51 protein-coding genes (1 of these 51 cut by a window edge) are annotated in these 57,671 nt (G+C 55.9%); 29 read left to right on the top strand and 22 right to left on the bottom strand.

The window, feature by feature from the left end:
* Nucleotides 1-172: 172 nt before the first annotated feature.
* From artM to BJ887_RS14845, 5 genes are all read right to left on the bottom strand, one after another.
* Entirely contained in the window at nucleotides 173-841 is a 669-nt protein-coding gene (artM, locus tag BJ887_RS14865) for an arginine ABC transporter permease ArtM (protein ID WP_014169321.1), read from the bottom strand.
* On the bottom strand, nucleotides 841-1,557 hold the full coding sequence (gene artQ / locus BJ887_RS14860; RefSeq protein WP_014169322.1) for an arginine ABC transporter permease ArtQ: 717 nt from the start codon (nucleotides 1,555-1,557) through the stop codon (nucleotides 841-843). The genes artM and artQ overlap by 1 nt, the downstream gene beginning before the upstream one ends.
* 6 nt (nucleotides 1,558-1,563) lie before the next feature.
* Nucleotides 1,564-2,295, bottom strand: a complete 732-nt coding sequence (gene artI, locus BJ887_RS14855) for an arginine ABC transporter substrate-binding protein ArtI (protein ID WP_020884864.1) — start codon at nucleotides 2,293-2,295, stop codon at nucleotides 1,564-1,566.
* A gap of 20 nt (nucleotides 2,296-2,315) precedes the next feature.
* A complete protein-coding gene (gene artP / locus BJ887_RS14850; RefSeq protein ID WP_014169324.1) occupies nucleotides 2,316-3,044 on the bottom strand; it encodes an arginine ABC transporter ATP-binding protein ArtP in 729 nt (242 codons plus the stop codon).
* Nucleotides 3,045-3,270: 226 nt separating this feature from the next.
* Complete coding sequence (locus tag BJ887_RS14845) at nucleotides 3,271-3,789, bottom strand: lipoprotein (protein WP_040017025.1); 519 nt, start codon at nucleotides 3,787-3,789, stop codon at nucleotides 3,271-3,273.
* Between the two features lie 97 nt (nucleotides 3,790-3,886).
* Here BJ887_RS14845 and BJ887_RS14840 point away from each other — a divergent pair, with 97 nt between their 5' ends.
* The 3 genes from BJ887_RS14840 (at nucleotide 3,887) to BJ887_RS14830 (ending at nucleotide 5,929) form a co-directional block, all read left to right on the top strand.
* On the top strand, nucleotides 3,887-4,210 hold the full coding sequence (locus BJ887_RS14840; protein WP_006174327.1) for a heavy metal-binding domain-containing protein: 324 nt from the start codon (nucleotides 3,887-3,889) through the stop codon (nucleotides 4,208-4,210).
* Nucleotides 4,207-5,037 (top strand): N-acetylmuramoyl-L-alanine amidase, encoded by an 831-nt coding sequence (locus BJ887_RS14835; protein ID WP_121340054.1) that lies wholly within the window; start codon nucleotides 4,207-4,209, stop codon nucleotides 5,035-5,037. The genes BJ887_RS14840 and BJ887_RS14835 overlap by 4 nt, the downstream gene beginning before the upstream one ends.
* A 268-nt stretch (nucleotides 5,038-5,305) precedes the next feature.
* A complete protein-coding gene (locus BJ887_RS14830) occupies nucleotides 5,306-5,929 on the top strand; it encodes a helix-turn-helix domain-containing protein (RefSeq protein WP_032677768.1) in 624 nt (207 codons plus the stop codon).
* On the opposite strand, the gene BJ887_RS14825 is transcribed toward BJ887_RS14830, so the two are convergent.
* The gene (locus BJ887_RS14825) at nucleotides 5,930-6,526 is read right to left on the bottom strand and encodes a hypothetical protein (RefSeq protein WP_047955284.1); all 597 of its coding nucleotides are present in this window, start codon (nucleotides 6,524-6,526) and stop codon (nucleotides 5,930-5,932) included.
* The gene (locus BJ887_RS14820) at nucleotides 6,526-8,088 is read right to left on the bottom strand and encodes an ExeA family protein (RefSeq protein WP_121340053.1); all 1,563 of its coding nucleotides are present in this window, start codon (nucleotides 8,086-8,088) and stop codon (nucleotides 6,526-6,528) included. Before BJ887_RS14820 ends, BJ887_RS14825 begins: the two co-directional genes overlap by 1 nt.
* Before the next feature lie 300 nt (nucleotides 8,089-8,388).
* Here BJ887_RS14820 and gspC point away from each other — a divergent pair, with 300 nt between their 5' ends.
* The 15 genes from gspC (at nucleotide 8,389) to BJ887_RS14745 (ending at nucleotide 24,662) form a co-directional block, all read left to right on the top strand.
* On the top strand, nucleotides 8,389-9,120 hold the full coding sequence (gene gspC / locus BJ887_RS14815) for a type II secretion system protein GspC (RefSeq protein WP_032670654.1): 732 nt from the start codon (nucleotides 8,389-8,391) through the stop codon (nucleotides 9,118-9,120).
* A 13-nt stretch (nucleotides 9,121-9,133) separates the two neighbouring features.
* Complete coding sequence (gspD, locus tag BJ887_RS14810; RefSeq protein WP_032677771.1) at nucleotides 9,134-11,050, top strand: type II secretion system secretin GspD; 1,917 nt, start codon at nucleotides 9,134-9,136, stop codon at nucleotides 11,048-11,050.
* A 14-nt stretch (nucleotides 11,051-11,064) separates the two neighbouring features.
* Complete coding sequence (gene gspE, locus BJ887_RS14805; RefSeq protein WP_014169332.1) at nucleotides 11,065-12,543, top strand: type II secretion system ATPase GspE; 1,479 nt, start codon at nucleotides 11,065-11,067, stop codon at nucleotides 12,541-12,543.
* On the top strand, nucleotides 12,543-13,751 hold the full coding sequence (gspF, locus tag BJ887_RS14800) for a type II secretion system inner membrane protein GspF (protein ID WP_014169333.1): 1,209 nt from the start codon (nucleotides 12,543-12,545) through the stop codon (nucleotides 13,749-13,751). The genes gspE and gspF overlap by 1 nt, the downstream gene beginning before the upstream one ends.
* A gap of 3 nt (nucleotides 13,752-13,754) precedes the next feature.
* Nucleotides 13,755-14,204 carry a type II secretion system major pseudopilin GspG gene (gene gspG, locus BJ887_RS14795; protein ID WP_014169334.1) on the top strand — a complete coding sequence of 150 codons (450 nt, stop codon included), beginning with the start codon at nucleotides 13,755-13,757 and terminating at the stop codon, nucleotides 14,202-14,204.
* Complete coding sequence (gene gspH / locus BJ887_RS14790) at nucleotides 14,204-14,689, top strand: type II secretion system minor pseudopilin GspH (protein WP_014169335.1); 486 nt, start codon at nucleotides 14,204-14,206, stop codon at nucleotides 14,687-14,689. The genes gspG and gspH overlap by 1 nt, the downstream gene beginning before the upstream one ends.
* On the top strand, nucleotides 14,682-15,062 hold the full coding sequence (gspI, locus tag BJ887_RS14785; RefSeq protein WP_121340052.1) for a type II secretion system minor pseudopilin GspI: 381 nt from the start codon (nucleotides 14,682-14,684) through the stop codon (nucleotides 15,060-15,062). The genes gspH and gspI overlap by 8 nt, the downstream gene beginning before the upstream one ends.
* The gene (gene gspJ / locus BJ887_RS14780) at nucleotides 15,059-15,682 is read left to right on the top strand and encodes a type II secretion system minor pseudopilin GspJ (protein WP_073395832.1); all 624 of its coding nucleotides are present in this window, start codon (nucleotides 15,059-15,061) and stop codon (nucleotides 15,680-15,682) included. Before gspI ends, gspJ begins: the two co-directional genes overlap by 4 nt.
* Complete coding sequence (gspK, locus tag BJ887_RS14775; RefSeq protein ID WP_032677776.1) at nucleotides 15,679-16,689, top strand: type II secretion system minor pseudopilin GspK; 1,011 nt, start codon at nucleotides 15,679-15,681, stop codon at nucleotides 16,687-16,689. Before gspJ ends, gspK begins: the two co-directional genes overlap by 4 nt.
* A 15-nt stretch (nucleotides 16,690-16,704) precedes the next feature.
* The gene (gene gspL, locus BJ887_RS14770) at nucleotides 16,705-17,838 is read left to right on the top strand and encodes a type II secretion system protein GspL (protein ID WP_121340125.1); all 1,134 of its coding nucleotides are present in this window, start codon (nucleotides 16,705-16,707) and stop codon (nucleotides 17,836-17,838) included.
* Complete coding sequence (gene gspM, locus BJ887_RS14765; RefSeq protein ID WP_020884851.1) at nucleotides 17,835-18,320, top strand: type II secretion system protein GspM; 486 nt, start codon at nucleotides 17,835-17,837, stop codon at nucleotides 18,318-18,320. The genes gspL and gspM overlap by 4 nt, the downstream gene beginning before the upstream one ends.
* Nucleotides 18,317-19,114 carry an A24 family peptidase gene (locus tag BJ887_RS14760; RefSeq protein WP_014169341.1) on the top strand — a complete coding sequence of 266 codons (798 nt, stop codon included), beginning with the start codon at nucleotides 18,317-18,319 and terminating at the stop codon, nucleotides 19,112-19,114. The genes gspM and BJ887_RS14760 overlap by 4 nt, the downstream gene beginning before the upstream one ends.
* 260 nt (nucleotides 19,115-19,374) lie before the next feature.
* A complete protein-coding gene (locus tag BJ887_RS14755) occupies nucleotides 19,375-22,110 on the top strand; it encodes a glycosyl hydrolase family 18 protein (protein WP_121340051.1) in 2,736 nt (911 codons plus the stop codon).
* A 137-nt stretch (nucleotides 22,111-22,247) separates the two neighbouring features.
* Entirely contained in the window at nucleotides 22,248-22,688 is a 441-nt protein-coding gene (gene iagB, locus BJ887_RS14750) for a type III secretion system invasion protein IagB (protein WP_020884847.1), read from the top strand.
* Nucleotides 22,689-22,832: 144 nt separating this feature from the next.
* Nucleotides 22,833-24,662 carry a chitinase gene (locus tag BJ887_RS14745; RefSeq protein ID WP_121340050.1) on the top strand — a complete coding sequence of 610 codons (1,830 nt, stop codon included), beginning with the start codon at nucleotides 22,833-22,835 and terminating at the stop codon, nucleotides 24,660-24,662.
* A 62-nt stretch (nucleotides 24,663-24,724) separates the two neighbouring features.
* Here the strand turns inward: BJ887_RS14745 and BJ887_RS14740 are convergent, their stop codons facing one another.
* From BJ887_RS14740 to poxB, 4 genes are all read right to left on the bottom strand, one after another.
* On the bottom strand, nucleotides 24,725-25,738 hold the full coding sequence (locus BJ887_RS14740; protein WP_020884845.1) for an NAD(P)-dependent oxidoreductase: 1,014 nt from the start codon (nucleotides 25,736-25,738) through the stop codon (nucleotides 24,725-24,727).
* Nucleotides 25,739-25,827: 89 nt separating this feature from the next.
* A complete protein-coding gene (locus tag BJ887_RS14735) occupies nucleotides 25,828-27,267 on the bottom strand; it encodes an SDR family oxidoreductase (RefSeq protein ID WP_032677782.1) in 1,440 nt (479 codons plus the stop codon).
* A 10-nt stretch (nucleotides 27,268-27,277) separates the two neighbouring features.
* Nucleotides 27,278-28,279: a low-specificity L-threonine aldolase gene (gene ltaE, locus BJ887_RS14730; protein ID WP_020884843.1), complete on the bottom strand. Its 1,002-nt coding sequence runs from the start codon at nucleotides 28,277-28,279 to the stop codon at nucleotides 27,278-27,280.
* 38 nt (nucleotides 28,280-28,317) lie between these two features.
* Complete coding sequence (gene poxB, locus BJ887_RS14725; protein WP_014169348.1) at nucleotides 28,318-30,036, bottom strand: ubiquinone-dependent pyruvate dehydrogenase; 1,719 nt, start codon at nucleotides 30,034-30,036, stop codon at nucleotides 28,318-28,320.
* A 151-nt stretch (nucleotides 30,037-30,187) separates the two neighbouring features.
* On the opposite strand from poxB, the gene BJ887_RS14720 reads away from it, so the two are divergent.
* Nucleotides 30,188-30,622 carry a DoxX family protein gene (locus BJ887_RS14720; RefSeq protein ID WP_014169349.1) on the top strand — a complete coding sequence of 145 codons (435 nt, stop codon included), beginning with the start codon at nucleotides 30,188-30,190 and terminating at the stop codon, nucleotides 30,620-30,622.
* A 57-nt stretch (nucleotides 30,623-30,679) separates the two neighbouring features.
* Here the strand turns inward: BJ887_RS14720 and hcr are convergent, their stop codons facing one another.
* The 4 genes from hcr to aqpZ all read right to left on the bottom strand — a co-directional run bounded on the left by hcr (nucleotide 30,680) and on the right by aqpZ (nucleotide 35,217).
* A complete protein-coding gene (gene hcr / locus BJ887_RS14715; RefSeq protein ID WP_014169350.1) occupies nucleotides 30,680-31,648 on the bottom strand; it encodes an NADH oxidoreductase in 969 nt (322 codons plus the stop codon).
* Nucleotides 31,649-31,658: 10 nt separating this feature from the next.
* The gene (hcp, locus tag BJ887_RS14710) at nucleotides 31,659-33,311 is read right to left on the bottom strand and encodes a hydroxylamine reductase (RefSeq protein WP_121340049.1); all 1,653 of its coding nucleotides are present in this window, start codon (nucleotides 33,309-33,311) and stop codon (nucleotides 31,659-31,661) included.
* 144 nt (nucleotides 33,312-33,455) lie between these two features.
* Nucleotides 33,456-34,355 (bottom strand): lysine exporter LysO family protein, encoded by a 900-nt coding sequence (locus tag BJ887_RS14705; RefSeq protein ID WP_050736571.1) that lies wholly within the window; start codon nucleotides 34,353-34,355, stop codon nucleotides 33,456-33,458.
* A gap of 166 nt (nucleotides 34,356-34,521) precedes the next feature.
* Nucleotides 34,522-35,217, bottom strand: a complete 696-nt coding sequence (gene aqpZ / locus BJ887_RS14700; RefSeq protein ID WP_094918119.1) for an aquaporin Z — start codon at nucleotides 35,215-35,217, stop codon at nucleotides 34,522-34,524.
* A 289-nt stretch (nucleotides 35,218-35,506) separates the two neighbouring features.
* Here aqpZ and BJ887_RS14695 point away from each other — a divergent pair, with 289 nt between their 5' ends.
* On the top strand, nucleotides 35,507-37,165 hold the full coding sequence (locus BJ887_RS14695) for an ATP-dependent endonuclease (RefSeq protein ID WP_014169354.1): 1,659 nt from the start codon (nucleotides 35,507-35,509) through the stop codon (nucleotides 37,163-37,165).
* Here BJ887_RS14695 and BJ887_RS14690 read toward each other — a convergent pair.
* Entirely contained in the window at nucleotides 37,162-38,118 is a 957-nt protein-coding gene (locus BJ887_RS14690) for a VirK/YbjX family protein (RefSeq protein WP_121340048.1), read from the bottom strand. The two genes, BJ887_RS14695 and BJ887_RS14690, sit on opposite strands and share 4 nt — an antisense overlap.
* A 159-nt stretch (nucleotides 38,119-38,277) precedes the next feature.
* On the opposite strand from BJ887_RS14690, the gene macA reads away from it, so the two are divergent.
* Together macA and macB are read left to right on the top strand one after the other, a co-directional pair.
* Entirely contained in the window at nucleotides 38,278-39,393 is a 1,116-nt protein-coding gene (gene macA / locus BJ887_RS14685; RefSeq protein ID WP_020884838.1) for a macrolide transporter subunit MacA, read from the top strand.
* Nucleotides 39,390-41,330, top strand: a complete 1,941-nt coding sequence (gene macB, locus BJ887_RS14680) for a macrolide ABC transporter ATP-binding protein/permease MacB (RefSeq protein ID WP_121340047.1) — start codon at nucleotides 39,390-39,392, stop codon at nucleotides 41,328-41,330. The genes macA and macB overlap by 4 nt, the downstream gene beginning before the upstream one ends.
* A 70-nt stretch (nucleotides 41,331-41,400) precedes the next feature.
* Here the strand turns inward: macB and cspD are convergent, their stop codons facing one another.
* Nucleotides 41,401-41,622 (bottom strand): cold shock-like protein CspD, encoded by a 222-nt coding sequence (cspD, locus tag BJ887_RS14675; protein ID WP_008499993.1) that lies wholly within the window; start codon nucleotides 41,620-41,622, stop codon nucleotides 41,401-41,403.
* Between the two features lie 267 nt (nucleotides 41,623-41,889).
* Between cspD and clpS the strand changes: the two genes are divergently transcribed.
* The 3 genes from clpS (at nucleotide 41,890) to BJ887_RS14660 (ending at nucleotide 45,336) form a co-directional block, all read left to right on the top strand.
* Nucleotides 41,890-42,210 carry an ATP-dependent Clp protease adapter ClpS gene (clpS, locus tag BJ887_RS14670; RefSeq protein WP_006174393.1) on the top strand — a complete coding sequence of 107 codons (321 nt, stop codon included), beginning with the start codon at nucleotides 41,890-41,892 and terminating at the stop codon, nucleotides 42,208-42,210.
* Between the two features lie 28 nt (nucleotides 42,211-42,238).
* Complete coding sequence (clpA, locus tag BJ887_RS14665) at nucleotides 42,239-44,518, top strand: ATP-dependent Clp protease ATP-binding subunit ClpA (protein WP_121340046.1); 2,280 nt, start codon at nucleotides 42,239-42,241, stop codon at nucleotides 44,516-44,518.
* Between the two features lie 371 nt (nucleotides 44,519-44,889).
* The gene (locus BJ887_RS14660; protein ID WP_121340045.1) at nucleotides 44,890-45,336 is read left to right on the top strand and encodes a hypothetical protein; all 447 of its coding nucleotides are present in this window, start codon (nucleotides 44,890-44,892) and stop codon (nucleotides 45,334-45,336) included.
* Between the two features lie 70 nt (nucleotides 45,337-45,406).
* Here the strand turns inward: BJ887_RS14660 and infA are convergent, their stop codons facing one another.
* From infA to trxB, 5 genes are all read right to left on the bottom strand, one after another.
* The gene (gene infA, locus BJ887_RS14655) at nucleotides 45,407-45,625 is read right to left on the bottom strand and encodes a translation initiation factor IF-1 (RefSeq protein ID WP_002211347.1); all 219 of its coding nucleotides are present in this window, start codon (nucleotides 45,623-45,625) and stop codon (nucleotides 45,407-45,409) included.
* Between the two features lie 284 nt (nucleotides 45,626-45,909).
* A complete protein-coding gene (gene aat, locus BJ887_RS14650; RefSeq protein ID WP_014169362.1) occupies nucleotides 45,910-46,614 on the bottom strand; it encodes a leucyl/phenylalanyl-tRNA--protein transferase in 705 nt (234 codons plus the stop codon).
* Nucleotides 46,615-46,660: 46 nt separating this feature from the next.
* Nucleotides 46,661-48,382, bottom strand: a complete 1,722-nt coding sequence (gene cydC, locus BJ887_RS14645; protein ID WP_121340044.1) for a cysteine/glutathione ABC transporter ATP-binding protein/permease CydC — start codon at nucleotides 48,380-48,382, stop codon at nucleotides 46,661-46,663.
* Nucleotides 48,382-50,148, bottom strand: coding sequence for a cysteine/glutathione ABC transporter permease/ATP-binding protein CydD (cydD, locus tag BJ887_RS14640; RefSeq protein ID WP_121340043.1), 1,767 nt, complete (start codon nucleotides 50,146-50,148; stop codon nucleotides 48,382-48,384). Before cydD ends, cydC begins: the two co-directional genes overlap by 1 nt.
* A 114-nt stretch (nucleotides 50,149-50,262) precedes the next feature.
* The gene (gene trxB / locus BJ887_RS14635) at nucleotides 50,263-51,231 is read right to left on the bottom strand and encodes a thioredoxin-disulfide reductase (protein WP_025204565.1); all 969 of its coding nucleotides are present in this window, start codon (nucleotides 51,229-51,231) and stop codon (nucleotides 50,263-50,265) included.
* A gap of 544 nt (nucleotides 51,232-51,775) precedes the next feature.
* On the opposite strand from trxB, the gene lrp reads away from it, so the two are divergent.
* The 4 genes from lrp to rarA all read left to right on the top strand — a co-directional run.
* The gene (lrp, locus tag BJ887_RS14625) at nucleotides 51,776-52,270 is read left to right on the top strand and encodes a leucine-responsive transcriptional regulator Lrp (protein ID WP_000228469.1); all 495 of its coding nucleotides are present in this window, start codon (nucleotides 51,776-51,778) and stop codon (nucleotides 52,268-52,270) included.
* A gap of 135 nt (nucleotides 52,271-52,405) precedes the next feature.
* Nucleotides 52,406-56,203 (top strand): DNA translocase FtsK, encoded by a 3,798-nt coding sequence (gene ftsK, locus BJ887_RS14620; protein WP_121340042.1) that lies wholly within the window; start codon nucleotides 52,406-52,408, stop codon nucleotides 56,201-56,203.
* A gap of 127 nt (nucleotides 56,204-56,330) precedes the next feature.
* Entirely contained in the window at nucleotides 56,331-56,945 is a 615-nt protein-coding gene (gene lolA, locus BJ887_RS14615) for an outer membrane lipoprotein chaperone LolA (RefSeq protein ID WP_014169368.1), read from the top strand.
* A gap of 9 nt (nucleotides 56,946-56,954) precedes the next feature.
* Nucleotides 56,955-57,671 carry the 5' portion of a replication-associated recombination protein RarA gene (gene rarA / locus BJ887_RS14610; RefSeq protein WP_014169370.1) on the top strand. Its footprint extends 627 nt past the window's final position, so the window shows 717 of its 1,344 coding nt (coding positions 1-717); its start codon is at nucleotides 56,955-56,957; its stop codon lies off the right edge, out of view.

The following is a 57,671-nucleotide window of genomic DNA, read 5'->3' as shown; positions in this document are numbered from 1 at the left end:
TGCTCCCGTCTGTCAGTCTGTCTTATGCGCCGTGTCTGCGGCATGGAAATACAATGCCATTTAATGAATTTATATTCAATAAAAATGATTAAATATTATTTAACCCATAAAAAAAGACGGGCAGTCGTTAGACTTGCCCGTCTTCGTCAATAAAATTTATGCAAATCTGTGATTAATTACGGCGCTCAAACGCCAGCGCTTTACGTTCGATAAGGCGCATCATCAGCGTCAGCAAACCGTTCACCACCAGATAGACCACGCCCGCGGCACCAAACACCATGACGTCATAGGTGCGTCCATAGAGCAGCTGCCCGTGGCCCATGACTTCCATCAGCGTGATGGTGTAGGCCAGAGACGTACTCTTGAAAACCAGCACCACTTCGTTGGAGTAGGAGGAGAGCGCACGTTTAAACGCGTACGGCAGCAAAATAGCCAGCGTGTCTTTCTTGCTCATGCCCAGCGCACCACAGGACTGCCATTGCCCTTCCGGGATGGCACGAATAGCCCCGTAGAACAGCTGCGTGGTATAGGCCGCGCTGTTCAGCGAAAGGGCAATCAGGGCGCACAGCCATGGCTCAGAAAGCAGGTGCCAGATAACCGGATACTCCTGCAGCGACGGGAACTGACCCGGGCCGTAGTAAATCAGGAAGATCTGCACCAGCAGCGGTGTACCGGTGAACAAGGTTATGTAGGCTCGCACAATCCATACCAGCACCGGCGTTTTTAGCGTCAGGACGATGGTAAAGATCAACGCCAGGATCAGCGCCACGATGATCGATGCGACGGTCAGCGTCAGGCTGGTGTGCAGCCCTTTCATCAGCTCCGGAAAATATTCAAGCATCAGCCTGGTCTCCGTTCAAAGCGCGTCGCACGCAGATCAATGCGCTTGAGGATGTACTGACTCACCAGCGTGATCACCAGGTAGATAGCCGCCGCCACGATGTACCAGGTAAACGGCTCCTGGGTACGGGTCGCGATACTTTTGGTTTGCAGCATTAAATCGTTCACGCTGATCAGGCTTACCAGCGCGGTATCTTTCAGCAGCACCAGCCACTGGTTACCCAGCCCGGGCAGCGCATGACGCCACATCTGCGGCATCACCAGACGGAAGAAAATCGCCGATTTCGACAAGCCTAACGCCTGGCCAGACTCCCACTGTCCCTGCGGAACCGCTTTCAGCGCACCGCGCAGGGTTTGCGAAGCATACGCGGAATAGAGCAGAGAGAGGGCAATCACGCCGCACAGGAACGGGCTGACGTCAAAGTTCTCAATCTGCATCTGCACCGGGATCTGCACCACACCCAGATTGAGGGTGAAGCCGTCCGACAGCGTTAACAGCAGCTGCGAGGAGCCAAAATAGATAAACAGGACCACCAGAATTTCAGGCAGCCCGCGCAGCACGGTGACCAGCGCTGAGCCGGCCCATGCGACAGGGAACCATTTTGCTGATTCCCATACCGCAAAGATCATCGCCAGCACAAGGCCGATAATCAATGCGCAAACGGCAAGGCCGACGGTCATCCCGGCGGCGCTTGCTAAAGGAAAAATTTCATTCATCAGGAATTACTTCTGGAACCATTTTTTGTAGATGGTTTCGTAGGTGCCGTCTTTCTTCACTTTTTCCAGCGCAGCGTTGAATTTCTGCTGCAGCTCAGTGTTGCCCTGACGAACGGCAATACCCAGACCCGTGCCGAAGTAATCCTTGTCGGTCACTTTATCGCCCACTGGTGCCAGTTTATCGTTGGCTTTCAGCCATTCGGTCACCACGGCGGTGTCGCCGAACACGCCATCAATACGGCCGTTCTGCAGATCCAGCTTCGCATTCTGGTAGCTGTCATACGGAACGGTGGTGATTTCCGGGTGTTTATCCATGATGAATTTCTGGTGCGTGGTGCCGTTCTGCACGCCAACTTTCTTGCCTTTCAGCTGATCAACCGACGTGAATTTGCCTTTCTGACCAATAAACAGGGCAGAGTTGTCGTAGTAAGGGGTGGTGAACAGAACCTGTTTTTCGCGCTCAGGGGTGATATCCATTCCGGCCATAACGGCGTCGATACGGCGGAACTTCAGGCTTGGGATCAGGCTGTCGAACGCCTGGTTGCTGAAGGTACAGGTTGCGTCGATCTCTTTACACAGGGCGTTTGCCAGATCCACGTCAAAGCCGACAATTTTATTGTTCGCATCAATGGATTCAAACGGAGGATAAGACGCTTCAGTCGCGAAACGAATCGTCTGGGCTGCGGTAGCGGAAAGGGTGACGCTGGCGAGCAGCGCGGCAAGTAATACTTTTTTCATTATCATTTCCCCTGACACAATCAATGAGATAAATAGTTTTTGAACGCATCGGTTTGCGGGTTTGAGAAGCAGCTCGCATCACCTTGCTCAACGATATACCCGTTTTCCATGTAGACCACGCGGCTGGCCGTTTTGCGCGCCACTTCCACTTCATGGGTTACGATGACCTGAGTAATATGGGTTTCCGCCAGCTCGCGAATGATGCTCACGATCTGGGCAGTAATTTCGGGATCCAGCGCCGCGGTCGGTTCATCAAACAGCAGTACCGCAGGCTCCATCATCAGCGCACGGGCAATCGCCACACGTTGCTGCTGACCACCGGAGAGGTGCAGCGGATAGCGGTCGCTGTAAGGCTTAAGGCGCAGACGCTCCAGCAGCTTATCCGCACGCGCGATCGCCTGATCTTTACTTAAGCCCAGCACGCGGCACGGGGCTTCGATCAGGTTTTGCAGTACGGTCAGATGCGGCCAGAGATTGTATTGCTGGAAGACCATGCCAACGTTTTGACGCAGTTCACGAATCGCTTTATCAGACGGTGTTTTCGCGAAATCAAAATGGTTACCGGCGATAGCCAGCGTACCCGAACGGGGCATTTCAAGCAGATTAAGGACACGCAGAAGGGAGCTTTTACCTGCACCGCTTGGGCCAAGCAAAACCAGCGTTTCGCCTTCCGGGCAGTCCAGCGTGATGTCAAACAGCGCCTGGTGTGCGCCGTAGAAGCAGTTAATGCCGTTTAGTTTAATACTCATCGGGGCAGTCTTTACTCATCCAGGCAATCTATAGCAATTGAGGCCGCAGATAGTACCGTTGACAGAATAGTTATGCAATATTTCTGCGTTAAAAGTTAAATATAACCCGCAATACCCTCTAAACATAGCACAAAATAGCGAACGGCAATGTCGGCGAGTATAAATGTCGGCATTCCGCATGAAATGCCGCACATTTTACGGGGTTAACGCTTTTTAAACGGGAGGCTTAGCGGTTTTCAATTGACTGGCGGAGCGTGCCTGCCGGGGCGTGAACGTTGCCACCGACGTACCTTACGTCGTCCACCGCCCAGCACTGACCTTCACGGATCATCAGCACTTCATCCTGCCAGGTCTGGGTTCCCTGGGTCAGTTTGACGCGCAGGGGAATGTTTCGCGCATCGGTGTTTGGGATCGTTGAAGCACTGGTGACCTCGGCGCTGTCAGGCAGCGTGGCGCGGCTGGAGAACGGATCGGATTTAAGCAGCGCGTTATGCTGCGGATCGCGGGTGGCGTCGCTCAGCAGTTTCGCCAGGCCGTCACTCAGATACGGACGCAGGGCGGTAATATCATTGCTGCGGTGCTGTATGCGGTAATCATAGAACTGTTGTGCCACGGTATCCGGGCCGCCCTCAATGCATGGGCCGCTGCGGGTACCAATATCCTTAAAGGCTGGCGTGACCGTGGTGGTGCAGGCGCTGAGCACCAGCGCGCAGGGCACGAAAAGTGTTAAAGCTGAATAGCGCATGTTGATTTCCTTATTTATTAACTATCCTTTCAATCATAGCGTAACGAACCGATAATGCTGTACCTAAGGCATTGAACGCTAAAGAAGGAGAGAAAGTATGCAGTTTTCAACAACGCCTACCCTGGAAGGGCAACCTATTACCGAGTACTGCGGCGTGGTCACCGGCGAAGCCATACTGGGCGCGAACATTTTCCGGGACTTCTTTGCCGGCATTCGCGATATCGTGGGGGGACGTTCTGGCGCGTATGAGAAAGAGCTGCGCAAAGCCCGCGAAATTGCGTTTAAAGAGCTTGGCGAGCAGGCCAAGGCGCTGGGTGCAGATGCCGTGGTAGGCATCGATATTGACTACGAAACGGTCGGTAAAGATGCCAGCATGCTGATGGTGAGCGTAAGCGGTACGGCGGTGAAAACCCGTCGATGAAGCGCTCGCTTGCCACACTCCTGCTGGCGCTGTTGCTGGCAGGGTGCGCCACGGAAAAAGGCATTATTGATAAAGGTGCCTATGAGCTGGATACCCGCCATCAGGCCCAGGCGGCTTACCCGCGTATAAAGGTGCTGGTGATCCACTACACCGCCGATGACTTTGACAGCTCGCTGGCGACGTTAACCGACAAGAATGTCAGCTCTCACTACCTGATCCCCGCCAAACCGCCTGCCCCTGAGGGCAAACCGCGTATCTGGCAGCTGGTACCGGAGAGCGAACTGGCATGGCATGCCGGCATCAGCTTCTGGCGCGGCACCAACCGTATTAATGACACCTCCGTGGGGATTGAGCTGGAAAACCGGGGCTGGCAAAAAACGGTGGGAGTAAAACATTTCACCCCGTTCGAGCCGGCGCAAATTGCTGCTCTGATCCCGCTCGCCAAAGACATTATCGCCCGCTACGACATTAAGCCGCAGAACGTCGTCGCGCACTCTGATATTGCCCCCCAGCGTAAAGACGATCCCGGCCCGCTGTTCCCCTGGCGCGAACTGGCGCAGCAGGGAATTGGTGCCTGGCCCGATCCGGACCGCGTCAACTTTTATCTCAATGGGCAGCCACGCTTTCAGGAAGTGGACAGCGCACTGCTGCTCGATCTGTTAGCGCGGTATGGCTATGAAGTGCCGGAGGCTGCCACAGCCCAGCAGCAGAAAAGAGTGATTACCGCGTTTCAAATGCACTTCCGTCCACAGCTGTGGAATGGTGTGGCTGACCGTGAAACGCTGGCCATCGCTGAAGCGCTTCTGGAAAAGTACGGACAGGGGTGATCCTGCGGGATACCCCCTCGTAAGTATTTTTCGCGTAATTTAAGTAAGATTAATCTTAAGTACAAACTCAATTCATTTTTAGTTAATTGACTTAAAATTATCCGGATTTAAGATGGACACATAGCTTGCTAAGTAAAGCAGCAAATTAACGTAAACAATTTCTACTTTTATTTTCTCCTTGAGTGTTTCATCAGGAAAATATTCCTGGGTTGAGGCCTTACGTCTTAATCCTGAGTTTTATATTTCACATCTTAAATTGGGTATAATAATGTTAAGCATCTACGGTAAAAAATTACGTCCGCAAAACGAAGTCAACGCAATTATTTCTGCAACGTCAGGATTTGAAGAGAAGACGTTAAAAAAGTGGCAGAAAATATCTACCAGTGATTCACAGTATATTCATATTATCGTCAGTGGCGACGTTGAGTTCCGCCGCGAATCTGATGAACTGTGCATGTTCACCGTTCAGGGGCCGTGTATATTTGGGCTTTGTTCTATGTTTTACAGCGCCACGCACATGTATGGCCTCATTCGGTCAAATACCGTCGTGCGCTCGATAAAAAAAGAGGCCTTCGCCCAGCTAATGACTGAAAACAATCTGTGGCCGGAACTGACGAAAGTGCTCTCCTGGTATATTTGTATGCTGAGCAAGCGTGACGATGTGCTGGTTGCCCGCAGCGCCTATTCGGTAGTGCGCGAATTTTTATACGAGATTAATGAACTGATTGTTCAGCATCAGCGTGATATCAATATATATGACTATATTCAGGAATACACCAACCTGGCACGCAGTACCATTATTAAAATTCTCTCCGACCTGAAAAAAGGTCAGTATATTGTGGTGGAAAAGGGGCGACTCCTTAACCTGACATCCTTGCCTGAAAAATATTAATTACTCCAGCCGGTCTCCTTTATGACGTAAAGGGGACCGGGAAATATCCTGCGTTTCGTCAACCGGCGGCGCGGGAATTTTGCCTTGCGAATAATCCTGCTCTTGTTCTTTTAACGCCTGCTTAAACAATTCTGTTAATGAGGAACTGTCGCTGCCAGCCCGTGCAGAAGCGTCAGTGTGCGCCCCGGTTCCGGGTAACGTATCCCGCGCGGTATCGTGCTGAGCCGCTCCTTCAGGCGCCTGCTGCCAGTCGGTATCATCGCCGTTAATCGGCAGATCCTGCAGGGCAGGCATATCCTCATGCACCGGCGCAGGTTTAGGGTGCGGATGCGGGAAGGGTTTGCTCACATACACATAATGCATATCTGAAAGCTGTGTTTCCGGTCTGGCGCTGCTCGCGTTGATGGGGGCGGGGGCAGGGTGGCGCAGATCCCAATACACATGCGCGTACAACCCGGCCATCAGCATGGCGCACAGACCCAGGAGTCCTAAAACGGTGTGGGCAAAAACGTGTCTCAGTCCGGGAAGACGATATGAAAACCAGACCGCTTCCCCGGTGGTGTAACTGCGCTGAGCCGCAAGGCTGATAGTAGACATCAGGAATGCTTCTCCTGCATTTTCGCATCCGGTATCGCATGCGAAGCCTGGATCAATACGCTCGGCGTGGTGTTGGTTTCCCGCATTAACTGCATCAATGTCTCTTCGCCGGGAATACCGTCCACATGCAGATGCATTTTTTGCTGGAACGCGCGGGTGCGTTTCATCATCTCCGCAGTCCAGCGCTGAGCGTGAGTTTCAGGTTGAGAAAGGGCCTGGCTCAGCTGCTGATCAAGCCAGGTCATCTCTTTGCCGTCACTGGTTGCGCTGATGGCGTCTTTACCTTCCGGCGTCAGGCGGTGCAGTTGCGTATAGTTTCCGGTTGCATGCCGGTTAAACCAGTTGCGACTGACCTGCCAGGTCCGGTTATTCATCAGCAGGTCCATCGAGGTTTCTCCGACGCGGGCGACCACCGCATAGTTAAGATGATTGCCGGTTTTGAGCTCGCTCACCCACGGATAACCTTCGCCTGCCAGCGCATCCGGAGAGGCATTTCCCTGCTTACACATCAGGTTTACCTTCACCGCGTTTTGACACAGCGCATCGTCCGCCGAGGCGTCATACCCCCACATCAGATAAAGCTGATGCATCGCGTCCGGCTGATTGACTATTTCCTTGTCGATAACCGGCACGACGGGGGCCTGAACGGGGGCGGCCGGGTGTTTCCAGCTTATCGGGACCGGCAGAGAAACCGGGAGGCGAGCAGTCATTGAGGCGGTGAAATACCAGCCGCAAGCCGCGAACAGCACAGAGGCAAACAGTGAAACCGTTGCCAGACGCTTACCCTGTTTTTTCGCGGGCAGCACCTCTGCGGCCGCCAGGCGTAAATGTCGCGGACTGACCTGGCTTGCGCGTTCGGTCCAGGCCGCGAGCATCGACAGGTGCGCCAGCGCATTCAGTTCACTGATTTTCCCTTTTGTCATTGCGTGCATCTTACGCACGCGCGCCGGGGATAACGGCGAGCTTTCGCCCCCGTGCTCTTCGCACTGCGCCTGCACGTAGCTGAGATATTCACGGCAGGTCAGGGGGCGCAAGGTGTGGTGGGTATGCACATATTCACGCAGATCAGATTGCTGTAGCAGCGCCGCCTGATTTTCCGCGCCCGTCAGCACCACCGATAAATGAAACCCCAGCTCCTGCGCACGGGTGAGCAACATCCCCAGCACCGGCCGGCAGGTCTCTTTCATGGCTTCAGTATGGGAAATGACCAGCACGGTGGCCTGCGTTTTCCCGGCTTGCCACTGCTGAAGCACGGTATCGACCGCCTGAATACGGCTGGCGATTGCTTTCGTGTCCGGGCTGAGCTTGTACAGCAGGCTACTGGCGCTCAGTTTTGGAAACGCGTTGATGGCAAGAACGCGGTTGTCGCTGTTTTTCAGCGCATCGCTGAACTGGCCCAACAGCGAGGTATCATCGCTAAAGAGCCCGCATATTCCCGCCTGTTGGGTTTTCTCTTTCAGCAGGTTAAAGACGTCCTGATGATAAGGCACCAGAAAATCCCCGGATAAGCGGGTGACCTTCCTGAAGGGCGGGGTTTTAAAAGTAAAGTGGCTCTGATACATAACGACTTACCGTCTCTGATTAGGAATAGCAACAGGTCGTGAAATTACGGTAAGGAGACGGGGCGATCAATTTTTCAACTGGGTAAAAATATCCGGCAGAAATGTCCTAACACCTCGATTTTAGACGGTCAATAATTTTCTTTATTAAAGTTGGTGGCGAAGTCGATGGTCGTATTCACCGCATCTCATTACTCTCTTCACATGTTTTGTCGCAGCGTGATGCTGCTTATTTTCGCTTTGTTAAAGGCCAGATGAAAAATGAGGTTCTCATTTCTGTCACGGTGGATAACCCCTTGCATGATGTTGGCGCTGTTAATTTTTAGCGGCCAGCAAGGGTATTTCACATTTAAAGATTATAAAAAGGTTACGAATAGGTTGGCTAACTCTGATGCGCAGCCGCTGAAAAACCGCCGCGAAGAGAAAACATTCACGCTTTTCACGGCGGCAACACGTCAGGACACTGGGCCGGCTGCGCTAAAAGCCCCGCTGGCGGCGGAAATAGAAGGCATTGTGCGCAGTGATGACCCCTGGCTTTCCTTCGCTGTTATTAAAACGCCCGCGGGCCAGAAGAGCTACCGCGAAGGGGAGCCGCTGACCGGTTTTAACGATGCCTTTATTCAGGAAATTAACAAAGACAGTGTCGTCGTGAATTATGAAGGCATCACGCAGACGCTGGCCTTAAAGAAACCGGATTATTTCAAGGGCGGCGTTGATAGCGGCCCGGTAACCAAATCGACAAAAGATGCAGGCGCAGACACGCTGCATCTGAATGATTATCTGGTATTAAAACCGGTTGTCGAAAAAGGCCAACTGGAAGGCTATGCCATTAATCCCCGGAATGCCTCTTCCTTTTATAGCCATTCAGGACTGAAAAAAGGGGATGTGGCAGTCGAAGTGAATGCTGTCGATATGACCGATGAAGTCAAGGCAAAAAATATTATTGCTGAATGGTCAAAAATGAAAGAAGCGGAGGTTGTCGTCAGACGTCACGCTCACCTTGAAAATATTCGGGTCAATGTTCTTAACAATTAATAAGTGTACAGACATGAAGAAATTTCCATGGGCGTGCGTGGCGCTGACCGCATTGTCGTTATATTCGGGTTCGCTGCTCGCAGCCAACTTTAGCGCGAGTTTTAAAAATACCGATATCCGCGAGTTTATCGATACGGTAGGCCGCAACCTTAACAAAACCATTCTCGTCGACCCGTCGGTTCAGGGCTCCGTATCCGTCAGAACCTACAACGTGCTGACGGAGGATGAGTATTATCAGTTCTTCCTGAGCGTGCTGGATCTCTACGGTCTCTCGGTGATCCCGATGGATAACGGCATGGTTAAAGTGGTGCGCTCAAGCGTGGCCCGCACCGCCGGTGCGCCGCTGGCAGATAGCACAAACCCGGGCAAAGGCGATGAGATTATTACCCGTGTCGTGCGCATGGAAAACGTGCCGGTGCGTGAACTCGCGCCGCTGTTGCGTCAACTGAACGATGCTACCGGCATCGGCAACGTGGTGCACTTCGAGCCTTCCAACGTGCTGTTGTTAACCGGTAAAGCGTCCGTGGTGAACCGGCTGGTGGATCTGGTCCAGCGCGTGGATAAAGACGGTGTTCAGCGTCGCGAAATCGTCCCCCTGCGCTTTGCTTCCGCCAAAGCGCTCTCCGACATGTTGAATAATCTCAACAATGAAGAGCAGAAAGGGCAGAACGCGCCGCAGTTGGCCACCAAAGTGGTGGCGGATGACGAAACCAACAGCCTGGTGATCAGCGGTTCGGAAGATGCGCGCACGCGTACCCGCAGCCTGATCCATGAGTTAGATCGCGAGCAGAACAACGAGGGGAATACCCGCGTCTTCTATCTCAAGTACGCCAGCGCCACCAAAGTGGTTCCGGTGCTCACCGGTATTGGCGAACAGCTGAAAGACAAAGCCGGCACCGCGAAGGCGAAAACGGCCACCGCGGCAACCGATCTGAATATTACCGCCGACGAGTCAACCAACTCGCTGGTGATCACCGCGCAGCCTAACGTGATGAACTCCCTGGAGAAGGTGATCGACAAGCTCGACATCCGCCGTCCGCAGGTGCTGGTGGAAGCCATCATTGCTGAAGTGCAGGACGGCAACGGTCTGGATCTCGGCGTGCAGTGGACCGGCAAGCACGGTGGTGTCCAGTTCGGCTCCACCGGCCTGCCCATTAGTCAGATAAAAAATGGCACCATCAAGGGCGCCAGCTTTACTGGCCTGGCGACCGGCTTCTTTAACGGTGATTTCGGTGCGCTGATGACCGCGCTCTCAACCGACGGCAAAAACGACATTCTTTCCACGCCAAGCGTGGTCACGCTGGATAACAAAGAGGCGTCATTCAATGTCGGTCAGGACGTGCCGGTGCTTTCCGGTTCGCAGACCACCAGTGGCGATAATGTCTTTAACTCCGTAGAGCGCAAGACGGTGGGGACCAAACTGAAAATTGTGCCGCAAATCAACGACGGCGACATGATCCACCTGAAGATTGAGCAGGAAGTCTCAAGCGTCGACAACAGCGCAACGGAAGACGCCAGCCTTGGCCCAACCTTTAATACCCGAACCATCAATAACGAAGTGATGGTGCACAGCGGGCAAACGGTGGTGCTCGGTGGCCTGATGGAGAATGTCACTAAGCAGTCGGTGTCCAAAGTGCCGCTGCTGGGGGATATTCCGCTGGTCGGGCAGCTTTTCCGCTACACCTCGCAGGACGCGTCCAAACGCAACCTGATGGTCTTTATTCATACCACCGTGCTGCGTGACGACGACAACTACAGCGCGGCGTCGAAAGAGAAATATGACCAGATCCGCGCCCGCCAGCAGCAGCGCGTTGAGGAGAAAAAGCTCGGGATCATTGAACCGGCGGATAACGCCGTGTTACCCGCGTTCCCTGCTGCGAGTGCTGCAACGGTGAAAACCAGCGCGTCCCGCAATCCGTTTAAAGAGTAAGGCGGAGGTATCACGTGGACGAACTGAGCAAAACCCTGTGTAGCAGCGGCTACGCAAAAGATAACGGCGTTTTATTTTATCACGATGCGGTCTATATCCGTGATGACACCCCGGCACTCGCGCTGCTGGAAGTGCGTCGGGTGCTGGGACGCGCGTTTGTCCCGGTCACCCTGACGGCGGAAGCCTTCGATGAAATGCTGGCCAGGATCTGGCAGCAGAGCAGCGGGGTGTCCCAGCAACTGGTGGACGATATGGACGCCGATATCGATCTGATGGCGTTAACCGAGGAGATCCCGGATAACGAAGATCTGCTCGATAACGATGAAAACTCGCCGGTGATCCGCCTGATCAACGCCATTCTCGGCGAGGCGGTAAAAGAGGGCGCGTCGGATATTCATATTGAAACCTTCGAGCGTACGCTGAGCATTCGCTTTCGCGTCGACGGCGTGCTGCGTCCGGTGTTGCAGCCCGCGCGTAAGCTCGCGCCGCTGCTGGTTTCGCGTATCAAGGTGATGTCCCGGCTGGATATCGCGGAGAAACGTCTGCCGCAGGATGGCCGTATTTCCCTGCGCATTGGCCGTAAGGCGGTCGACGTGCGCGTATCGACCATTCCGTCCCAGTATGGTGAACGCGTGGTCATGCGTCTGCTCGATAAAAGCAATCTCAAGCCTGATATCAACAAGCTTGGGCTGATTGATGAAGAACGGGAGAAGTTACAAGGGCTGATTGACCGCCCGCACGGCATTATCCTGGTCACCGGGCCAACGGGTTCCGGTAAAAGTACCACCCTGTACGCGATTCTTTCGGCGCTGAACGGCCATGAGCGCAACATCCTGACCGTAGAAGATCCTATTGAATACGAGCTGGAAGGGGTGGGGCAGACGCAGGTTAACCCGCGCGTGGACATGACCTTTGCCCGCGGGCTGCGCGCGATTCTGCGCCAGGACCCGGACGTGGTGATGATCGGCGAAATCCGTGACGCCGAGACGGCACAAATTGCGGTGCAGGCGTCGCTCACCGGTCACCTGGTCATGTCTACGCTGCACACCAACAGCGCCGCCGGGGCGATAACCCGCCTGCGGGATATGGGGCTGGAGTCATTTTTAATCGGTTCATCGTTACTGGGGGTCATTGCCCAGCGTCTGGTGCGTCGGCTGTGTCCGCACTGCCGTACCACCAGTCCGCTGGATGACAATGAAAAGGCGCTGTTCAGCTTTATGGACCAGCCGCCACACGCGATCTATCGCGCGGTGGGGTGCGAACACTGCCGCCAGAGCGGCTATCAGGGGCGCGCCGGTATTCATGAATTTCTGGTGGTCGACAGCACCCTGCGCCGCGCCATTCATGAAGATAAAGACGAAATGGCCATCGAAACCGAGCTCTTTAAGCAGGCCTACAGCCTGCGTGAGAACGGGCTGCTGAAGGTGATCGGCGGCGTCACTTCGCTGGAAGAGGTGATGCGCGTCACCGCCGAGCGCGGAGGAGATGCGTAATGGCCTTCTACGCCTGGACGGCGAGGGATACCGCGGGCAAAACCCGGCGTGGCACGTTGCAGGCTGAGGGGCAAAAGCAGGTTCGCCAGATGTTGCGCGAGCAAAAGCTGATGCCCGTCAGTATCAACGAAACCCGTGAGGTTGCGGCTGCCGGTAATGCGAACGCCGGGGCAAAACTCTCCACGCCGGTGCTGTCGATGTTTACCCGTCAGCTGTCGACGCTTGTCAACGCTGCGCTGCCGCTGGAGAGCGCGCTGAAGGCAATCGCGAAACAGACGGAGGACAAAAAGCTCGCGGCGATGGTGGTGGACATCCGCGAGAAGGTAGTGGAAGGGCATACGCTGTTTGACGCTTTCAGCCAGTTTCCGCGCAGCTTCGACAAGCTCTACTGCACGCTGGTAATGGCCGGTGAAAAGACCGGCCATCTGGGCGACGTGCTGGAAAAGCTGGCCGAGTACAACGAGCAGCGTCAGAAGATGAAAAGCAAACTGACGCAGGCGATGGTCTACCCGATCACCCTGACCGTGGTGGCCATCGCGGTGATCGGCATTCTGCTGGTGGCGGTTGTGCCCCAGGTGATTGAGCAGTTCACCCATATGAAACAGCAGCTGCCGATCACCACCCGCACGCTGATCGCGGTGAGTGATTTCCTGCAGGTTTACGGCCTCTATATCGTCGGCAGCCTGGCTGGCGGGATGATGGGTTTTAAGGCCTGGCTTCGAAACGCTAAAAATCGTTTTCGCTGGCACGGCTGGCTGGTGAACGGTTCGCCCGTCAAAAAGCTGGTCTGCGCCATCAACAGCGCCCGCTATATCCGTACCCTGAGCATTTTGCAGGCCAGTAGCGTGCCGCTGCTGGAGGGGATGTATATCGCGATGGACGGGATCGAAAACCGGTATGCCCGGCAGGTGCTGGAGCAGGCGGCGGATACCGTGCGCCAGGGGGCATCGCTTTATGCGGCTCTGGAGCAGGCGAAATTATTCCCGCCGACCATGTTGTATATGATTGCCTCCGGGGAAGAGAGTGGGGAATTAGGCCATTTAATGGACCGCGCGGCGGAAAACCAGGAATCGGCATTACAGCATCGTATTACGTTAACGCTGTCGGTATTTGAACCGGCACTGGTGGTATCTATGGCGACGATTGTTTTATTCATCGTCCTGTCAATATTACAACCGCTTCTGCAACTTAATAATATGGTAGGTTAAATCATGGCTATAAAACGTAAACACCTGGCTCGCCAGGCGGGCTTCACCTTGCTCGAATTAATGGTGGTTATTGTTATTCTCGGCGTACTCGCGAGTATGGTGGTACCCAATTTAATGGGCAATAAAGAAAAAGCGGATACCCAAAAAGCGACCAGCGATATCGTCGCGCTCGAAGGCTCGCTGGATATGTATAAGCTGGATAATCACCGCTATCCCACCACCGAACAGGGCTTGCAGGCGCTGGTCACGAAGCCAGAGATTGCGCCCATTCCCAACGGCTACCGTGCGGACGGTTATATCCGCCGCCTGCCGCAGGACCCGTGGGGCGGGGATTATATTCTGGTCAGCCCGGGTGAACACGGTGCCGTAGACGTTTTCTCCGCCGGTCCGGATGGCGAAGCCAATACCGCCGATGATATTACAAACTGGTCTCTGGATAAGAAAGAGAAATAATGAAACGTCAACGCGGCTTTACGTTGCTGGAAATTATTCTGGCGCTGGTGATATTTGCCAGTTGCGCCATGATGGTGGTTTCAACAATACCCTCACGCAGCGGTGCGGATATATTTGGTCAGCAATTAAAAGCCCTCGTTGATTATGGTTCAGACCGGGCAGTGATGGACGGAAATATCGTGGGGTTGGTTATGACCGCGGATAAATATCGGCTGGTGACGCTCGAGGATAAAAACGGTGAACGTCACTGGGTGTCGTTATCCGCGGGGCGGATAACGACCCGGGGTGATTTCCCGCCGGAGATGCACGTCTCGCTCACGCCGCAGCGTCTCGCCGCCACGGTGACATCCGAACCGCAGGTGTTATTTCTGCCGGACGGTGAAATCAGCCGCTTTACGCTGGCGCTGCAAAGCCGCGACAACGCGCACCATTTCCGCGTGGTGTCGCAAGGCGCGGCCCCTGTAACGGTAGAAAACGATGGCTAACGGCAAGAGAAAGCAAAAGGGGATGACGCTGCTGGAGGTGATGGTCGCGCTGGCCATCTTCTCCACCGCCGCACTGGCGCTGATGAACTCGGTCTCCCTGAACGTGCGTTTCACCCACGGGCTGGCCGATACATTGCAGGCCAGCTGGGTCGCCGAAAATCAACTGGCGGAGGCGCAGCTCAACAGACGTGATTTTCCTGACGCTGAAGCGCAGGGGGCAGAGGTCATGGGCGGGCGCAGCTGGGCCTGGCGAAAGCAGCGCGTAAAAACCGCGGCTAACGGCTGGGCGAATGCCATCCGCGTCTATGCCGAAGGCGATGAAAGCCAGCCGGTTATTTCACTGCAGGTCATCGCGCCGGGAGAGGAACCGTGAAGAAAATCCGACGCCAGCGGGGATTTACCCTGCTGGAGATCATGATTGCGCTGACCATTTTTGCGGTGATCAGCACCCTGGCCTGGCAAATCCTCGACGGGGCGATGCGCACCAGTTCGGCGACGGAGGCCAGCGCGGCAAAGCTCAATCAGCTTCAGCGTGCCTGGAGCCTGATGGAGCGCGATTTCTATCAGCTTCAGGCGCGTGCGCCGCGCAACGAGCCGGATACATTTCGTCAGGGGGATGACGGCCTTGAGATGACCACGCTGAACGGCGTGAGCGGAACCGTACAGCTGGAGCGCGTGCGCTGGCGGCTGGAAGAGGGGCGACTGTACCGGGATGTCTGGCCGGTGATTGACAGCCCGGCGGATGCCAGACCCGATGCGGTGCCGATTGTCGGCGAGGTGAAATCCCTGCAGTGGCGTTTTTACCGTCAGGGCTGGCAAAAAAGCTGGAACGACCCGGCACATCTGCCGGATGGCGTCGAGCTGACGCTGACGATGGAAAACGGGGAAACCTGGCGCTGGGTGTTTACGACGCCGGGCGATATCCCCGAGGCCGCCGCGCCAGCGCCCGCAGACGCACCTGCCGCGCCACCTGCAGCGGAAGCGACATCATGAAGGCTTTACGTAAACAGAAAGGCGTCGCGCTGCTGGTGGTACTGATCCTGCTGGTCATGATGTCGGCGCTGGCTGCCAGAATCAGCCAGCAGTTCTGCCGCAATCTGCAGAAAACCCATTACCAGGTGAGTCAGCAGCAGCTGCGCTGGGCCATGCAGGCTCAGGAGAAGGTGGTCAAAGATCGTCTGCAGAGCGACGCCAGCGGTGAGAGTAAAGCCCTTAGCCTGCAGGGTGACTGGCACCAGCCGCTGGAGACCCGGGGTGACGATTACACGGTGGTCAGTCAGGTGGAAGACGCCCAGGACTGCTTCAACGTGAATAACCTGCTGGCGGCCGATGACATCGCGCAGGGGCAAAATGCGCCCGCGGTGCCGGAAAAACCGCGGAAAGAGCAGATTGTTGAGCAACTCCTGACCGGGAGTGGCCTCAGCCAGTCCACGGCGCACGAGGTTTACTCGCAGCTGGTGGACTATCTGGATGGCGATACCACCACGGCCAGCGAGGGGGCGGAGAGCGATGCCTGGGCGGGCGTGGTGCCCCCCCGGCAGCCCGCAAACCAGATGATGCGCACGATCGCTGAGATCACGCTGCTGCCGGCATTTCCGGCAACGGCATACCGGAAGGTGAGCACGCTGCTGTGTGCCTTACCGGATACCGCCAGCAAGGTGGATGTGAACACCCTGAAACCGGAACAGGCCGCCTTACTGGCCGCCATGTTCCCCGGAAAAATAACGCAAGACGATGCCGTTCGCCTGATTGAATCGCGACCTGAAACCGGCTGGGAAAATATGGAAACCTTCAGCAACGCGCTGGAGCAGGCCTTTCCGCAGGTGAAAGACGACCTTCCGCAGGTGGCCGGACAACTCTCCACCCAAAGCCGGTACTTCCGCGTTAACTATACCGGCAACACCGATGCGCTAACGCTTCGCGTGGTAAGCCAGCTTCAGGTCAATAACGAAGCGGGTGAGATCGTGACGTGGCAACGTCGTTACCGAATGATTGAATAAGAAAAGCAGATGGCTATGAAACAGGTACTTTTTGTTCGTCCCGACAGCCGTGAGGGCGGGAAAATAATGTGGTGTGCTTCCGGCAGCCAGCAGGTTGACGTTGTGGAGCGCCTTGACGCGCTGGCAGACCATCCTCTCTCGGCCCGGGTCTGTTTACTGTTGCCCGCGGGCAACATGATCTTCCGCCATTTTACGTTGCCGAAAAAAGTTGCCTCTCAGACGGCGGCGTTCTCGTGGATGGCGGAAGAGACGCTCATTGGCGAGGTGGACAACCTTCACTGGACGGTGCTTCACAAAAAGGGGGCCGACGTTGACGCGGTGGCGATTGATACCGATCTTCTGCGCGGGTGGTTAGCCCGTTGCCAGGAGGCCGGTTTGAAGGTGATTCAGGTGCTGCCGGATGCCTGGCTGCTGCCGGTGACGGCAGGAGGAAGCACGCTGCTTGCCCTGGATGACCGCTACTGGCTGCGCCTGTCGCCCCATGTCGCCAGCGAAATGGAGGCCAGCCTGCTGCCGCTGCTGATGCAAAAAAACCCAGACGGTGACGTGTGCTGTTACGGCGAACCGCCAGCCGGTGTCGGGGTGGATCTTCTGCACCCGTGGCAGCATCCGCTGGTGTTGATCCAGCCCCAGTGGCAATCCTGTCGGGTCACCCTCCTGCACGGTGAATTCAGCCCGAAGGCAGGGAAAGGCAGCGCGTCTAAAGGAATAAAAATCGCGATGGCGGCGGCGGGCCTGCTGTCTCTCGGGCTGTTGCTGGGTCCGCGGATCGCGATGGCCTGGATGCTGGTACAGCAGGAAAATCGGGTTCAGCAGGAGATCGTTCAGGTTTATCAGCACCATTTTCCCAGCATGCGCCAGCAGACCAATATCAAATACCACTTTGGTCAAAACATGAAAAAGCAGCACAAAGGGATATTCCTGCAGCTGGATGATCTTGAGCAAGCCAGGCAGGCCGTACCCGCACTTGAGATCTCCCTGCTTGAGTACGATGCGCAACAAAATGCGCTGACCCTGAGCGTCAGTGCGCAAAGCCAGGCCGCGCTGCAGTCGTTTGTGGAGAAAACAGGGGAGCATTTTGATTTCACCCTACAGCCTGTTTCTACCACTGCACCTTATACCGCCATGATCGCAGGGAAATATAAATGAAAGAGCGAATCACGAAGCTTACGTCGCGTTATCAACAATACAGCATCCGGGAGAAATATATTTTAAAAACCGGTGCCGTTGCCCTCCTGGCCGCGGCTGTTTATTACGCGGGCATGATGCCACTGGATAATATGATTCAAAATAGCAAATCAACGCTGACCCGACAAAAAGAGACGCTGAACTGGATGCGCAGAGAAATAGATAAACACCACCTTCCGGTGATGATCATTAAAACGGATAACCCGCGCACGGTGGTGGAGAACAGCGCTCATGAAATTAACCTTTCCCTGACGGAGGTGCGTCAGGACGGGCAAACCTTATCGTTCGTGGTGAACCGCGTAAACGTGTATGAATTAAAAAACTGGCTGCGGGAAATCAACCAGACCTCCGGCGTCAGGCTGCAAAAAATGAACCTTACGCCGGTCGATCACCTCAGTGACGTGAAAGCCGAAGTGCAGCTCACCTGGCGCAAAACCGCATGAACACCGTTGCGCTGATGCGGGAAATCTACCCGGTGGGGTTCCCGGTGATGAGTGCGATCCTGGGCAGCATGGTGGGCAGTTTTCTGGGGGTTGTCGCCGAGCGCGTGCCGGGCATGGTGATGGAGGAGGAAGGCGCGGGCAACTTGCTGTTTCCGGCCTCTCACTGCCCGGTGTGCCAGCATGATCTCGCGGCCTGGGAGAATATCCCGTTGGTCAGCTGGCTAGTATTGCGCGGGCGCTGCAGGCAGTGCGGCACGGCCATCCCGCTGCGCTTATTGATGCTCGAACTCGTCACCGCGCTCTTTTTTGGCCTCACCGCCTTGTGCATTCCGGGCGAACCGGCGTTGTTCTCACTGTGGTTGCTGGCCGCGTTTCTGCTGCCGCTGGCGATGATTGACTGGCAGCATCAGCTGCTCCCTGACTGTCTGACCCAGCCGTTGCTGTGGGCAGGACTGTTGTTACACCTCGTTGACCACACGCTGCCGCTTAAGGATGCGCTGGTGGGGGCGGTGGCTGGCTACCTTTCGCTCTGGTCTCTCTACTGGGCATTTCGTCTGCTTACCGGACGAGAAGGATTAGGCTATGGCGATTTTAAACTTCTGGCGGCGTTAGGCGCCTGGTGCGGCTGGCAGGCACTGCCCACCCTGGAATTGATTGCCGCGTTAAGCGGTATTGTCGGATATTTCGCGACAACACATGCGAATAAAAATAACCGCATTATTTCTTTCGGGCCTTATTTAGCTTTTGCCGGCATGACGGTTTTTGTTTATCAGGTTGCCTGTTCCACATTCTGAATACACCGGTCAAGTTTTTTTAGTGATTTTTTCGATTGGGGAATGAAAGGAATACAGTATTTATTCAGCGTATCGTTAAAGACATAAGCTTCACAGAATTCGAGCTTGTATCTTTTAATGGAGGAATACAGCGCGCCACAGAAATAGCGGTTAACGATTATTGCTTAAGTTGAAATTCAAAGTCTGTAAAAAACTATTCCATGTTTTAAAGGAAGACATGGGTCATTAACGTTTACAAATAAATTTATCAGGAAATAAAAATGAAATTTATGAAGCCTAAATATCTGGCGCTTTTCGTTGCAGCGGCGTCCAGCTCTGCCTTCGCGGCGGCGCCAGGTACGCCAACCCTCAGCAGTGGCAATGATAAGTTTGCGATTGTTGAAGTTGACCAGGCAGCGCAAGACTATAACAGCCTTGTGAAAGTCCATGATGGCGCGGATGTGAAAGTTGAGTGGAACGTCTGGAGCGGCGATGCGCCAACCTCGGCAAAAGTGCTTCTGGATGGTCAGGCCGTGTGGAGTGGCGCCGCAAGCGCCTCCGGGTCAGCCACCTTCAAAGTGAAAAAGGGCGGACGCTATCAGGAGCAGGTTGAACTCTGTAACGCCAGCGGGTGTTCTAAAAGTGCCAGCAAACTGATCATCGTGGCGGACACGGACGGGAGCCATCTGCTGCCGCTGAACACCACCCTGAAGGAAAATAACAAAACTTTCTCTAAACATACGGACAAAGTGGTGGGTGCCTATTTCCCTGAGTGGGGCGTCTATGGGCGTGAGTTCCCGGTGGATAAAATCCCTGCGGCGAACCTGAACCACATTTTGTACGGTTTCATTCCGATCTGTGGCGGTGATGGCATCAACGACGGATTAAAAACGGTTGAGAACGGCAACAGCTTCGCCGCGCTGCAGCGCGCCTGTGCGGGCCGTCAGGATTACACCGTGGCCATTCACGATCCGTGGGCGGCATTGCAAAAACCGCAGGCCGGCGTGACCAACTGGGACGACCCCTACAAAGGTAACTTTGGTCAGTTGATGGCGCTGAAAAAAGCCCATCCGGATCTGAAAGTGCTGCCTTCCATTGGCGGCTGGACGATGTCCGATCCGTTCTTCCAGATGCATGATTCAGCGATCCGCGCGCGCTTCGTCTCTTCCGTGAAAGAGTTCCTGAAAACCTGGAAATTCTTCGACGGGGTCGATATTGACTGGGAATTCCCGGGTGGTGGTGGTGTGTCGGAAAATCTTGGCAACCCTGCTCAGGACAAAGCCACCTATACCGCGGTGATGCACGATCTGCGCGCGATGCTGAACGAGCTGTCAGCAGAAACGGGCCGTACGTACGAGCTGACCACCGCCATTGGTTCCGGTAAAGACAAAATTGAAGACGTGGATTACACCACGGCGCAGCAGTACCTCGACCACATCTTCCTGATGAGCTACGACTTCTACGGCGGCTGGAGCAACACTGATCTCGGCCACCAGGCGGCGTTGCACGGCGCGGAGTGGAAACCGGACACCAACTACACCACTGAAAACGGCGTGAACGCGCTGCTGGAGCAGGGCGTGCAGCCGGGCAAGATTGTTGTGGGGGCGGGCATGTACGGTCGCGGCTGGACCGGCGTTCATGGCTACACCGGCGACAATCCGTTCACCGGTACGGCAACGGGCGCGGTCAAAGGCACCTGGGAACCGGGCGTGGTTGACTACCGTCAGATTGCGAACGAGTACAAAGGCAAGCCAGGCTGGGAATACAAATACGATGCCGCGGCAGAAGCGCCGTATCTGTTCAATAAAGCCACCGGCGACCTGATTACCTATGAAGACGCGCGTTCTACCACGGCAAAAGGTAAGTATGTGCTGGCGAAAAACCTGGGCGGTCTGTTCTCCTGGTCCATCGACTCGGACAATGGCGACATCCTTAATGCGATGAACGAAAGCCTGTTGGGCGGCGGTTCAACGCCGGTTGATCCCGTTGTCACCAACCATGCGCCGATCGCTGCGGCTGCCGATCAGACCGTGACCGGGCCTGTTACCGTCACCCTTGATGGCTCTGCGTCTGGCGATCCGGACGGCGACGCCATTACCTATAAGTGGACCCAGATTTCCGGTCCAGCCGTGACCCTTACCAACAGCACGAAAGCCAAAGCCTCCTTCGGCGCGGCGGCAGTGACTCAGAACCAGACGCTCTCCTTCCGCCTGACGGTGAAAGATGCGAAAGGCCTGACGAACGCCATTGATGTTCAGGTCGTGAACAAAGCACCTAAAGCGAACCAGGCACCGGTGGTCAACCCGATGGAAAGCATCACGCTGCAGGCGGGTGAAACCTATGCCCTGCATGCGCAGGCAGCCGATCCGGATGGTGACGCGCTGACCTATGCCTGGAGCGTGCCGGCGGACATGAACGCAACCGGAACTGACACCGCGAACGTGAATATCACCGCACCGGCTGTCGCATCCGATTCCACCTACACCCTGAGCGTGGTGGTCAGCGACGGTAAAACCAGCGTTCAATCGAACGTGCAGGTTATTGTCACGCCAAAAGCAGCCGATGAGGTCACGCCGCCATCTGACGAGGTGACACCACCAGCCGATGAGGTCACGCCGCCGTCTGACGAGGTGACACCACCAGCCGATGAGGTCACGCCACCTTCTGATGAAGGCTCTGCCACCGGCAGCTGTGATGCACCTGTTGATGCCAGTGCCAGCCAGTACCCGGCCTGGAGTGCGAGCAAAATCTACAACAGTGGTGACACCGTGAGCGCCGACAACCTGGTGTGGAAAGCGAAGTACTGGACACAGGGCAATAAACCTGGCTTTGACGCGGATGCGTGGGAGCTGGTCAGCCAGGTGAAGATGAACTGGCGTTCAGATGTGGTTTACAACGGTGGCGATACGACCACCTACCAGGGGTATGTCTACCGTGCGAAATGGTGGACCCGTGGTGATAAACCAGGTAACAGCGATGTATGGGTGAAAGAAGGCGCGTCAGCAGACTGCAAATAACCATCTTAGCCTGAGGTTGCGGGTTTGATATCGCCTGCAATCGTTGACCACACCCCGTTTCGGGTGTGGTCAACCCCTTCCGGAATAAGACAGCGTGCGCAAGGAGAAGGATCGTCAGTAAATAAACAGGTAATGAGATGAAACGCTTTTTATTGTTATTGCTTATTTTAAGTCAGAGTGCGGCAGCAAATTGCTGGGATAAAGCGGCGCATTATTATCATGTCGATCCGTATTTATTATATGCCATTGCGCAGGTGGAATCCGGTATGAATCCGAATGCCGTGGGGTGGAATCAGGATGGCTCGCGGGATGTGGGATTAATGCAGATTAACAGCACGCATTTCAGCGAACTGCAGCGCCAGGGCATTGACGAGAACCGGCTTGTGACCGAGCCCTGCACCTCCATTATGGTGGGCGCGTCAATACTGTCGACGATGATCAACGTATATGGCTATAACTGGGAAGCCGTCGGGGCTTATAACGCGGGAGTGAAAAAAGAGAATTATTCAAAGCGCATGAATTATGCCCGCAAGGTCTGGGCGAAATATCAGGAGATAAAACCTCGTTCCTCTTATTAATTCTGCTTTTTGTTTTTTGAAGCGTACCCATAGGTGCGCTTCAGAAAATGAAAAATTACCGCACTCTTTGGTTTATTTATTAAGGGAATAATACATAAACCGTGATTGCATTAACCCTTGTTGCTATATATAGGATGAGTTGAAATGACCAAAAGGACCTTACTGAGCGTGCTCGTTGCGGGTGCATGCATTGCGCCTTTCATGGCACAGGCTGCGACGCTGCAGGCAACCACCAGCGAGCCGTTCACCCTGAAAGCCAGCGATCTGGCGAAGAAAGAACAGGAACTGACTAACTTTCCACTGATGGCGTCGGTTAAAGACACCATTCGTACGCTGGATAATGCCCAGGTTGAGCTGATTGAGCCAGGCCGTGCAGCGAACCCGGATAACGTCAAACGCGTTGAAGGCATTGTGAAGGCCAGCGACTGGGAATACCTTTTCCCGATGCGAGCGCAGTCCTACACCTACAGTAACTTCCTGAAAGCGGTGGGCAAATTCCCGGCGCTGTGTAAGACCTACAACGACGGCCGTGACAGCGACGCTATCTGCCGTAAAGAGCTGGCCACCATGTTTGCCCACTTCGCACAGGAAACCGGCGGCCACGAAAGCTGGCGTCCGGAAGCCGAATGGCGTCAGGCGCTGGTTCACGTTCGCGAAATGGGCTGGACCGAAGGGCAGAAAGGCGGTTACAACGGCGAATGTAATCCTGATATCTGGCAGGGACAAACCTGGCCGTGCGGCAAAGACAAAGACGGCGATTTCGTGAGTTACTTTGGCCGTGGGGCTAAACAGCTGTCTTATAACTACAACTACGGTCCGTTCTCTGAAGCGATGTTCGGCACTGTCCGCACGCTGCTCGACAAGCCGGAGCTGGTGGCTGACACCTGGCTGAACCTGGCAAGCGCCATCTTCTTCTTCGCCTATCCGCAGCCGCCGAAACCGAGCATGCTGCAGGTTATCGACGGCACCTGGCAGCCAAACGATCATGACAAAGCCAACGGCCTGGTTCCGGGCTTCGGCGTGACCACCCAGATCATTAACGGTGGCGTAGAGTGTGGCGGCCCGACTGAGATTGCCCAGTCTGAAAACCGTATCAAGTACTACAAAGAGTTTGCGAAGTACCTGAAAGTGCCTGTCCCGGCAAATGAAGTGCTCGGCTGTGCCAACATGAGGCAGTTCGATGAAGGCGGCTCCGGTGCGCTGAAGATTTACTGGGAGCAGGACTGGGGATGGAGTGCCGATACGCCAGACGGTAAAACGTATTCCTGCCAGCTGGTCGGTTATCAGACGCCATTCAGCGCCTTTAAAGAGGGTGACTACACGAACTGCGTGAAGAAATTCTATAACGTCAACATTATCAATGATGACGGTTCCGCCGTGACGCCGGACGAGCATCCGGTCACTCCGGCACCGACGCCATCGGAAGATGAAACCCCGGCACCGGCACCGGTTCCGGACGAAACGCCGGCAGAACCGACCGTGGTAAACCACGCCCCGGTCGCGCAGATTGCGGGCCCAATCGGTGCGGTGGAAGCGGGCGCGCAGGTATCCCTGAGCGCAGAAGGATCCACTGACCAGGACGGCAATACGCTGACCTACACCTGGCGTTCACAGGATGGCCAGACGGTCACCGGTGAAGATAAGGCGGTGGTGACCTTTACCGCGCCAGAGTCTGCGACGGCTCAACAGTATGAAGTCAGCCTGACCGTGAGCGATGGCGAGCTGAGCAGCACCACTTCCTATCTGCTGAACGTTAAAGCGAAAGCCACGACGCCGTCTGAAAACGACGGTACCTCAGGTGCTTACGCCGCGTGGAGCGCCAACAGCAAGTACAAGGCAGGCGATATCGTGAATAACCACGGTAAACTGTTCCAGTGCAAACCGTTCCCGTACAGCGGCTGGTGTAACAATGCCCCGGCGTACTACGAGCCAGGCGCGGGTCTGGCGTGGTCAGACGCCTGGACGGCGCTGTAAAACAAAACGGCAACCTTCGGGTTGCCGTTTTCGTCTCTGTTCTCTGAGATGAGCGCACTCAATTAGCGATGCAATTTACCGTGGTCACGCAACCAGGCGGCAGTACGCACAATCCCTTCATCCAGGGAGACAATCGGCTTATACCCCAGTTCGTTCTCTGCGCGGGTGATATCCAGCGTAAAATCAAAGTTGAGCTTTGACACACCGTAGTGCGTCAACGCAGGCTCTTTCGCCGATTTACTCCCAAGACGCTCCATACTGCGGGCAATCATATCCAGCATCGGGTAGGGCACGGAACGAATACGGCAGTCGATTTGCAACTCGTCAATCAACCTTTGCACGATGCTGCGCAGCGTGCAGGGCTCACCGTTGGTGATATTGTACGCGCGACCGGAAATCAGGGTATCGCAGTCCGGCTGGCTTGCCAGCCACATGGCGTGGACCGCATTTTCGTAGTACGTCATATCCACCATCGCATCGCCACCGCGGGGCAGCAGCACGCTGCCGTAGTGGTGCATCATCTGCGCCAGACGCGGGATAAACACTTTGTCATGCGGGCCGAACAGGCTCTGAGGACGCAATACGGTAAAACGGGTGTGCGGGTTCGACTGCGCCAGCAGATCGATCACCTCTTCGCTGGCCGCTTTACTGCGGGCAAACTCACAGGCAAAGCGCGCCGGGCGAAAATCTTCCTGCACGTCGCGGTGATGGTGATAGTCGAAATAGAGAGACGGGGAGGAAATATGAATAAAGTTACGCACGCCCCAGGCCACGGCCCATTCACCCAGACGACGGGTGGCACGCACATTGGCAAGGTCAAAAGCTTCCTGGGTACCCCACGGGGAGGTAAAACTGGAGCAGTGCCACAGCGTATCGATACCGGCCAGCATCACCTTGGCCTGAGAGGAGACCAGCTCCGTCAGGTCGGCATGGACAAACTCTGCGCCCATTTTTTGCAGCAGTTTACCCATCGCTTCGTTGCGACCGGTGGCCCTGACGCTGATGCCTTTGTTGCGCAGAAACTCGACCGCATTTCGGCCTAAGCCGCTGGTCGCCCCGGTAACCAGTACCTTCATATCAATCCACTGTGTTGAAAAAGAATTTCGTGCGCATTCTTTCGTGAATTACGGCGGGTTGCAATGGGAAAGGTGAAAGAATAAGAGTTTTATTGAGTTATTTTCGTCTTTTGTTCTGCCAGCTGCGCGATACGTTTCGCCATTCCGCGAAAGATAAACAGGTGAGCGGGGATCATTAACAACCAGTAGAAAAGCCCCGGCATCCCGTGCGGGTGCCACCAGGCACGAACGTCCAGTTCTCGATGGTCGCCTTTGTCTTTTAGCGTAAAGCACAACCGTCCCAGACCGGGCGCTTTCATGCCAAACAGCAGTGCCAGCTGTTTTTCGGGCTCGACGATGATCACCTTCCAGCTGTCAACCGTATCGCCTACCGCAAGATACGGGTGCGCAGGACGGCCTTTCGCCAGCCTGTGTCCTACCAGCAGATCCAGTGCGCCACGGGTTTGCCAGAGGATATTGCCGAAGAAATAGCGTTCTTTGCCGCCAATCTGATTCACCACCTCCCACAGGTCCGCCAGAGTTGCCGGGGTGTTCACCGTGCAGCCAGCCTGTTTAGGAAAGTAACCGTACTCAGGCCGCCAGCGGGCAAACGCCTGGGCGTCGTAGCCCCAGTCGCTGGAGTTCATCAGCTGTTCCTCTTCCTTGAGCGTATTGCGTACCGCATCATCGAAACGGATCAGCGTCTGGGGGATCAGCGCACGCAACGCGCGATCGTCGGCCAGCAGATCGTGTTTGAGCCCCTGGATCAGCGCTTTTGCGGTCGTCGGCGGCACGGACGTAATGACGTTTAAAAACCACACCGAGATCCAGCGGGTAGGGAAGGGAATGGGGATCAGCCAGCGTCGGCGGCCGCTGACACGCATAAAATGTTCGAACTGTTGCTGGTAGCTCAGCACTTCCGGGCCGGCAGCCTCAAGCACACGGTGTTGCTCAGCCGGATGGTCCAGCAGGGCCACCAGATAATGGCGTAAATTTTCCAGCGCAATCGGCGTGGTGCGCGATCGCACCCAGCGCGGCGGGGTAAGCACCGGCAGGTTGTACACCATGTCGCGCATCACTTCGAACGCGGCGGAGCCGGCCCCGACGATGATCCCCGCCCGCAGTTCGGTGACGGGAATATTTGCGCCGCGCAGGGTTTCAGCCGTGAGCTGACGGGCGCGAAGATGATCGGACTGCTCGTTAGCAGGCGCCTGCAGCGAGCTTAAAAAAATCACCTGCTTCACCGGTGTGCGCAACAGCGCGTCGCGAACGTTCATCGCCACCTGACGCTCGTGGGCGATAAAATCGCCCCCTTCGCCCATGCTGTGAACAAGGTAGTAAAGCGTGTCGACCCCTTCCAGTAACGCCGGCAGCGTCGTGGGCCAGTTGAGATCGACGTTGTGACAGGTCACCCCGGGCAGGTGCAGTTTTTGCAGACGCTCCGTGTTGCGTGCCACGGCCAGCACCTGGTGCCCCTGCTGACTTAACGCAGTGGTGAGATGCTGACCGATATACCCACTGGCACCGAGTACCAGAATACGTTGCGGCACGCTCTGCTCCTTAGCGCTGTAAAAACGCCTGCCAGTGTTTCACCACGTCTGCCAGCTGCTGACGATTAACGTCTAAGTGCATAACCAGGCGTACCACCGGCGAGGCGTTGATCAACACGCCACGGGCTTTCATAAACTCACCCAGCGCGGCAGCGTGCTCTTCGCCCACGCGAATGAACAGCATGTTGGTATCGTGGCGCATGACGTCTGCACCAATCTCGCGTAGCTGTGCGGCCATCCACGCGGCGTTTTCATGATCGTCTTTCAGGCGGGCCACGTTGTTTTTCAGGGCGTACAGTCCGGCTGCTGCCAGAATACCGGCCTGGCGCATCCCGCCGCCGGTCATCTTACGCCAGCGGACCGCGCGTTTAATGTAGTCCGCATTGCCCACCAGCAGCGAGCCAACGGGCGTCCCCAGCCCTTTAGACAGGCAAATAGTGAACGAATCGCAATACTGCGCGATGTCTTTCAGCTCGCAGCCATACTCCACCACGGCGTTAAAGATGCGCGCGCCGTCCACGTGCAGCCCGAGTTTGCGCTCGCGGGTGAATTCCCACGCTGCTTTCAGGTACTCGCGCGGCAGCACTTTGCCGTTGTGGGTGTTTTCCAGACTGAGCAGCCTGGTGCGGGCGAAATGCACATCATCGACTTTGATTTTCGCCGCGACCTTGTCGAGGGGCAGGGTGCCGTCCGGGGCGGCATCTATCGGCTGAGGCTGAATGCTGCCCAGTACCGCCGCACCGCCTGCTTCGTACAGGTAATTGTGCGCGCCCTGACCGGCAATATACTCTTCACCGCGTTCGCAGTGGCTGAGCAACGCCACCAGGTTGGCCTGGGTGCCGGATGGCAGAAACAGGGCGGCCTCTTTACCGCTTAGCTCGGCGGCATAACGCTGCAGCGCATTCACCGTCGGATCGTCACCGTAGACGTCGTCCCCGACCGGGGCGGCCATCATCTCTTCGAGCATGGCGCGACCCGGACGGGTAACGGTATCACTGCGTAAATCAATCATTTCACATCCCTTTAATTTAAGAGGTTATGTGAAATGTTTTACCTGAGCCAGTTGGTTTTTGCCAGTTCGATTACCTCATCACCGCGTCCGCTGATGATGGCGCGCAGCATATAGAGGCTGAATCCTTTGGCCTGCTCGAGTTTAATCTGCGGTGGGATCGCCAGCTCTTCTTTCGCCACCACCACATCCACCAGTACCGGACCGTCGATGGAGAAGGCGCGCTGCAGGGCTTCATCGACTTCTGAGGCTTTCTCTACGCGAATACCCGTGATGCCGCAGGCTTCAGCGATGCGCGCGAAGTTGGTGTCGTGTAGCTCGGTGCCGTCCGTCAGATAGCCACCTGCCTTCATCTCCATCGCCACAAAGCCCAGCACGCTGTTGTTAAAGACCACGATTTTCAGCGGGAGCTTCATCTGCACAACCGACAGGAAATCGCCCATCAGCATGCTGAACCCGCCGTCGCCGCACATCGCCACCACCTGACGCTCTGGTGCGGTGGCCTTGGCCCCCAGCGCCTGCGGCATGGCGTTGGCCATCGAACCGTGGTTGAACGACCCCAGCAGACGGCGTTTGCCGTTCATCTTCAGATAGCGTGCCGCCCAGACGGTCGGGGTGCCCACGTCGCAGGTAAAAATGGCGTCGTCGTCCGCGAAATGGCTAATTTGCTGCGCCAGATACTGGGGATGAATGGCTTTGTCGCTCGGTTTGGCAAGATCGTCCAGTCCTTTGCGTGCATCGCGGTAATCACTGAGGGCTTTGTCGAGGAACTTCCGGTCGGTTTTTTCTTCCACCAGCGGCAGCAGGGCGGCGAGGGTGGATTTGATGTCCCCTACCAGCGCCATATCGACTTTACTGTGGGCACCAATACTGCCCGGGTTAATATCAATCTGAATGATTTTGGCATCCGTCGGGTAAAACGCGCGGTACGGGAATTGGGTGCCGAGCAGGATCAGCGTGTCGGCATTCATCATGGTGTGGAAACCGCTGGAAAAACCGATCAGTCCGGTCATGCCCACGTCATACGGATTGTCATATTCGACGTGCTCTTTGCCGCGCAGGGCGTGAACAATCGGGGATTTTAACTTGCCGGCAAATTCCACCAGCTCTTTGTGCGCGCCCGCACAGCCACTGCCGCACATCAGGGCGATATTGCTGGAGTAACGCAGCAGCTGCGCGAGCTTTTTGAGCTCTTCTTCAGCCGGCGTGATGACAGGCTGTGGGGCGTGATACCAGTGCGAACTGGCACCTTCAGGCGCGGCCTTCAGCGCCACGTCACCGGGAATAACGACCACCGAAACACCGCGGTTAAGCACGGCTTTGCGCATTGCAATGGCCAGAACCTGAGGGATTTGTTCTGGTGAGGAAACTAATTCGCAATAGTGGCTGCATTCACGGAACAGCTCCTGAGGATGCGTCTCCTGAAAATAGCCACTGCCGATTTCGGAAGAAGGGATGTGGGCGGCAATCGCCAGGACCGGTACGTGATTACGGTGGCAGTCAAACAGGCCGTTGATCAAGTGAAGGTTGCCCGGTCCGCACGATCCGGCGCAGACGGCCAGTTCACCCGTCACCTGCGCTTCCGCACCAGCCGCGAAGGCGGCAACCTCTTCATGACGGGTTGGCATCCATTCAATGGTCTTCATCTTATTGAGGCTATCGCTCAGCCCGTTCAGGGAGTCGCCGGTTACGCCCCAGATGCGCTTTACGCCTGCCTGCTCGAGGGTTTTTGCTATGTATGCAGCCACGGTTTGTTTCATGGGTGTCCATCTCCTTTAAGTGATATCGCTTACAAGCTTAGAAGAAAGTCACTGTATTGCCGCGCTTTCCCCCTTATTAAAAGGTGCTTTTCACCCGCAATGATTCGGCATAATCTGGTCATCACACAGATGAAAACAGGAATCATTTCAAATGGTTAAATCATTGTTAATTGCTGTTAATGAAAAGCTATCGTGCGACGATGCCGGCAAACTCTTGTTACGACTTGCCGTCGGTGGGCTGATGCTTTTTCACGGTTTACACAAGTTATTGGGTGGCGTGGGGTTCATCAGCGGCATGCTGGTGGAAAAAGGATTACCGGGGTTTATCGCCTACGGCGTGCTCATTGGCGAAGTGGTGGCGCCTGTCCTGATTATCGTGGGGCTTTTTACGCGCCCGGCGGCGCTGGTGCTGGCGTTTACCATGATTGTGGCGTGGCTGATGGTCGGGACGGGGGAAACCTTTGCGCTGGACGCGGTAGGTGCCTGGGCGATTGAGAGCCTGGTGTACTTCTTTATCGGTGCGCTGGCGATAGCATGCTTAGGCGCTGGGCGTTTTGCGTTGGGGAAAGCGCCGGTCTGGCGGTAGGCGTACTAACCGGGGGTAAACGCGAGCGCTTACCCCCGTCATTCGCGCGTTGGCTGATTACGCCAGCACAAGATCGCCCTGTGGATGACACGAGCACGCCAGCACGTATCCGTCGGCGATTTCTGCCTCGGTCAGTGTCATGGTGCTCGTCACGGTGTACTCACCGGAGACCACTTTGGTCTTGCAGCAGCCACATACACCAGCACGACATGCTGCCACCACCGGCACGTTGTTGCTTTCCAGCGCGTCCAGTAGCGTGGTGCCGACCCGGCCAAAGAAGGTCTGAGCAGGCTGCAGTCTGGTGAACGTAATTCCGCTGGTTGCCGCTTCCGCCACCGGGGTGAAGAACTGCTCTTTGAAGAAGCGGGTCACGCCCAGCGCTTTCACGTCCTGCTCAACGATATCCATATACGGCGCCGGCCCACAGGTCATCACGGTACGATCCGCGAGATCCGGGACGCTTTGCAGCAGTTCGCGGCTCAGACGTCCGGCGACAAAACCGTGGGTTGCGTTATGTTCCGCCACCAGCGTCACCGGATAGTTACGCCACTCTTCGGCAAAGATCACATCTTCCGGCGAGCGCACGCTGAAGATCACCTGAACATCTGCCTGCGGACGGTTTTTCGCCAGCCAGCGACGCATTGACATGATCGGCGTGACGCCGCACCCGGCGGCCAGCAGCAGGAATTTATCTTCCGCTTTATCGTCACAGGTGAAATCCCCGTGTGCGTCCGACAGCCAGAGGTAATCCCCGCGCTTCACGTCCCGGGTCAGCCACTGCGAGCCTGCGCCATCATCGATACGGCGGATAGTGAGCGTGATGTACTCGCTCACGCCCGGCGTTGAGGAGATCGTGTAGGCGCGCAGCGTGTCCGCTGAGTTGCGGACACTGACCAGCGCATACTGACCTGCACGGTACGGATAGTAGTCATGGCACAGCAGGGACAGCGTCCACACATCCGGCGTCTCCTGATGGATGTGATGAACCTGCATCCGCCACGGACATTGTGAGGTTGGCATGGTCATGAATAACTCCTTACGCGCTCAGCAGCTGCTGCATATCTTCTTCTACGGTGGTCACGGAACGCAGACCAAACTTCTCGTTCAGCACGGCCAGCAGATCCGGTGTCAGGAAGCCGGGTGCGGTGGGGCCGGTCACAATGTTGGTCACACCGAGAGAGAGCAGGGTCAGCAGGATGACAATCGCTTTCTGTTCAAACCAGGAGAGCACCAGCGACAGCGGCAGATCGTTGACGCCGCAGCCCAGTTTTTCCGCCAGCGTGACGGCCAGAATGATGGCAGAGTAGGCATCGTTACACTGACCCGCATCGACCAGACGTGGCAAACCTTCAATGTTGCCGAAGTCCAGCTTGTTGAAACGGTATTTACCGCACGCCAGCGTCAGGATCAGGCAATCTTCCGGTACGCTGGTGGCGAAATCGGTGAAGTAGTTACGCTCACCGCGCGCGCCGTCACAGCCGCCAATCAGGAAGATATGGCGCAGTTTTTCACGGCTCACGAGGTCAATCAGTGAATCCGCGGCACCGAGCAGGGTTTCACGACCAAAGCCGACGGTGATCAGATGTTCGATTTCGCTGTACGGGAAGCCACCCATCTGCTGCGCCTGGGCGATGACCGGGCCGAAATCATCCCCTTCCAGGTGGCTCACACCCGGCCAGCCAACGATGCTGCGGGTCCAGATGCGGTCGTCATACGCGCCAACGGTGGGGTCGATGATGCAGTTAGAGGTCATCACGATGGGGCCCGGGAAACGGGCGAACTCAACCTGCTGGTTCTGCCAGCCGCTGCCGTAGTTCCCGACCAGGTGTTTAAATTTACGCAGTTCCGGGTAGCCGTGTGCGGGCAGCATTTCGCCGTGGGTATAGACGTTAACGCCCGTGCCTTCGGTCTGCTTCAGCAGGTTATGGAGGTCTTTCAGGTCATGGCCGGAGATCAGGATGCACTTGCCTTCGGTCGCTTTAACGTTAACCTGCGTCGGCGTCGGGTGGCCGTAGGTGCGGGTTTCACCGGCATCCAGAATACGCATCACGTTGAAGTTCATCTGGCCGATTTCCATTGAACATTCGAGCAGCGGATTCATCTCAGCAGGCCAGGTACCCAGCCACGCCATGATTTTGTGGTACTGAGCATAGATAGCGTTATCGTACTGGCCCAGAACGTGCGCGTGTTCCATATAGGCTGCGGCCCCTTTCAGGCCGTACAGGCAGAGCAGACGCAGGCCGAGAATGTTCTCGCCAATCGCCGCTTTATCTTTGTTGGGGGTGAATTCTGCTGCCTGACGCTGCAGCTCGCCCAGGTCGTCGCTCACCAGCTGCAGGTCTGCCATTGGGTTTTCTACCCGTGCGTTGGCATCGGCGCTCAGGCACTGCGCTTTGAGCGCTTCACGCAACGCAATCGCTTCGCGGGCATAGCCGACGATGCGCGGGGAATCAAAGTTAACGTTAGTCAGCGTGGAGAAAAAGGCGCGGGGGGCGAAACTGTCTACATAGTGGTCAATAATGCCATATTCGCGGGCCTTGAATGCCCATGCGGAAAGGCCTTGCAGGGCGGCAATCAGCAGATCCTGCAGGTCTGATGTTTCTGCGGTTTTGCCGCACATACCTTGCGCATAAGAGCAGCCATTGCCTGCCGGGGTACGGATGGTTTGTTCACATTGCACACAAAACATAATCACACCTGTTAAAGTTATATTTGATATACATGTTTGAGATTATGCCTGTGACTGAACGGTGAAAAGGGCTTTCTTCTACAAAATAGAGGGAGATTGATTTAGCGCAATTTTGGCGGCAGAAAGCCTACCGTCAGAGGAGTATCAGGCGGAGAAAAACGCCATCAGAACGGGAACCAGCAGGCTCAAAATAAAGCCATGCACAATGGCGGCAGGCACCATCTCCAGCCCACCTGAACGCTGCAGAACCGGCAGGGTAAAGTCCATCGACGTGGCGCCACACAGCCCCAGTGCGGTCGAGCGACTGCGGCGCACCAGGCCCGGGATCAGCATAATGGCAATTAATTCTCGCGCCAGGTCGTTAAAGAAGGCGGCGCTCCCGATGACCGGACCGAACGATTCGGTCAGCAGAATACCGGAAAGGGAATACCAGCCAAATCCGGAGGCCATTGCCAGACCGGTTTTTAACGGCAGGCCGAGAATAAAAGCGTTAATCACGCCCGCCACCAGTGAGCTAATGACGACGATAACCGCGACGATCATTCCACGGCGATTAAGGACAATCTGTTTCAACGTCATGCCATTATTTCGCAGCTGAATACCGATAAGGAACAGCAGGAAAATGAGGGTATATTCACTGGCTTCCGTCGCGTGCTGTAAAAAATTCCATCCGCTCAGCCCAAAAACAAAACCCAGCACCACGACGCCGCATAATTTTAAAGATTCCAGCGCCATTGCAATTCGTGACGGCAGTTTTTCCTGATGGTGGTGATTTTTCCACGGAATAGTGCGCTCAAGCCAGAAAAGTGCGGCAATATTGCACAGCAAAATAACGGCGCAGGTGACGACAGAATAATGCAGGATCGCCAGCAGATTGGTGGCCAGATTATCCAGAAACGCCAGGCTTATCCCCATAAAGAAAAGAATGACGTAGACAATCCAGCTCAGAAAACGGTTGATAAGCCGTAACGCGGATTCGCGATGCAGCGGGATAAGGTAGCCCACAATCAGAGGCAGCAGAATGATGAGGAGTCCTGAAAACATGAACAACGGGTCCTTGTGAATATCTGTTAAGCGCCAGAGACACTACCCAATAAACGTTGTCAGGTAAAGGAGCAACAAAAAAGCCGGGTGGCAGCAACGCCTGACCCGGCCTGAGTGTTGTCATGCAGGTCGGGTAAGCGTAAGTGCTACCCGACTGCACACGCAATTAATCGCGTTTTTCCAGCAGGGTGCGATACAGCACGCCGCCCAGAATACCGCCGATGATTGGCATTACCCAGAACAGCCACAGCTGCTCAAGCGCCCAGCCGCCCTGGAAAATAGCGACGGCAGTACTGCGCGCCGGGTTTACGGAGGTGTTGGTGACCGGAATAGAGATCAGATGGATAAGCGTCAGCGCCAGACCAATGGCAATAGGCGCGAAGCCCGCCGGGGCGTATTTGTCGGTTGCGCCGTGGATCACCAGCAGGAAGCCTGCGGTCAGCACAATTTCAATCACGATGGCAGAGAGCATGGAGTAACCGCCAGGGGAGTGTTCGCCGAAACCGTTTGAGGCGAAGCCGCTTGCGGCGGCGTCAAAGCCGGCTTTACCGCTGGCAATAACGTACAGAACCGCTGCAGCAATAATTCCGCCAACAACCTGGGCCACAATATAACCAATGACTTCTTTAGCAGGGAAACGACCGCCCGCCCATAAACCTAATGTCACCGCCGGGTTAAAATGACCACCGGAAATATGACCCACGGCAAACGCCATGGTTAATACGGTTAAACCGAATGCCAGCGCAACGCCGACAAAACCAATACCTAATTCCGGAAATGCTGCTGCCAGAACGGCGCTACCGCAGCCACCAAACACCAGCCAGAATGTACCAAAGCATTCTGCTGCTAATTTTCTAAACATAACCACCTCAATAATAAACTTCACACGCGTTCCTGCGTGCGGGATATCGTCAAAAAAGGGATGACGACTCAAAGAGCCATTATTTTAAAAACAAAAACATCCCTTCGCCACTAAAATTAATTCGGTTAATTTGATTTATGGCAACGTGATGTCATTCCTTGTTCAAATCGACGGTAAATAGAGCATAGACCAATTCTCTACAGCACGAAGGTTGTGCTGTCGTGTCAAAGTTCCTGCCGCTATACTGCTGATAACTTAAAGGAAAAAGTGATCATCTCGCGGGGGATTTATGCTTCTCGAACGTGTGGAAATTGTTGGGTTCCGCGGTATTAACCGCCTGTCGCTGCAGCTTGAGCAGAACAACGTCCTGATCGGTGAGAACGCGTGGGGTAAGTCCAGCCTGCTGGATGCGCTGACGCTGCTGCTTTCGCCCGAAGACGATCTGTATCACTTTGCCCATGATGATTTCTGGTTTCCTCCCGGCGATGTGAACGGCCGCGAAAAACACCTGCACATTATTCTGACGTTCCGCGAATCCGAGCCGGGGCGTCATCGTGTGCGTCGTTTCCGGCCGTTATCACCCTGCTGGGTCCCGTGCGACGACGGTTTCCACCGGATTTTCTACCGGCTGGAAGGTGAGATGGCAGAAAATGAGGGCGTATTAACCCTGCGTGATTTCCTCGATGAGAAAGCCAACCCTATTCCGCTGGATGACATCGACGACCTGGCTCGCCACCTGATTCGCCTGATGCCGGTGTTGCGCCTGCGTGATGCGCGCTTTATGCGGCGGATCCGCAACGGCACCGTACCGAATATGCCGGAAGTGGAAGTGACCGCCCGCGAGCTGGATTTCCTGGCGCGAGAGCTGGTGGCGCGTCCGCAAAATCTGACCGATGGTCAAATCCGCCAGGGGTTGTCGGCAATGGTACAACTGCTGGAACACTATTTTTCCGAGCAGGGGACGTCGGAGTCGCGTCATCGTCTGATGCGCCGCCGCTCTCACGATGAGCAACGTAGCTGGCGTTACCTCGATATCATTAACCGGATGATTGACAGGCCCGGTGGTCGTACCCATCGGGTGATTTTGCTGGGGCTGTTTTCGACGCTACTGCAGGCCAAGGGCACCGTTCGTCTCGACCGTGACGCCCGCCCGCTGCTGCTGGTGGAAGACCCGGAAACGCGCCTGCACCCGATCATGCTCTCGGTGGCGTGGCACCTGTTGAATCTGCTGCCGCTGCAGCGCGTGACCACCACCAATTCCGGCGAGTTATTGTCGCTGACCCCGGTCGAGCACGTCTGCCGTCTGGTTCGTGAGTCTTCCCGCGTCACCGCCTATCGCCTCGGGCCGGGCGGGATGAACGCGGAAGAGGGACGCCGTATCTCGTTCCACATCCGCTTTAATCGTGCGTCGTCGCTGTTTGCCCGCTGCTGGCTGCTGGTTGAGGGAGAAACGGAAACCTGGGTTATCAACGAACTGGCGCGTCAGTGTGGCCACCATTTTGATGCCGAAGGTATCAAGGTCATCGAATTTGCCCAGTCGGGGATCAAGCCGCTGATCAAATTCGCCCGGCGGATGGGCATTGAATGGCATGTGCTGGTGGATGGTGACGAAGCGGGAAAAAAATATGCCGCGACCGTGCGTGGCCTGCTGAATAATGAGCGCGAAGAAGAGCGCGACCACCTAACCATGCTGCCGGCCATGGACATGGAGCACTTTATGTACCGTCAGGGGTTCGACGACGTGTTCCACCGGATTGCGATGGTGCCGGTGGATGTGCCAATGAACATGCGGCGCGTGATTGCCAAAGCCATCCACCGCTCTTCAAAACCTGATTTAGCGATTGAGGTGGCGACGGAAGCGGGGAGACGTGGCGTGGAGTCCGTGCCGACGCTGCTGCGCAAGATGTTCTCCCGCGTGCTGTGGCTGGCACGCGGGAAAGCGGATTAAGCGCGGGTCGCCTGCGTGACGTGTTGCGTCAGGCTGTCCAGTAACGCATAGCGGCGGCGGTACTCAGCGCGCTTTTTGCTCGCAATCTCGTCCATCGGCTTACGGGGCATGGCGAGCGGCAGCATGAAGTGGCCGTTATCCTGTTTTTGCCCGCCGAGGGAGAGCCAGAAGCTGTCATAATCGGCCAGCAATTTTCCCTCTTTTTTCTTGCGGTAACGCCAGCTGCGGTAGATATGCGTGGCGTTACTCACCGCGACAATATGCTCAACCGGGAAAGCTGCGCCAAGCGTCATTGCCGTTTCAACCAGCAGGCGTTTCGGGAACAGGCCGTGACACGCTTTGGTCGCCCCCTGGATCAGTTCATGTGGAACATGTGCTTTTGCCCCCTGCAGGCCGCCGATGAACAGCGTTGTTTTTCCTTCAAACAGGCACAGCGTGAAGGTCATTTCCGCCAGCACGGTATTCTGATGGTTACAAAAGACGAGGGTAGCTTCACCTTCTTTATCCATGAAGGCGTCGGCGCACAGGCGCACAGTAAACTGCTGTTCGTCTTTTCCGGTCAGGGTCAGCAGGGTTGCCCCCTGCGGTGAAAGGTAACCCTTGACCAGCGTTGCCGGAAGCTGGCGCGTCATGGTCTGGTAGTGCCAGGTCAGCGATTCCAGCGCCTGTCGGCGATCCATGTCCACCGTTAACCACGGGCGGTGCAGGCGGCACGGCAGCCCCGGCTGTACCTGCAACATTTGCATCAGGCGCGGCTGCTTTGCCAGCTCTGACAGCAGACGCGTGGTGCTGAACGGTGTCATCAGCGAACGGAGCATGAATTTACGTCGATAAGCGGGGTTTTGCCATGCCAGCCCCGGAGTGATCTTCCCGAAGGCCAGATTATTGAAGAGCTGCCAGCCGGATTTAGGCTGGTGCTGATGAGAAATAAGTGTATCGACGATGGAAGACATGTTAGATCCTGCTTCTGAAGGAAGGGTTCTATTTCAGCAGGCGAAATTTCAATAACTCATCAACAAATTGAGGCGATTTCGGTGCGCGGGGGTTTCGTTGAGGAGTCGTTTAGATAGAATCAACGTTTATAATTGCCAGAACATTTATTTGGAATATTTATGAACCTCAAGGGAAAACGCAGAACGTGGTTTCTGCTGCTGGCGGTAATTGTTATCGGGGGTGGGTTCTGGCTATGGCAGATCCTGAATGCCCCTGTACCACAGTATCAAACACTGATTGTCCGTCCGGGCGAGCTGCAGCAAAACGTGCTGGCGACGGGAAAACTGGATGCCCTGCGCAAGGTTGACGTGGGTGCACAGGTAAGCGGTCAGTTGAAAACGCTGTCGGTTGAGATTGGCGACAAGGTGAAAAAAGGCCAGCTGCTGGGCGTTATCGATCCTGAGCAGGCGCAAAACCAGATCCGTGAGGTGGAAGCCACGCTCATGGAACTGCGTGCCCAGCGTGCACAGGCGCAGGCTGAGCGTAACCTGGCCCAGGTGACGTTAACGCGTCAGCAGGCGCTGGCCAAAACGCAGGCCATCTCGAAACAAGATTTAGACACGGCTGCCACCGAGCTGGCGGTTAAGCAGGCGCAGATCGGGACTATCGATGCGCAGATCAAGCGCAACCAGGCCTCGCTGGATACGGCCAAAACCAACCTCGACTATACGCAGATTGTGGCGCCCATGGCCGGGGAAGTGACTCAAATTACCACGCTGCAGGGGCAAACGGTGATTGCGGCGCAGCAGGCGCCCAACATTCTGACCCTGGCGGACATGAGCACCATGCTGGTGAAAGCCCAGGTCTCAGAGGCGGATGTTATTCATCTGAAGCCGGGGCAGAAAGCCTGGTTCACCGTCCTCGGCGATCCTCAGACGCGCTATGAAGGCGCGCTAAAAGACATTCTGCCGACGCCGGAAAAAGTGAACGATGCCATCTTCTACTATGCGCGCTTCGAGGTACCTAACCCGCAGGGCGTGTTGCGTCTGGATATGACCGCACAGGTGCACATTCAGCTTACCGGCGTGAAAAATGTGCTCACCATTCCTCTCTCTGCGCTGGGTGAATCCACCGGCGAGAGTCGCTATAAAGTGAAAGTGCTGCGCAACGGCGAAACGCGTGAGCGAGAAGTGGTCATTGGTGCGCGTAATGACACCGACGTGGTGGTGGTCAAAGGGCTGGAAGAGGGTGAGGAGGTTGTCACCAGCGAAAGCCTGCCCGGAGCCGCTAAATGACGGCGTTGCTTGAGCTGAATGACATTCGTCGCAGCTATCCGTCGGGCGATGGCCCGGTTGAGGTGCTGAAGGGGATCACCCTGCGCGTCGAAGCAGGCGAGATGGTGGCGATTGTCGGTGCGTCCGGCTCCGGTAAATCGACGCTGATGAATATTCTCGGCTGTCTGGACAGACCCACCAGCGGCACCTATCGGGTGGCCGGAATGGATGTTTCCACGCTGGACGGTGACGCGCTGGCAAAACTGCGGCGGGAACATTTCGGTTTTATCTTCCAGCGTTACCATTTGCTCTCTCACCTGACGGCGGCGCAGAACGTCGAAGTGCCGGCGGTCTATGCCGGCGTCGAGCGGAAAAAACGCCTTGAGCGCGCCCAGATGCTGCTGACGCGTCTGGGGCTGGCGGAGCGGGTGGAGTACCAGCCTTCGCAGCTCTCCGGCGGCCAGCAGCAGCGTGTCAGTATCGCACGCGCGCTGATGAACGGCGGTCAGGTGATCCTCGCAGATGAACCGACCGGGGCGCTCGACAGCCATTCGGGTGAAGAGGTGATGGCGATCCTTCACAAGCTTCGCGATCAGGGGCATACGGTCATCATCGTTACCCACGATCCGCAGGTGGCTGCGCAGGCCGAGCGCATCATTGAGATCCGCGACGGAGAGCTGGTCAGCAACCCGCCGGCGCGACACGCCCGGGCGGCGGCGCCGAAAGAAGTCCTGCCGGCGTCAACTGGCTGGGGACAATTTTCCAGCGGGTTTCGTGAGGCGCTGACCATGGCCTGGCTGGCGATGGCTGCCAATAAAATGCGCACCCTGTTGACCATGCTGGGCATCATCATTGGTATCGCCTCGGTGGTGTCGATTGTGGTCGTGGGCGACGCGGCCAAACAGCTGGTGCTGGCGGATATTCGGGCCATCGGGACCAACACCATTGATGTCTATCCCGGCAAAGATTTTGGCGATGACGAGCCGCAGTATCAGCAGGCGCTGAAGTATGACGATCTGGCGGCTATCCAGAAGCAGCCGTGGGTGAATTCGGCCACGCCGGCGGTCTCACAAAACCTCCGTCTGCGGGTAGGCAATGTTGACGTTGCTGCCAGCGCCAACGGCGTCAGCGGCGATTACTTTAACGTCTATGGCATGACCTTCAGCGAAGGTGCCACCTTCAATGCCGAGCAGTTAGCGGGCCGGGCGCAGGTGGTGGTGCTTGACGCCAACTCGCGCCGGCAGCTCTTCCCCAATAAAACCAACGTGGTGGGCGAGGTTATCCTGGTCGGAAACATGCCTGCGACGGTGATTGGCGTGGCGGAAGAGAAACAGTCGATGTTTGGCAGCAGCAAGATCCTGCGCGTCTGGCTGCCCTATACCACCATCTCCGGGCGTATTATGGGGCAGTCCTGGCTGAACTCCATCACCGTTCGCGTGAAGGAGGGCTACGACAGCGCGCAGGCCGAGCAACAGCTGGAACGGCTGCTGACGTTGCGTCACGGGAAGAAAGATTTCTTCACCTGGAATATGGACGGTCTCTTGAAAACGGCGGAAAAGACCACACGTACTCTTCAGCTGTTCCTGACGCTGGTGGCGGTGATCTCGCTGGTGGTTGGCGGTATCGGGGTGATGAATATCATGCTGGTATCGGTCACGGAACGTACCCGGGAGATTGGCATCCGCATGGCAGTCGGTGCCAGAGCCAGCGATGTGCTGCAGCAATTTTTGATTGAAGCGGTGCTGGTGTGTCTGGTGGGCGGCGCGATGGGCATTGCGCTGTCGATGATGATCGCGTTTGCTCTGCAACTTTTTTTACCCGGCTGGGAGATTGGTTTCTCGCCGGTGGCCATTCTTACCGCATTTTTGTGTTCGACTTTTACCGGCATTTTGTTTGGCTGGCTGCCTGCCCGCAATGCGGCGCGTCTGGATCCTGTGGATGCGTTGGCTCGCGAATAGGCTGAAAATAAAAATGCCAGCCGATCGGGCTGGCATTTTGACGGCGGGATGTACACAATAAAACAGAGAGCTATGCGACCGTTTCTGCTTCAATGGGTACGATCAGGCTTGCATGATTGCCTTTTGGTCCCTGGTGTACATCGAACCGGACGGACTGCCCGGCTTTGAGCGTTCTGTAACCATCCATCTGAATGGTGGAGTAGTGAGCGAAGATATCCTCGCCGCCGCCTTCGGGGCAGATGAAGCCAAACCCTTTGGCGTTGTTGAACCACTTAACAGTACCCATTTCCATGCTTCGACATCCTTCGTAAATCTTATAAGTTAAGATGGAATGAACCGGTGGTGGAGTGGGGGCTGTTCAAAACCTCGCCATCTCACGCTTGTACAATTTAGAGAAACGAAAGAAGTCGTCAAGCGTTTGGCGCTTGAGATGGGACAATAATCAACCAAAGTTTGAAGCAGTTAACGCTATTGCAACAGTTTGTGACAGACATCGCGGATGACAGTAATAGATGATTGTTATCTAACATCTGAGGTAGATTCAAAGTGGTTATGCAAAATGGGTAAGACCAACGACTGGCTGGATTTTGACCAGCTGGCGGAAGATAAAGTGCGTGACGCGCTAAAACCGCCATCTATGTATAAAGTTATGTTAATGAACGATGATTACACGCCGATGGAATTTGTTATTGACGTGCTACAAAAGTTCTTTTCTTATGATGTAGAACGTGCAACGCAACTGATGCTTACCGTTCATTATCGTGGCAAAGCTATCTGCGGCATCTTTACCGCCGAAGTGGCGGAGACCAAAGTCGCGATGGTGAACGATTATGCGAGGGAGAACGAGCATCCGTTGCTGTGTACGCTGGAAAAGGCCTGATAAGGCATAAAATTTGGGGGAGGTGCCTATGCTCAATCAAGAACTGGAACTCAGTTTAAATATGGCTTTCGCCAGAGCGCGTGAGCACCGACATGAGTTTATGACCGTCGAGCATTTACTGCTCGCACTGCTTAGCAACCCATCTGCCCGCGAAGCGCTGGAAGCCTGCTCCGTGGATCTGGTGGCGCTACGTCAGGAACTCGAAGCCTTCATCGAACAAACCACACCGGTGCTGCCAGCCAGTGAAGAAGAGCGCGACACACAGCCGACGCTCAGCTTCCAGCGCGTGTTGCAGCGTGCGGTATTCCACGTCCAGTCTTCCGGACGTAGCGAAGTGACGGGCGCAAATGTGCTGGTCGCCATCTTCAGCGAGCAGGAGTCACAGGCTGCCTACCTGCTGCGCAAACACGAAGTCAGCCGACTCGACGTGGTTAACTTTATCTCTCACGGAACGCGTAAAGACGAGCCGAACCAGGCATCGGATTCCAGCAATCAGGTCAATAACAATGAAGAGCAAGCAGGCGGGGAGGATCGTATGGAAAACTTCACCACCAATCTCAACCAGCTTGCTCGCGTTGGCGGTATCGATCCGCTGATTGGTCGCGATAAAGAGCTGGAGCGCGCGATCCAGGTATTGTGCCGTCGCCGCAAGAACAACCCGCTGCTGGTGGGTGAATCTGGCGTCGGTAAAACCGCGATTGCCGAGGGTCTCGCCTGGCGTATTGTGCAGGGTGACGTACCGGAAGTGATTGCCGATTGCACCATCTACTCGCTGGATATTGGCTCGCTGCTGGCGGGCACTAAATACCGCGGCGATTTTGAAAAACGCTTTAAGGCGCTTTTGAAACAGCTCGAGCAGGACACCAACAGCATTCTGTTTATCGATGAGATCCACACCATCATCGGTGCCGGTGCGGCCTCGGGTGGCCAGGTGGATGCCGCTAACCTGATCAAACCGCTGCTCTCCAGCGGTAAGATCCGCGTGATTGGTTCTACAACCTATCAGGAGTTCAGCAACATCTTTGAGAAAGATCGTGCCCTGGCGCGTCGCTTCCAGAAAATCGATGTGACTGAACCCTCTGTTGAAGAAACCGTGCAGATCATCAACGGTCTGAAACCGAAGTACGAAGCGCACCACGATGTGCGTTATACCGCCAAAGCGGTGCGTGCGGCGGTGGAGCTGGCGGTGAAATACATCAACGATCGTCATCTGCCGGATAAGGCCATTGACGTGATTGATGAGGCAGGGGCGCGTGCGCGTCTAATGCCAGCCAGCAAGCGTAAGAAAACCGTTAACGTGGCGGATATCGAGACCGTGGTGGCCCGTATCGCGCGTATCCCTGAGAAGAGCGTTTCTCAGAGCGACCGCGACACGCTGCGCACCCTTGGCAATCGCCTGAAAATGCTGGTCTTTGGGCAGGATAAAGCCATTGAGGCGTTAACCGAAGCCATCAAGATGGCCCGTGCTGGACTGGGGCATGAACATAAGCCTGTCGGTTCCTTCCTGTTCGCCGGTCCGACCGGTGTGGGGAAAACCGAGGTAACGGTTCAGCTTTCCAAAGCGCTGGGCATTGAGCTGCTGCGTTTTGATATGTCCGAGTACATGGAGCGTCACACCGTCAGCCGTTTGATTGGTGCGCCTCCGGGCTATGTGGGCTTTGACCAGGGCGGTCTGTTAACTGACGCGGTGATGAAGCATCCGCACGCGGTACTGCTGCTCGATGAAATCGAGAAAGCGCACCCGGACGTGTTCAACATCCTGCTGCAGGTGATGGACAACGGGACGCTGACCGATAACAATGGGCGCAAGGCGGACTTCCGCAACGTAGTGCTGGTGATGACCACCAACGCCGGTGTACGTGAAACGGAGCGCAAATCTATCGGCCTTATCCATCAGGATAACAGCACCGATGCGATGGAAGAGATCAAGAAGATCTTTACGCCGGAGTTCCGTAACCGTCTGGACAACATCATCTGGTTCGATCACCTCTCTACCGAGGTTATCCATCAGGTAGTGGATAAGTTCATCGTCGAACTGCAGGTTCAGCTGGATCAGAAAGGCGTGTCGCTGGAAGTGAGCCAGGAGGCCCGCAACTGGCTGGCTGAGAAAGGCTACGACCGTGCGATGGGTGCCCGTCCAATGGCGCGTGTGATTCAGGACAACCTGAAGAAACCGCTGGCGAACGAGCTGCTGTTTGGCTTGCTGGTAGACGGCGGTCAGGTGACGGTCGCGCTGGACCAGGAGAAGAATGAGCTGACGTATGATTTCCAGAGTGCGCAGAAGCACAAGCCGGAAGCGGCTCACTAATTTCCAGCATTAGTCTTAAAAACCGGGCAACTGCCCGGTTTTTTTATGCCTGCTCGCACCGAAACTTTGCGAGGCGCTTTCCACATTTTCATCTCACTCATTGCTGTATAAATTCACAGTCCTAGAATGGCGACGCACCTGCAAAATCAGGTGTCAGGATTGGCGTCCTGAAAGTGTGTGAGCAGCACCATTGCTGCAGGCTTCGTTCGCCCTAAGGAAAAGGGTATAATTCTGCATCTGGCGGGCGAATCGGAAGCTTCTTTTGAAGCGCCAGTAGCACACACACTGGTACGCCAATTCCTTTTCGTCCGCCGCCAGCGAATCTGGCGTTTCCTGCGGTGGTAACTCAACGTGTGTGAAGGTATTACCCAATGAATACAGAAAACTCTTTCTCCCAGCTCTACAGCGAACTCTCCCTCAACCCCGATCTCCCGACCCTGGCCGGGCGCTGCATGCTGCTCACCGAAATTCTGCTGGACTGCAACGCCCACCCGCAAACGCAGCCCGTGTGCCGCTGTTTAGGCGCGTATCTGGAAGAAGTCAAAAGCGGACTCACAGAATCAATGCGTGATTTTCAGATAGTGGAATTTGAGGAGGACGCTGAACCACCGCGACAAAAAGCGTGGCTACTGGAAGATACCGAAACAAAGTGCGACTACTGCCGGGCAGTAAACCACGTGCTGCTGGTGTCCCATTTTGATCGGGATATGCTGCCGCACCTGACGGGATTGCTGCATGAGATGGCGCATTCCATGGCCGGGGATTTAATCACGCCGGCGCAGCCCCGCATGACAATACATCTTCCTGCCCGGCATTAAGCCGTTAAATAAAAAAGGCCGGGGTTAACCCGACCTTTATATATTCATCTGCCATTACAGGCGAAAACAATTAGCGACTACGGAAGACAATGCGGCCTTTGCTCAGGTCGTACGGGGTCAGTTCAACAGTCACTTTGTCGCCCGTTAAAATGCGGATATAGTTTTTGCGCATTTTACCGGAGATGTGCGCAGTTACCACGTGACCGTTTTCCAGCTCTACGCGAAACATGGTGTTAGGCAACGTATCAAGTACGGTACCCTGCATTTCAATATTGTCTTCTTTGGCCATCTAATCCTCTGGGGTATCACTACCAAGTTTTGAACCGGCAAGATAATGCCGAAATTCATCAATTAAGTAAAGAATTGCGCGTTTAAAACGCAGCAAAATAGTTTCGGCGCATTGCCCAAGCGTCACGGTACAACCGAACGGAAAGCGCATTCGTAAAGGGGATACAACAGGATAAACGTCAGGACGTTATCTGAAGCGGAGGACCCAAACGGCGGCGAGGCAACAGGCAGAACCTACTCTGCGGCATAATTATAACACCCTCACAAAAAATATGCGGAAAACATTTAGGCATTGGGCATAAAGAGCGTTCTTGGTACCCAGAAGTCTCGCGGCAGCTTCTCCTGACGGCAAACGTCCAGATGTTCTATGTAGTGACGGCGGGGGATTTCAACCGCACCGAGGGAGGCCGTATGCTCATTGAGGACCTGGCAATCCATCAGTTTTCCACCGCGCTGGGCAAACTCTTGGCAGAAGATCAGCAGCGCGGTTTTCGAGGCATTCACGGCACGGGAGAACATCGATTCGCCGCAAAACAGCGTCCCCTGCGCAACGCCATACATCCCGCCGACGAGTTCACCGTCTTGCCAGACTTCAATGGAGTGCGCGAAACCCAGCTCATGCAGCTGGTGATAGGCAGTAATGATATCGCGGGTGATCCAGGTTCCTTCATGACGGTCTTCGGCACAGCCTTCAATGACCTGACCGAAGGCATGATTCAGGGTGACGCGGTAGGGTGATTTCGCATGGAAACGCTTCATGCTGCGGCTCAGGTGAAACTGGGCCGGCCACAGCACGGCACGAGGATCGGGCGACCACCATAAAATCGGGTCGCCGGGTGAAAACCACGGGAAAATGCCGCGCTGGTAAGCCATTAAAAGCCGCGCAGGACTAAGGTCGCCGCCAAGGGCCAGCAGCCCGTTAGGTTCACGCAGCGCTCCCTCCGGCGAAGGGAACGCAATGTTATGACGAGAAAGCTGGACCAGGCGCATGACAGCAGAACTCCAATACGCGAGTTAGGATCGGTACAAATATAGTCTACAGACGCTGTTTAAACTGGTAGTAGCGACCCTGTTTCGCCAACAGTTCTGTGTGACTACCTTGCTCAATAATATGTCCGTTGTCCATCACAATTATCTGATCAAAACTCGCCAGCCCGCGCAGGCGGTGGGTGACCATCAGCACGGTTTTTCCGGTCATAACATGGGCCAGTAAATCAAGGATTTGGCTCTCGGTTGTTGCGTCCAGCCCTTCGGTGGGCTCATCAAGCAGCATCAGCGGTGCATCATGCAGCAACGCGCGTGCAATCGCCAGACGGCGCAACTCGCCGCCGGAGAGCTGACGACCGCCTTCCCCGAGCCAGCCGTTCAGCCCGTCGTTCTCAAGCAGTTTTTGCAGCCCAACCTGCTCCAGCATGGCGCGCAGATCATCGTCGGAGGCCTGAGGTGCCGCGAGCAGCAGGTTATCACGCAGCGTCGCGCTGAAGAGGTGCACGCGCTGCGGAACCACGCTCACGGTCTTGCGCAGCGTCTGTTCGCTGAAGTCGGTCAGCGGCGTATCGTTAAACCGAATCTGACCGTGCTGCGGATCCCAGGCGCGGGTCAGCAGTTGAAGAAGGGTGGATTTACCGCAACCGGTACGACCGAGGAGCGCAATCCGCTGGCCTGCTTTAACAGACAGCGTGATCCCATCCAGCGCGTTCTGCGCCTGTTTTTCATAGGCAAAGGTGACGTTATCCAGGGTCAGCGCAACCTGCGCCGGCACGGCGGTCTGAGCGCCGCTGAATGTAACCTCCGGCTCCTGCTCGGCAATCTGGGTGATGCGCAGGGCAGAAGCGATGACCTGTCCGAGATGCTGGAAGGCGCCCGTCACCGGGGCCAGCGCTTCAAACGCGGCCAGGGCGCAGAAAACGAAGAGGGCAATCAGAGGGCCGGGCTGGGTATTCCCACCTACGCCACCTGAAGCCATCCACAGCATGGCGATGACCGCCACGCCGCCGATTAACATCATCAACGCCTGGGAGAATGCCGTCAGCTCCGACTGGCGGCGCTGGGCTTCATGCCAGTTCAGCTCAGTGCTTTCCATTTGACTGCGATAACGCGTGCTGGCACCAAAAATGGTCAGTTCCGCCTGTCCCTGCAGCCAGGATGTCAGCTGCTGTCGGTAGTCGCCGCGCAGTCGCGTCAGGTTCTCGCCGGTGGATTTACCTGCACGATAAAACAGCGGTGGCAGGATAATCAGCGTCAGCAGCATAATGCCACCCAGCGTGAGCGCAACGGGAACGTCCAGAACCGACAACCCCAGCGTGACCACCACAATCACCACAAACGCCCCCACGATGGGTGAGATCACGCGCAGGTAAAGGTGATCCAGCGTGTCGACATCGGCTACGACACGGTTGAGTAACTCACCCTGACGAAAACGTGCCAGCCCGGCAGGGGAGAGGGGTAGCAGTTTGCTGAAGGTGTAAATGCGCAGGTGCTGTAGCACGCGGAAAGTGGCGTCGTGGCTGACAAGACGCTCAAAATAACGTCCGGCAGTACGCGTGATTGCGGTGCCGCGAACGCCTGCCGCCGGAAGCATATAGTTAAAGCTGTATAAACCCGCGAACCCCGCGACGGCCGAAGCGGACAAGAACCAGCCGGAGAGCGTAAGCAGACCGATGCTGGCAAGCAGGGTAATAATCGCCAGCACAATGCCCAGCAGCAGCATCCATTTATGGCGTTTATAGAGCGCAAGATAGGGAAGCAGAGCACGCATCAGATATCCTCCTGACGGTTTGCCAGCAGGGTGGCAAACGGGCCCTGCGCGGCAACGAGAGAGGCGTAATCGCCTTGCTCAACAATATGACCATTTTCCATGACCCAAATCTGATCCCAGTCAGCAATACCTTCCAGCTGATGGGTGACCATCAGGGTGGTCTGCTGTCGCGAGGCCGCATTCAGGGCATCCATGACGCGTTGCTCACTGTGTGCGTCAAGGCTCGCTGCTGGCTCGTCGAGCAGCATGAGCTGGCATGGGTTAAGCAGCGCACGGGCAACCGCCACACGCTGGGCCTGACCGACTGACAGGCCGGCAGACTGGTCACCGACAACGGTATCGACACCCTGCGGAAGCTGCGGCAGAAACTCGCTGACCCAGGCGCGGTCGAGCACGGATTGCAGTTCATCGTCACGCGCATCCGGGCGAGCCAGCAGCACATTGTCTCGCAGCGTGGCGGCAGGAAGCTGAGGGTTTTGTCCCACCCAGCTAAGCTGTTTACGCCAGGCAAGCGGATCGAGATCGCGCAGTTCAGTTTGGTTGATCCGCAGCGATCCGGTGTAGGCCATAAAACCCGATAGCGCATTGAGCAGAGAGCTTTTCCCTGAACCGCTAATGCCTACGAGCACCACACGTTTTCCGGCCGGAAGGGTAAAGTTAAGCGGGCCTGCCAGCACGTTGCCTTCAGGCGACAGAATGGAGAAATCACGCGCTTCAAGGGTAACCGGCTCTTTGGCGTTCAGGGTCACGTCACCGCGTTCCGGATGCGCCAGTGGCGTTTCCATAAACGTCTTCAGGCTGTCAGCCGCGCCCACGGCCTGCGCTTTTGCATGATAGAAGGTGCCCAGATCGCGAAGCGGCTGGAAAAATTCGGGGGCCAGTATCAGCGCAAGGAAACCGGCTGAAAGGGTCACCGCCGTGCCGTAGTGGCCAAAGTCCAGCGCGCCGAGATACGAGAAGCCAAAGTAGACTGCCACGAGCGCAATCGACAGCGAGGTAAAGAATTCGAGTACGCCGGAGGAGAGGAACGCCAGACGTAACACTTCCATGGTGCGCTGACGGAAATCCTGCGATGCGAGGCGGATATTTTCAGTTTCCGCTTCACCGCGGCCAAAAATGCGCAACGTTTCCATGCCGCGCAGACGGTCAAGGAAATGGCCGCTTAAGCGACCCAGAGCCAGAAAGTTACGTCGGTTAGCGTCCGCGGCACCCATGCCCACCAGCGCCATAAACAGCGGGATCAGCGGGGCTGTGCCCAGCAGGATCAGCGCTGCCATCCAGTTGACCGGGAAAATGGCGATGACAATCAGCAACGGAACGAAGACGGCTAGCGCCATCTGTGGCAGATAGCGCGCATAGTAGTCATGCATATCGTCAATCTGCTCAAGGATCAGCGTCGCCCAGCTTCCCGCGGGTTTACCCTGGATCCACGCCGGACCGGCCTCCTGAAGGCGGTCAAGCACCTTGCGGCGGATCTCATAGCGGATATGCTGTCCGGCGTGAAAACCCACGCGCTCACGCAGCCAGACCACCCAGGCACGAAGAACAAAAATCAGGATCAGGACGATAAAGGGCAACAGGAGCGCTTCGCGCGGAATGTTCTCCATGATCATGTGATTAAGAATGCGGGCCAGCAGCCATGCCTGGGCAACAATCAACAGACCACTGACAAACCCCAGAAAACGGGAGATGGTTAGCCAGCGGCGGGAAAGAACGCTTTGCTGTTTCAGCCAGCGTGTTAACTCTTGTTGACGGGTTTTTTCCATTGCGTACTTAGCAGGTGACGTTATTAGAAGTTGGGCAGCGCAATGTTACAACGGAGAGACAATAAAGGCGACTTATCGCCGCCTTTATTTACGTTTGTTACTGACTTGTAAAGATTATTTACCTTGTTCCGCCAGGCCGTCGAGGTAGCGTTCAGCGTCCAGCGCGGCCATACAGCCGGTGCCAGCAGAGGTGATCGCCTGACGGTAGATATGGTCCATCACATCGCCAGCAGCGAATACGCCAGGTATGCTGGTCTGGGTCGCGTTGCCGTGAATACCGGACTGCACTTTGATGTAGCCGTTTTCCAGCTCCAGTTGCCCCTCGAAAATCGCGGTGTTCGGGCTGTGACCGATCGCCACAAACAGACCCGCCACTTCCAGCGTTTCGACGTTATCGGTGTTCTGGGTATCACGAATACGCAGACCGGCAACGCCCATCTGATCGCCCGTGACTTCTTCCAGGGTACGGTTGGTGTGCAGCACGATATTGCCACTCGCCACTTTATCCATCAGACGTTTGATCAGGATCTTCTCTGCGCGGAAGGTGTCACGACGGTGGATCAGGTGCACTTCAGAGGCGATGTTCGCCAGATAAAGGGCTTCTTCCACGGCAGTGTTGCCGCCACCGATAACCGCCACTTTCTGGTTGCGATAGAAGAAACCATCGCAGGTTGCGCAGGCGGAGACGCCACGGCCTTTGAATGCTTCTTCAGACGGCAGACCGAGGTAACGGGCAGAAGCGCCGGTCGCGATGATCAGCGCATCACAGGTGTACTCGCCGCTGTCGCCCGTCAGACGGAACGGACGGTTCTGCAGGTCAACCTTGTTGATATGATCGAACAGAATTTCGGTTTCGAATTTCGTCGCATGCTCGTGCATACGCTCCATCAGCAGCGGCCCGGTCAGGTCGTTCGGGTCGCCTGGCCAGTTTTCCACTTCCGTGGTGGTGGTCAGCTGACCGCCTTTTTCCATGCCGGTAATCAGAACCGGTTGCAGGTTAGCGCGTGCAGCATAGACCGCCGCGGTATATCCCGCAGGTCCAGAACCAAGAATTAGCAGCTTACTGTGTTTGGCCGTGCCCATGAGATCCCCATTGTTGTTGGCAGACATTTGGCTGGATTGTAGGGAATTTGTTGCCGTAAAAAAAGAGCGCAGCAATTTTGATATCGATATGTGCAATAGCCAGCGACGATGAATTAAGCGCTATAACATCACGCTTTGCGCCGAAATTCGCTCGTTTGTACGGCAATAAAATGAGGATTAATACCCTGCCGTAATGAATATCCGGCATGTTGTACTAAAAATCGATGTTTTGCTTTGACAATCCCCTGCGCTTTTGCGAAAACATTCAAGGAAGAAAAAAAACCGCGTTAACCGCATGCCGCATAGGCATGCACGTAAATGCCATTTTTACCGGGTCAGTGAAATCTACGCATGGCGTGGACAGACGCCATACGTGATATCGGTGACTGCCTTCGGGCAACGGTCTTCTTACCAACAGAACCCGAATCCGCATCGCGTCTAATACATAGCCAGGCGATGTGATGACTAACGGGTACAGGCTCTGAACAGTGATGTGCACAGGGTCCAGGCAGGAGTAGGGAAGGAATACAGAGAGACAATAATAATGGTAGATAGCAAGAAGCGCCCTGGCAAAGATCTCGACCGTATCGATCGTAACATTCTTAATGAATTGCAAAAGGATGGGCGTATTTCCAACGTCGAGCTTTCAAAACGTGTGGGACTTTCCCCGACGCCGTGCCTTGAGCGTGTGCGCCGACTGGAAAGACAGGGTTTCATTCAGGGCTATACGGCTCTGTTGAACCCGCATTATCTGGATGCCTCACTTCTGGTATTTGTTGAGATTACTCTGAATCGTGGTGCGCCGGATGTGTTTGAGCAATTTAACGCCGCTGTACAAAAACTTGAAGAAATTCAAGAGTGTCATCTGGTATCCGGTGATTTCGACTACCTGTTGAAAACCCGTGTGCCTGATATGTCCGCCTACCGTAAGCTGCTGGGTGAAACCCTGCTGCGTCTGCCGGGCGTGAATGACACCCGTACCTATGTGGTGATGGAAGAAGTCAAACAGAGCAATCGTCTGGTTATTAAGACGCGCTAACACGGAACAGGTGCAAAATCAGTGTAGTTTGATTACACTCCTGTTAATCCATACAGCAACAGTGCCGGGGATACCCGGCGCTGTTGTCCGTTTTAGCAAACAGGCAGGATATGCCTGATACCTGGAGAGCCTTTCTTGAGCCAGGAATACACTGAAGACAAAGAAGTCACATTATCGAAGCTAAGCAGCGGACGTCGTCTCCTCGAGGCTTTGCTGATTGTTATTGCCCTTTTTGCCGTCTGGCTGATGGCAGCCCTACTCAGTTTCAACCCCTCAGATCCCAGCTGGTCACAAACCGCCTGGCATGAGCCTATCCATAACTTAGGCGGTGTTCCCGGCGCCTGGCTTGCAGATACGCTCTTCTTCATTTTCGGGGTGATGGCCTACACCCTTCCCGTCATTATCATTGGCGGATGCTGGTTTGCCTGGCGCCATCGTCAAAACGATGACTATATCGACTATTTCGCGGTGTCGCTGCGCCTGATTGGCGCACTGGCGCTGATCCTCACCTCGTGTGGGCTGGCGGCTATCAACGCCGATGATATCTGGTATTTCGCCTCTGGCGGGGTGATCGGCAGCCTGTTGAGTTCTGCGCTACAGCCCATGCTTCACAGCAGCGGTGGCACGCTTGCGTTGCTCTGCATCTGGGCGGCAGGACTGACGCTGTTCACCGGCTGGTCGTGGGTGAGCATCGCTGAGAAGATCGGCAGCTTTATCCTCACCCTCCTGACCTTCGCCAGCAACCGTACCCGTCGCGACGATACGTGGGTTGACGAAGATGAATATGAAGATGAGTACGAAGAGGAAGACGATGCTCCCGTTCAGCGTCGCGAATCTCGTCGTGCCCGCATTATGCGCGGCGCGCTGGCGCGTCGTCAGCGTGTTGCCGAGAAATTTGCCAACCCGCTAGGCCGTAAAACCGATGCGGCGCTCTTCTCCGGCAAACGCATGGATGAAGACGATCAGGTTGAATATCGTGCAGCCGGTGCGGCTGTCGATCCAAACGATGTGCTCTTCTCCGGCAACCGTGCCACGCCGGGGGCGTTTGATGAATACGACCCGCTGTTAAATGGCCACTCCGTGACCGAGCCGGTCGCTGCAGCGGCCGCCGCCACTACGGCTTCACAGGCGTATGCCGCTCCAGCCGATGCGGTGATGCCTTCAGCACCGGTTCCACCACCCGAATCCGCCATTCAGCAACCTCAGGTGGAGTGGCAAACCGCCCCTGGCGTTCATACGCCTGAGCCGGTTATTGCGCCAGAGCCAGAGAGCTATATTCCTGTCCAGCAGGAAGCCTGGCAGCAGCCTTATCAGCCGGAGCCGGCATATGAGCCTCAGGGATATCCGCAGTACGCGCAGCCTGCCGCACAGCCTCATCAGGAGTACGTGCCGGAGCCGGTTGAACCTGAACAGCCATACGTAGCGCCTCAGCCAGAGCCTGACGTGGTGGAAGAGGCGAAACCGTCTCGTCCGCCATTGTACTATTTTGAAGAGGTCGAAGAGCGTCGTGCCCGCGAGCGTGAACAGCTGGCGGCCTGGTATCAGCCTGTGCCTGAACCGGTGCAGGAGCCTGTAACCAAAGCACCTTCTGTTTCGGTTCCTCCGGTTGATCCAACGCCTGCCGTTGCACCTGTTGCTGAAAGCGTGAAGCAGGCTACAGCGGCAGCCGCCGCGGCTGCCCCGGTCTTTAGCCTCGCCACAGGCGGTGCGCCACGTCCACAGGTGAAAGAGGGCATTGGCCCGCAGTTACCTCGCCCAAACCGTGTTCGCGTGCCAACGCGGCGTGAGCTGGCCTCCTACGGTATTAAGCTGCCTTCTCAGCGTATGGCTGAGGAGAAAGCGCGCGAGAATGAGTATGAAGATGACGTTGATGAAATGCATCAGGATGAACTGGCGCGCCAGTTCGCCGCGCAGCAGCATCAGCGCTATGGCGAAGAATACCAGCATGAAGTGCATCATCCGCAAGACGAAGATGACGCGGCTGAGGCGGAATTAGCGCGCCAGTTCGCGGCCACGCAGCAGCAGCGTTATGCCGGTGAGCAGCCTGCTGGAGCGAATCCGTTCTCGCTGTCGGATTTTGAATTCTCCCCAATAAAAGATCTGGTTGATGATGGCCCGAGCGAGCCGCTGTTCACGCCGAGCGTGATGCCGGACGCTGAACCGACGCGTCCGCAGACTGCGCCAGCGCCGCAAGCGTATGCACAGCCGCAACAACCGGCACCGCAAGCGTATGCACAACCGCAGCAACCGGCGCCGCAGGCGTATGCACAGCCGCAACAACCGGCACCGCAGGCGCATGCACAGCCGCAGCAACCGGCGCCGCAGGCTTACGCGCAACCGCAGCAGCCACCACAGCCGCCGCAGTTCCAGCAGCCTCAGGCACAGCCGCAGGAGAGTCTCATTCACCCGCTGCTGATGCGTAACGGCGACAGCCGTCCGTTGCAGCGTCCAAGCACGCCTCTGCCGTCGCTGGATCTGTTAACCCCACCGCCGGCTGAAGTCGAGCCGGTCGATACCTTTGCTCTTGAGCAGATGGCACGTCTGGTGGAAGCGCGTCTGGCGGACTTCCGTATCAAGGCTGATGTCGTCAACTACTCCCCAGGGCCGGTGATCACTCGCTTCGAACTTAATCTGGCACCAGGCGTAAAAGCCGCGCGTATTTCTAACCTTTCCCGTGACCTGGCGCGTTCTCTGTCGACCGTGGCGGTGCGTGTTGTAGAGGTTATTCCGGGTAAACCTTATGTTGGTCTTGAACTGCCGAATAAGAAACGTCAGACCGTTTACCTGCGCGAAGTCCTGGATAACGCGAAGTTCCGCGATAACCCGTCACCGCTGAGCGTGGTTCTGGGTAAAGATATTGCGGGCGAGCCGGTGGTGGCCGATCTGGCAAAAATGCCTCACCTGCTGGTGGCAGGTACCACCGGCTCCGGTAAATCCGTCGGTGTGAACGCCATGATCCTCAGCATGCTCTATAAAGCGCAGCCGGAAGATGTTCGTTTCATCATGATCGACCCGAAAATGCTGGAACTGTCGGTCTATGAAGGTATCCCGCATCTGCTGACAGAAGTGGTTACCGACATGAAAGACGCGGCCAATGCTCTGCGCTGGAGCGTTAATGAGATGGAGCGTCGCTACAAGCTGATGTCTGCGCTGGGCGTGCGTAACCTTGCCGGTTATAACGAGAAAATCGCCGAGGCGGCACGGATGGGCCGTCCGATTCCGGACCCTTACTGGAAACCGGGCGACAGCATGGATGCCCAACATCCGGTGCTGGAAAAACTGCCTTACATCGTCGTGCTGGTGGATGAGTTCGCTGACCTGATGATGACCGTCGGTAAAAAAGTGGAAGAGCTGATTGCACGTCTGGCGCAGAAAGCGCGTGCGGCCGGCATCCACCTGGTTCTGGCGACGCAGCGTCCGTCTGTGGACGTTATTACGGGTCTGATCAAAGCGAACATTCCAACCCGTATCGCGTTTACCGTATCGAGCAAAATTGACTCGCGTACTATTCTCGACCAGGGTGGCGCGGAGTCGCTGCTGGGTATGGGGGACATGCTTTACTCTGGCCCGAACTCCACCTCTCCGGTGCGTGTTCACGGCGCATTTGTTCGCGACCAGGAAGTTCACGCCGTGGTGCAGGACTGGAAAGCGCGCGGTCGTCCGCAATATGTTGATGGCATTACCTCCGACAGCGAAAGCGAAGGCGGCGGTGGTGGCCTGGACGGCGGCGAGGAGCTGGATCCGTTATTCGACCAGGCGGTTAACTTCGTCACCGAAAAACGTAAAGCCTCTATCTCGGGTGTGCAGCGTCAGTTCCGCATCGGCTACAACCGCGCAGCGCGCATCATCGAGCAGATGGAAGCGCAGGGCATTGTGAGCGAGCAGGGGCACAACGGTAACCGTGAGGTGCTGGCACCGCCGCCGTTTGATTAACCTTCAGTGATTGCAAAGAAGGGTAAATCAGCCAAAATTAAGCATTTTCTTCTGTCGCCTGCCTTCGGGCAGGTACACAATAGAGGGCAGAACCCCATATCGGGATGACGTATTTTAAGGAATAACAATGAAAAAAATCGCAATCGCCTGTGCATTACTCACCAGTTTTGTCGCCAGCAGCGTCTGGGCTGATGCGGCAAGCGACCTTAAAAGCCGACTGGATAAAGTGAGCAGTTTCCACGCCAGCTTCACGCAAAAAGTGACTGACGGCAGTGGCAATGCGGTGCAGGAAGGTCAGGGGGATTTGTGGGTAAAACGCCCGAATCTGTTTAACTGGCATATGACTCAGCCGGATGAGAGCATCCTGGTTTCTGACGGTAAGACCCTGTGGTTCTACAACCCGTTTGTCGAGCAGGCTACCGCGACCTGGCTGAAAGACGCGACCAGCAATACGCCTTTCATGCTGATTGCGCGTAACCAGTCCAGCGACTGGCAGCAGTACAATATCAAACAGAATGGTGATGAGTTTGTTCTGACGCCGAAAGGCAGCAATGGCAACCTGAAACAGTTCACCATCAACGTGAGCACCAACGGAACCATCAATCAGTTTGGTGCGGTTGAGCAGGACGACCAGCGTAGCAGCTACCAGCTCAAGACCCAGCAAAACGGCGCGGTTGACGCGTCTAAATTCACCTTTACCCCGCCGCAGGGCGTAACGGTGGACGATCAGCGCAACAAGTAAGAGGCATGAGTGAGCAATCTGTCGCTCGATTTTTCTGAGAATGCGTTTCAACCTCTGGCCGCTCGTATGCGGCCAGAAAATTTAGCGCAGTACATCGGCCAGCAACACCTGCTGGCTGCGGGGAAACCCTTGCCGCGTGCTATTGAGGCCGGGCATCTGCACTCCATGATCCTCTGGGGCCCACCCGGTACAGGCAAAACCACGCTCGCGGAAGTTATCGCCCGCTATGCTAACGCGGATGTCGAGCGCATCTCGGCGGTCACGTCCGGCGTGAAGGAGATCCGCGAGGCGATTGAACGTGCGCGGCAAAACCGCAATGCCGGGCGACGTACCATTCTCTTTGTCGACGAAGTTCACCGTTTCAATAAAAGCCAGCAGGATGCTTTCCTGCCGCACATTGAAGACGGCACCATTTTCTTCATCGGTGCCACCACCGAAAACCCGTCGTTTGAGCTCAATTCCGCACTGCTTTCCCGTGCACGTGTTTACCTGCTCAAATCCCTGACCGTGGAGGATATTGAACAGGTTCTCACGCAGGCGATGAACGATAACGCGCGCGGCTACGGCGGGCAGGATATCGTTCTGCCTGACGACACGCGCCGGGCGATCGCTGAACTGGTTAACGGCGACGCCCGCCGGGCACTCAATACGCTGGAAATGATGGCCGATATGGCCGAAGTGGATGCGTCCGGCAAACGGGTACTGAAACCGGCGTTGCTCACCGAA

It is taken from the genome of Enterobacter sp. WPR_3_1 (genome assembly GCF_003635055.1).
GTDB lineage: Bacteria > Pseudomonadota > Gammaproteobacteria > Enterobacterales > Enterobacteriaceae > Enterobacter > Enterobacter ludwigii.
The sequence above is the reverse complement of the archived record's forward strand: the minus strand, read 5'-3'. Positions and strand labels throughout refer to the sequence as shown.

Excerpts from the sequence above, each read along its gene's own strand:
- poxB (WP_014169348.1), bottom strand. The coding sequence starts at position 30,036 with ATGAAACAAACCGTGGCTGCATACATAGCAAAAACCCTCGAGCAGGCA.
- artI (WP_020884864.1), bottom strand. The coding sequence starts at position 2,295 with ATGAAAAAAGTATTACTTGCCGCGCTGCTCGCCAGCGTCACCCTTTCC.
- BJ887_RS14835 (WP_121340054.1), top strand. The coding sequence starts at position 4,207 with ATGAAGCGCTCGCTTGCCACACTCCTGCTGGCGCTGTTGCTGGCAGGG.
- artM (WP_014169321.1), bottom strand. The coding sequence starts at position 841 with ATGCTTGAATATTTTCCGGAGCTGATGAAAGGGCTGCACACCAGCCTG.
- BJ887_RS14740 (WP_020884845.1), bottom strand. The coding sequence starts at position 25,738 with ATGAAGGTACTGGTTACCGGGGCGACCAGCGGCTTAGGCCGAAATGCG.
- gspM (WP_020884851.1), top strand. The coding sequence starts at position 17,835 with ATGAAAGAGCGAATCACGAAGCTTACGTCGCGTTATCAACAATACAGC.
- BJ887_RS14825 (WP_047955284.1), bottom strand. The coding sequence starts at position 6,526 with ATGTCTACTATCAGCCTTGCGGCTCAGCGCAGTTACACCACCGGGGAA.
- artQ (WP_014169322.1), bottom strand. The coding sequence starts at position 1,557 with ATGAATGAAATTTTTCCTTTAGCAAGCGCCGCCGGGATGACCGTCGGC.
- aat (WP_014169362.1), bottom strand. The coding sequence starts at position 46,614 with ATGCGCCTGGTCCAGCTTTCTCGTCATAACATTGCGTTCCCTTCGCCG.
- clpS (WP_006174393.1), top strand. The coding sequence starts at position 41,890 with ATGGGTAAGACCAACGACTGGCTGGATTTTGACCAGCTGGCGGAAGAT.
- BJ887_RS14690 (WP_121340048.1), bottom strand. The coding sequence starts at position 38,118 with ATGTCTTCCATCGTCGATACACTTATTTCTCATCAGCACCAGCCTAAA.
- ltaE (WP_020884843.1), bottom strand. The coding sequence starts at position 28,279 with ATGATTGATTTACGCAGTGATACCGTTACCCGTCCGGGTCGCGCCATG.
- infA (WP_002211347.1), bottom strand. The coding sequence starts at position 45,625 with ATGGCCAAAGAAGACAATATTGAAATGCAGGGTACCGTACTTGATACG.
- cspD (WP_008499993.1), bottom strand. The coding sequence starts at position 41,622 with ATGGAAATGGGTACTGTTAAGTGGTTCAACAACGCCAAAGGGTTTGGC.
- BJ887_RS14840 (WP_006174327.1), top strand. The coding sequence starts at position 3,887 with ATGCAGTTTTCAACAACGCCTACCCTGGAAGGGCAACCTATTACCGAG.
- BJ887_RS14720 (WP_014169349.1), top strand. The coding sequence starts at position 30,188 with ATGGTTAAATCATTGTTAATTGCTGTTAATGAAAAGCTATCGTGCGAC.
- gspD (WP_032677771.1), top strand. The coding sequence starts at position 9,134 with ATGAAGAAATTTCCATGGGCGTGCGTGGCGCTGACCGCATTGTCGTTA.
- hcr (WP_014169350.1), bottom strand. The coding sequence starts at position 31,648 with ATGACCATGCCAACCTCACAATGTCCGTGGCGGATGCAGGTTCATCAC.
- BJ887_RS14760 (WP_014169341.1), top strand. The coding sequence starts at position 18,317 with ATGAACACCGTTGCGCTGATGCGGGAAATCTACCCGGTGGGGTTCCCG.
- BJ887_RS14745 (WP_121340050.1), top strand. The coding sequence starts at position 22,833 with ATGACCAAAAGGACCTTACTGAGCGTGCTCGTTGCGGGTGCATGCATT.
- aqpZ (WP_094918119.1), bottom strand. The coding sequence starts at position 35,217 with ATGTTTAGAAAATTAGCAGCAGAATGCTTTGGTACATTCTGGCTGGTG.
- BJ887_RS14845 (WP_040017025.1), bottom strand. The coding sequence starts at position 3,789 with ATGCGCTATTCAGCTTTAACACTTTTCGTGCCCTGCGCGCTGGTGCTC.
- macA (WP_020884838.1), top strand. The coding sequence starts at position 38,278 with ATGAACCTCAAGGGAAAACGCAGAACGTGGTTTCTGCTGCTGGCGGTA.
- artP (WP_014169324.1), bottom strand. The coding sequence starts at position 3,044 with ATGAGTATTAAACTAAACGGCATTAACTGCTTCTACGGCGCACACCAG.
- gspL (WP_121340125.1), top strand. The coding sequence starts at position 16,705 with ATGAAACAGGTACTTTTTGTTCGTCCCGACAGCCGTGAGGGCGGGAAA.
- BJ887_RS14755 (WP_121340051.1), top strand. The coding sequence starts at position 19,375 with ATGAAATTTATGAAGCCTAAATATCTGGCGCTTTTCGTTGCAGCGGCG.
- macB (WP_121340047.1), top strand. The coding sequence starts at position 39,390 with ATGACGGCGTTGCTTGAGCTGAATGACATTCGTCGCAGCTATCCGTCG.
- gspF (WP_014169333.1), top strand. The coding sequence starts at position 12,543 with ATGGCCTTCTACGCCTGGACGGCGAGGGATACCGCGGGCAAAACCCGG.
- lrp (WP_000228469.1), top strand. The coding sequence starts at position 51,776 with ATGGTAGATAGCAAGAAGCGCCCTGGCAAAGATCTCGACCGTATCGAT.
- BJ887_RS14820 (WP_121340053.1), bottom strand. The coding sequence starts at position 8,088 with ATGTATCAGAGCCACTTTACTTTTAAAACCCCGCCCTTCAGGAAGGTC.
- gspG (WP_014169334.1), top strand. The coding sequence starts at position 13,755 with ATGGCTATAAAACGTAAACACCTGGCTCGCCAGGCGGGCTTCACCTTG.
- clpA (WP_121340046.1), top strand. The coding sequence starts at position 42,239 with ATGCTCAATCAAGAACTGGAACTCAGTTTAAATATGGCTTTCGCCAGA.
- cydD (WP_121340043.1), bottom strand. The coding sequence starts at position 50,148 with ATGGAAAAAACCCGTCAACAAGAGTTAACACGCTGGCTGAAACAGCAA.
- gspK (WP_032677776.1), top strand. The coding sequence starts at position 15,679 with ATGAAGGCTTTACGTAAACAGAAAGGCGTCGCGCTGCTGGTGGTACTG.
- BJ887_RS14660 (WP_121340045.1), top strand. The coding sequence starts at position 44,890 with ATGAATACAGAAAACTCTTTCTCCCAGCTCTACAGCGAACTCTCCCTC.
- cydC (WP_121340044.1), bottom strand. The coding sequence starts at position 48,382 with ATGCGTGCTCTGCTTCCCTATCTTGCGCTCTATAAACGCCATAAATGG.
- BJ887_RS14695 (WP_014169354.1), top strand. The coding sequence starts at position 35,507 with ATGCTTCTCGAACGTGTGGAAATTGTTGGGTTCCGCGGTATTAACCGC.
- gspI (WP_121340052.1), top strand. The coding sequence starts at position 14,682 with ATGGCTAACGGCAAGAGAAAGCAAAAGGGGATGACGCTGCTGGAGGTG.
- gspH (WP_014169335.1), top strand. The coding sequence starts at position 14,204 with ATGAAACGTCAACGCGGCTTTACGTTGCTGGAAATTATTCTGGCGCTG.
- BJ887_RS14705 (WP_050736571.1), bottom strand. The coding sequence starts at position 34,355 with ATGTTTTCAGGACTCCTCATCATTCTGCTGCCTCTGATTGTGGGCTAC.
- hcp (WP_121340049.1), bottom strand. The coding sequence starts at position 33,311 with ATGTTTTGTGTGCAATGTGAACAAACCATCCGTACCCCGGCAGGCAAT.
- lolA (WP_014169368.1), top strand. The coding sequence starts at position 56,331 with ATGAAAAAAATCGCAATCGCCTGTGCATTACTCACCAGTTTTGTCGCC.
- trxB (WP_025204565.1), bottom strand. The coding sequence starts at position 51,231 with ATGGGCACGGCCAAACACAGTAAGCTGCTAATTCTTGGTTCTGGACCT.
- BJ887_RS14830 (WP_032677768.1), top strand. The coding sequence starts at position 5,306 with ATGTTAAGCATCTACGGTAAAAAATTACGTCCGCAAAACGAAGTCAAC.
- iagB (WP_020884847.1), top strand. The coding sequence starts at position 22,248 with ATGAAACGCTTTTTATTGTTATTGCTTATTTTAAGTCAGAGTGCGGCA.
- gspC (WP_032670654.1), top strand. The coding sequence starts at position 8,389 with ATGTTGGCGCTGTTAATTTTTAGCGGCCAGCAAGGGTATTTCACATTT.